53 protein-coding genes (2 of these 53 running past the window's edge) are annotated in these 57364 nt (G+C 72.5%); 24 read left to right on the top strand and 29 right to left on the bottom strand.

The window, feature by feature from the left end; genetic code table 11:
• The 4 genes from ACFY2A_RS13525 to ACFY2A_RS13510 all read right to left on the bottom strand — a co-directional run.
• Positions 1 to 1827 carry the 5' portion of an error-prone DNA polymerase gene (locus ACFY2A_RS13525; protein WP_387171452.1) on the bottom strand. 1572 nt of this gene lie to the left of the window's left edge, so 1827 of the gene's 3399 nt are visible here — the first part of the coding sequence; it begins with the start codon at positions 1825 to 1827; its stop codon lies off the left edge, out of view.
• Between the two features lie 105 nt (positions 1828 to 1932).
• Positions 1933 to 3696, bottom strand: a complete 1764-nt coding sequence (locus ACFY2A_RS13520; protein WP_387171450.1) for a DNA polymerase Y family protein — start codon at positions 3694 to 3696, stop codon at positions 1933 to 1935.
• Complete coding sequence (locus ACFY2A_RS13515) at positions 3689 to 4420, bottom strand: hypothetical protein (RefSeq protein ID WP_387171448.1); 732 nt, start codon at positions 4418 to 4420, stop codon at positions 3689 to 3691. Before ACFY2A_RS13515 ends, ACFY2A_RS13520 begins: the two co-directional genes overlap by 8 nt.
• 131 nt (positions 4421 to 4551) lie before the next feature.
• Positions 4552 to 5001 (bottom strand): SAV_6107 family HEPN domain-containing protein, encoded by a 450-nt coding sequence (locus ACFY2A_RS13510; RefSeq protein ID WP_093401173.1) that lies wholly within the window; start codon positions 4999 to 5001, stop codon positions 4552 to 4554.
• A gap of 450 nt (positions 5002 to 5451) precedes the next feature.
• Between ACFY2A_RS13510 and ACFY2A_RS13505 the strand changes: the two genes are divergently transcribed.
• From ACFY2A_RS13505 to ACFY2A_RS13480, 6 genes are all read left to right on the top strand, one after another.
• Entirely contained in the window at positions 5452 to 5940 is a 489-nt protein-coding gene (locus tag ACFY2A_RS13505; protein WP_363924470.1) for a YbaK/EbsC family protein, read from the top strand.
• A gap of 76 nt (positions 5941 to 6016) precedes the next feature.
• The gene (locus ACFY2A_RS13500; protein WP_363924471.1) at positions 6017 to 6760 is read left to right on the top strand and encodes a monooxygenase; all 744 of its coding nucleotides are present in this window, start codon (positions 6017 to 6019) and stop codon (positions 6758 to 6760) included.
• Positions 6757 to 7350 carry a GNAT family N-acetyltransferase gene (locus ACFY2A_RS13495; protein ID WP_363924472.1) on the top strand — a complete coding sequence of 198 codons (594 nt, stop codon included), beginning with the start codon at positions 6757 to 6759 and terminating at the stop codon, positions 7348 to 7350. The genes ACFY2A_RS13500 and ACFY2A_RS13495 overlap by 4 nt, the downstream gene beginning before the upstream one ends.
• Positions 7347 to 8186 carry a carotenoid biosynthesis protein gene (locus ACFY2A_RS13490; RefSeq protein WP_387171445.1) on the top strand — a complete coding sequence of 280 codons (840 nt, stop codon included), beginning with the start codon at positions 7347 to 7349 and terminating at the stop codon, positions 8184 to 8186. The genes ACFY2A_RS13495 and ACFY2A_RS13490 overlap by 4 nt, the downstream gene beginning before the upstream one ends.
• Entirely contained in the window at positions 8183 to 9310 is a 1128-nt protein-coding gene (locus tag ACFY2A_RS13485; protein WP_387171443.1) for a glycosyltransferase, read from the top strand. The genes ACFY2A_RS13490 and ACFY2A_RS13485 overlap by 4 nt, the downstream gene beginning before the upstream one ends.
• A gap of 17 nt (positions 9311 to 9327) precedes the next feature.
• Positions 9328 to 10815, top strand: coding sequence for a phytoene desaturase family protein (locus ACFY2A_RS13480; RefSeq protein ID WP_387171441.1), 1488 nt, complete (start codon positions 9328 to 9330; stop codon positions 10813 to 10815).
• Between the two features lie 33 nt (positions 10816 to 10848).
• On the opposite strand, the gene ACFY2A_RS13475 is transcribed toward ACFY2A_RS13480, so the two are convergent.
• A complete protein-coding gene (locus ACFY2A_RS13475) occupies positions 10849 to 11538 on the bottom strand; it encodes a CDP-alcohol phosphatidyltransferase family protein (protein WP_387171439.1) in 690 nt (229 codons plus the stop codon).
• Positions 11539 to 11581: 43 nt separating this feature from the next.
• On the bottom strand, positions 11582 to 12499 hold the full coding sequence (metF, locus tag ACFY2A_RS13470) for a methylenetetrahydrofolate reductase [NAD(P)H] (protein WP_387171437.1): 918 nt from the start codon (positions 12497 to 12499) through the stop codon (positions 11582 to 11584).
• 252 nt (positions 12500 to 12751) lie between these two features.
• On the opposite strand from metF, the gene ACFY2A_RS13465 reads away from it, so the two are divergent.
• Both ACFY2A_RS13465 and ACFY2A_RS13460 read left to right on the top strand, forming a co-directional pair.
• Complete coding sequence (locus ACFY2A_RS13465) at positions 12752 to 13102, top strand: multiprotein-bridging factor 1 family protein (RefSeq protein ID WP_387171435.1); 351 nt, start codon at positions 12752 to 12754, stop codon at positions 13100 to 13102.
• Between the two features lie 9 nt (positions 13103 to 13111).
• Entirely contained in the window at positions 13112 to 14194 is a 1083-nt protein-coding gene (locus ACFY2A_RS13460; protein ID WP_363924480.1) for a polyprenyl synthetase family protein, read from the top strand.
• Between the two features lie 5 nt (positions 14195 to 14199).
• On the opposite strand, the gene ACFY2A_RS13455 is transcribed toward ACFY2A_RS13460, so the two are convergent.
• Complete coding sequence (locus ACFY2A_RS13455; RefSeq protein WP_387171433.1) at positions 14200 to 14583, bottom strand: Rv2175c family DNA-binding protein; 384 nt, start codon at positions 14581 to 14583, stop codon at positions 14200 to 14202.
• 164 nt (positions 14584 to 14747) lie between these two features.
• On the opposite strand from ACFY2A_RS13455, the gene pknB reads away from it, so the two are divergent.
• Together pknB and ACFY2A_RS13445 are read left to right on the top strand one after the other, a co-directional pair.
• Positions 14748 to 16736, top strand: a complete 1989-nt coding sequence (gene pknB, locus ACFY2A_RS13450; RefSeq protein WP_387171431.1) for a Stk1 family PASTA domain-containing Ser/Thr kinase — start codon at positions 14748 to 14750, stop codon at positions 16734 to 16736.
• Positions 16736 to 17614: a deoxyribonuclease IV gene (locus tag ACFY2A_RS13445; RefSeq protein WP_387171430.1), complete on the top strand. Its 879-nt coding sequence runs from the start codon at positions 16736 to 16738 to the stop codon at positions 17612 to 17614. Before pknB ends, ACFY2A_RS13445 begins: the two co-directional genes overlap by 1 nt.
• 133 nt (positions 17615 to 17747) lie before the next feature.
• Here ACFY2A_RS13445 and ACFY2A_RS13440 read toward each other — a convergent pair whose 3' ends face one another.
• From ACFY2A_RS13440 to ACFY2A_RS13425, 4 genes are all read right to left on the bottom strand, one after another.
• Complete coding sequence (locus ACFY2A_RS13440) at positions 17748 to 18776, bottom strand: threonine aldolase family protein (protein WP_387171428.1); 1029 nt, start codon at positions 18774 to 18776, stop codon at positions 17748 to 17750.
• Positions 18777 to 18884: 108 nt separating this feature from the next.
• A complete protein-coding gene (locus ACFY2A_RS13435) occupies positions 18885 to 20291 on the bottom strand; it encodes a class II 3-deoxy-7-phosphoheptulonate synthase (RefSeq protein ID WP_363924485.1) in 1407 nt (468 codons plus the stop codon).
• Positions 20292 to 20378: 87 nt separating this feature from the next.
• Complete coding sequence (locus ACFY2A_RS13430; RefSeq protein WP_363924486.1) at positions 20379 to 20861, bottom strand: hypothetical protein; 483 nt, start codon at positions 20859 to 20861, stop codon at positions 20379 to 20381.
• A gap of 155 nt (positions 20862 to 21016) precedes the next feature.
• Positions 21017 to 22645 (bottom strand): glycosyl hydrolase family 18 protein, encoded by a 1629-nt coding sequence (locus ACFY2A_RS13425; protein WP_387171426.1) that lies wholly within the window; start codon positions 22643 to 22645, stop codon positions 21017 to 21019.
• 214 nt (positions 22646 to 22859) lie between these two features.
• Between ACFY2A_RS13425 and ACFY2A_RS13420 the strand changes: the two genes are divergently transcribed.
• The 5 genes from ACFY2A_RS13420 (at position 22860) to ACFY2A_RS13400 (ending at position 28329) form a co-directional block, all read left to right on the top strand.
• Positions 22860 to 23348, top strand: a complete 489-nt coding sequence (locus ACFY2A_RS13420; RefSeq protein ID WP_387171424.1) for a glutathione peroxidase — start codon at positions 22860 to 22862, stop codon at positions 23346 to 23348.
• Between the two features lie 163 nt (positions 23349 to 23511).
• Positions 23512 to 24183 carry an NADPH-dependent F420 reductase gene (locus ACFY2A_RS13415; RefSeq protein WP_387171422.1) on the top strand — a complete coding sequence of 224 codons (672 nt, stop codon included), beginning with the start codon at positions 23512 to 23514 and terminating at the stop codon, positions 24181 to 24183.
• A gap of 861 nt (positions 24184 to 25044) precedes the next feature.
• A complete protein-coding gene (locus ACFY2A_RS13410) occupies positions 25045 to 26436 on the top strand; it encodes a glycine betaine/L-proline ABC transporter ATP-binding protein (RefSeq protein WP_363924490.1) in 1392 nt (463 codons plus the stop codon).
• On the top strand, positions 26433 to 27320 hold the full coding sequence (locus tag ACFY2A_RS13405; protein ID WP_363924491.1) for an ABC transporter permease subunit: 888 nt from the start codon (positions 26433 to 26435) through the stop codon (positions 27318 to 27320). Before ACFY2A_RS13410 ends, ACFY2A_RS13405 begins: the two co-directional genes overlap by 4 nt.
• 100 nt (positions 27321 to 27420) lie before the next feature.
• Positions 27421 to 28329, top strand: coding sequence for a glycine betaine ABC transporter substrate-binding protein (locus ACFY2A_RS13400; protein WP_387171420.1), 909 nt, complete (start codon positions 27421 to 27423; stop codon positions 28327 to 28329).
• 64 nt (positions 28330 to 28393) lie between these two features.
• Here ACFY2A_RS13400 and ACFY2A_RS13395 read toward each other — a convergent pair whose 3' ends face one another.
• The 7 genes from ACFY2A_RS13395 to ACFY2A_RS13365 form a co-directional block, all read right to left on the bottom strand.
• Positions 28394 to 28990 carry a GNAT family N-acetyltransferase gene (locus ACFY2A_RS13395; RefSeq protein WP_387171418.1) on the bottom strand — a complete coding sequence of 199 codons (597 nt, stop codon included), beginning with the start codon at positions 28988 to 28990 and terminating at the stop codon, positions 28394 to 28396.
• Positions 28990 to 29469 carry a GNAT family N-acetyltransferase gene (locus ACFY2A_RS13390; RefSeq protein ID WP_387171416.1) on the bottom strand — a complete coding sequence of 160 codons (480 nt, stop codon included), beginning with the start codon at positions 29467 to 29469 and terminating at the stop codon, positions 28990 to 28992. The genes ACFY2A_RS13395 and ACFY2A_RS13390 overlap by 1 nt, the downstream gene beginning before the upstream one ends.
• Before the next feature lie 79 nt (positions 29470 to 29548).
• The gene (locus ACFY2A_RS13385) at positions 29549 to 29899 is read right to left on the bottom strand and encodes a DUF2203 domain-containing protein (RefSeq protein WP_363924496.1); all 351 of its coding nucleotides are present in this window, start codon (positions 29897 to 29899) and stop codon (positions 29549 to 29551) included.
• A 181-nt stretch (positions 29900 to 30080) separates the two neighbouring features.
• A complete protein-coding gene (proC, locus tag ACFY2A_RS13380; protein WP_204007840.1) occupies positions 30081 to 30899 on the bottom strand; it encodes a pyrroline-5-carboxylate reductase in 819 nt (272 codons plus the stop codon).
• 70 nt (positions 30900 to 30969) lie between these two features.
• Positions 30970 to 31998, bottom strand: a complete 1029-nt coding sequence (locus ACFY2A_RS13375; RefSeq protein WP_363924498.1) for a 6-phosphofructokinase — start codon at positions 31996 to 31998, stop codon at positions 30970 to 30972.
• Positions 31999 to 32155: 157 nt separating this feature from the next.
• Entirely contained in the window at positions 32156 to 32650 is a 495-nt protein-coding gene (locus ACFY2A_RS13370) for a pyridoxamine 5'-phosphate oxidase family protein (protein WP_387171413.1), read from the bottom strand.
• Between the two features lie 104 nt (positions 32651 to 32754).
• Positions 32755 to 33252 carry a polyadenylate-specific 3'-exoribonuclease AS gene (locus ACFY2A_RS13365; protein WP_387171411.1) on the bottom strand — a complete coding sequence of 166 codons (498 nt, stop codon included), beginning with the start codon at positions 33250 to 33252 and terminating at the stop codon, positions 32755 to 32757.
• A 263-nt stretch (positions 33253 to 33515) separates the two neighbouring features.
• Between ACFY2A_RS13365 and ACFY2A_RS13360 the strand changes: the two genes are divergently transcribed.
• On the top strand, positions 33516 to 34208 hold the full coding sequence (locus ACFY2A_RS13360; protein ID WP_093401197.1) for a Crp/Fnr family transcriptional regulator: 693 nt from the start codon (positions 33516 to 33518) through the stop codon (positions 34206 to 34208).
• Positions 34209 to 34277: 69 nt separating this feature from the next.
• On the opposite strand, the gene ACFY2A_RS13355 is transcribed toward ACFY2A_RS13360, so the two are convergent.
• The gene (locus ACFY2A_RS13355) at positions 34278 to 34487 is read right to left on the bottom strand and encodes a hypothetical protein (protein ID WP_210939792.1); all 210 of its coding nucleotides are present in this window, start codon (positions 34485 to 34487) and stop codon (positions 34278 to 34280) included.
• 168 nt (positions 34488 to 34655) lie between these two features.
• Between ACFY2A_RS13355 and ACFY2A_RS13350 the strand changes: the two genes are divergently transcribed.
• On the top strand, positions 34656 to 38219 hold the full coding sequence (locus ACFY2A_RS13350) for an ATP-binding protein (protein ID WP_387171409.1): 3564 nt from the start codon (positions 34656 to 34658) through the stop codon (positions 38217 to 38219).
• Positions 38220 to 38271: 52 nt separating this feature from the next.
• On the opposite strand, the gene ACFY2A_RS13345 is transcribed toward ACFY2A_RS13350, so the two are convergent.
• Positions 38272 to 38985: a lysophospholipid acyltransferase family protein gene (locus ACFY2A_RS13345; RefSeq protein ID WP_387171407.1), complete on the bottom strand. Its 714-nt coding sequence runs from the start codon at positions 38983 to 38985 to the stop codon at positions 38272 to 38274.
• Positions 38986 to 39271: 286 nt separating this feature from the next.
• Here ACFY2A_RS13345 and ACFY2A_RS13340 point away from each other — a divergent pair, with 286 nt between their 5' ends.
• A complete protein-coding gene (locus ACFY2A_RS13340; RefSeq protein WP_387171405.1) occupies positions 39272 to 40120 on the top strand; it encodes a DUF308 domain-containing protein in 849 nt (282 codons plus the stop codon).
• 175 nt (positions 40121 to 40295) lie between these two features.
• The gene (locus ACFY2A_RS13335) at positions 40296 to 41711 is read left to right on the top strand and encodes a trehalose-6-phosphate synthase (protein ID WP_363924505.1); all 1416 of its coding nucleotides are present in this window, start codon (positions 40296 to 40298) and stop codon (positions 41709 to 41711) included.
• 31 nt (positions 41712 to 41742) lie between these two features.
• Here the strand turns inward: ACFY2A_RS13335 and ACFY2A_RS13330 are convergent, their stop codons facing one another.
• The 6 genes from ACFY2A_RS13330 to ACFY2A_RS13305 form a co-directional block, all read right to left on the bottom strand.
• Positions 41743 to 42546, bottom strand: coding sequence for an alpha/beta hydrolase (locus tag ACFY2A_RS13330; protein WP_387171743.1), 804 nt, complete (start codon positions 42544 to 42546; stop codon positions 41743 to 41745).
• An 11-nt stretch (positions 42547 to 42557) separates the two neighbouring features.
• Positions 42558 to 43964, bottom strand: a complete 1407-nt coding sequence (locus ACFY2A_RS13325; RefSeq protein WP_387171403.1) for a flavin-containing monooxygenase — start codon at positions 43962 to 43964, stop codon at positions 42558 to 42560.
• 91 nt (positions 43965 to 44055) lie between these two features.
• On the bottom strand, positions 44056 to 44781 hold the full coding sequence (locus ACFY2A_RS13320; RefSeq protein ID WP_387171401.1) for an endonuclease/exonuclease/phosphatase family protein: 726 nt from the start codon (positions 44779 to 44781) through the stop codon (positions 44056 to 44058).
• 2 nt (positions 44782 to 44783) lie between these two features.
• The gene (locus tag ACFY2A_RS13315; RefSeq protein ID WP_363924508.1) at positions 44784 to 45731 is read right to left on the bottom strand and encodes an ROK family glucokinase; all 948 of its coding nucleotides are present in this window, start codon (positions 45729 to 45731) and stop codon (positions 44784 to 44786) included.
• A 70-nt stretch (positions 45732 to 45801) separates the two neighbouring features.
• On the bottom strand, positions 45802 to 46518 hold the full coding sequence (locus ACFY2A_RS13310) for a hypothetical protein (RefSeq protein WP_387171399.1): 717 nt from the start codon (positions 46516 to 46518) through the stop codon (positions 45802 to 45804).
• A gap of 40 nt (positions 46519 to 46558) precedes the next feature.
• Positions 46559 to 47014, bottom strand: a complete 456-nt coding sequence (locus tag ACFY2A_RS13305; RefSeq protein ID WP_387171397.1) for an SRPBCC family protein — start codon at positions 47012 to 47014, stop codon at positions 46559 to 46561.
• A 146-nt stretch (positions 47015 to 47160) separates the two neighbouring features.
• Between ACFY2A_RS13305 and ACFY2A_RS13300 the strand changes: the two genes are divergently transcribed.
• From ACFY2A_RS13300 to ACFY2A_RS13280, 5 genes are all read left to right on the top strand, one after another.
• Positions 47161 to 48960 (top strand): AMP-dependent synthetase/ligase, encoded by a 1800-nt coding sequence (locus ACFY2A_RS13300; protein ID WP_387171395.1) that lies wholly within the window; start codon positions 47161 to 47163, stop codon positions 48958 to 48960.
• Positions 48961 to 48974: 14 nt separating this feature from the next.
• Positions 48975 to 50669: a histidine kinase gene (locus tag ACFY2A_RS13295; RefSeq protein WP_387171393.1), complete on the top strand. Its 1695-nt coding sequence runs from the start codon at positions 48975 to 48977 to the stop codon at positions 50667 to 50669.
• 7 nt (positions 50670 to 50676) lie between these two features.
• Positions 50677 to 51345 (top strand): response regulator transcription factor, encoded by a 669-nt coding sequence (locus tag ACFY2A_RS13290; protein ID WP_200209675.1) that lies wholly within the window; start codon positions 50677 to 50679, stop codon positions 51343 to 51345.
• A 166-nt stretch (positions 51346 to 51511) separates the two neighbouring features.
• On the top strand, positions 51512 to 52321 hold the full coding sequence (locus ACFY2A_RS13285; protein ID WP_363924561.1) for an SAM-dependent methyltransferase: 810 nt from the start codon (positions 51512 to 51514) through the stop codon (positions 52319 to 52321).
• A gap of 79 nt (positions 52322 to 52400) precedes the next feature.
• Positions 52401 to 54056 carry a putative bifunctional diguanylate cyclase/phosphodiesterase gene (locus ACFY2A_RS13280; protein ID WP_387171740.1) on the top strand — a complete coding sequence of 552 codons (1656 nt, stop codon included), beginning with the start codon at positions 52401 to 52403 and terminating at the stop codon, positions 54054 to 54056.
• 78 nt (positions 54057 to 54134) lie between these two features.
• Here the strand turns inward: ACFY2A_RS13280 and ACFY2A_RS13275 are convergent, their stop codons facing one another.
• The 3 genes from ACFY2A_RS13275 to ACFY2A_RS13265 all read right to left on the bottom strand — a co-directional run.
• Entirely contained in the window at positions 54135 to 55259 is a 1125-nt protein-coding gene (locus ACFY2A_RS13275; protein ID WP_387171391.1) for a glycosyltransferase family 4 protein, read from the bottom strand.
• A gap of 76 nt (positions 55260 to 55335) precedes the next feature.
• Positions 55336 to 56595 carry a M48 family metallopeptidase gene (locus ACFY2A_RS13270; protein WP_387171389.1) on the bottom strand — a complete coding sequence of 420 codons (1260 nt, stop codon included), beginning with the start codon at positions 56593 to 56595 and terminating at the stop codon, positions 55336 to 55338.
• A gap of 234 nt (positions 56596 to 56829) precedes the next feature.
• Positions 56830 to 57364: the 3' portion of an NYN domain-containing protein gene (locus ACFY2A_RS13265; RefSeq protein ID WP_387171387.1), read on the bottom strand. 896 nt of this gene lie beyond the right edge of the window; the window shows 535 of its 1431 coding nt (coding positions 897–1431); its start codon lies beyond the right edge, outside the window; the stop codon is at positions 56830 to 56832.

Raw genomic sequence — 57364 nt, 5'->3', positions numbered from 1 at the left:
GCAGTCGTCCTTGTCCCACTGGAGCACGCTGCGGCCGGGCATCCGCCCCCATTCCACCGGGCAGACCTCGATCACCGGCCGGTCGCAGATCACCATGCCGCCGGAGTGGATGCCCAGGTGCCGGGGGAACGTCTGGAGTTCGTTGGCGTACGCGACCACCTGCTCGGGGATCTCCGGCACGTCCACCGTGGCCACGTCGCCCCAGCGGTCGATCTGCTTGCTCCACGCGTCCTGCTGGCCGGGTGGGAAGCCGAACGCCTTGGCCACGTCCCGCACCGCCGAGCGGGGTCGGTAGGAGATCACGTTGGCCACCTGGGCGGTGTGCTCCCGGCCGTAGCGGGCGTAGACGTGCTGGATGACCTCCTCCCGGCGGTCGGACTCGATGTCCACGTCGATGTCGGGCGGCCCGTCGCGCTCGGGCGCCAGGAACCGTTCGAACAGCAGCCGGTGCCGGACCGCGTCCACGTTTGTGATCCGCAGCGCGTAGCAGACCGCCGAGTTCGCCGCCGAACCCCGGCCCTGGCAGTAGATGTCCGCCCGCCGGCAGAAGTCGACGATGTCGTACACCACCAGGAAGTAGCCGGGGAAGCCCAGTTCCTCGATCATGTTCAGCTCGTGGTCGAGCTGCGCGTACGCCTGCGGGTGCGCCTCGCGCGGGCCGTAGCGTTCCCGCGCACCCCGCTCGGTGAGGTGGCGCAGCCAGCTCATCTCGTTGTGCCCCGGCGGCACCGGGTACGCCGGCAGCTGCGGCGCGACGAGTTGAAGATCGAAGGCCAGCTCGGCGCCGAACTCGGCGGCCCGGGCCACCGCGCCCGGGTAGGCGGCGAACCGGGCCGCCATCTCGGCGCCGTCGCGCAGGTGGGCGGTACCCGCCGCGGGCAGCCAGCCGTCGATCTCGTCCAGGCTGCGCCGGGCCCGGACGGCCGCGAGGGTGGTGGCCAGCCGACGCCGCCCCGGAGTCGCGTAGTGCACGTTGTTCGTGGCCACCGTGGGCAGGCCGGCGGCGGTTGCCAGCTCGGCCAGGGCGTCGTTGCGGTCGCCGTCGATCGGATGCCCGTGGTCGGTCAGCTCCACCGCCACCGTCTCCGCGCCGAACAGTGCGGTGAGCCGGTCCAGCTCGCGGGCCGCCGCGTCGACCCCCTCGGTGAGCAGGGCGGCCGGCACGTGCCCCTTGCGGCAGCCGGTGAGCACCAGCACGTGGTCCCGCAGGTCGGCGGCGATCTCCTCCAGTTCGCCGTAGACCGGGCGGCCCTTCTCACCGCCACGCAGTTGGGCGCGGGCGATGGTCGCCGCCAGCCGGGCGTACCCCTCGTGACCGTGGGCCAACAGCAGCAGGTGGTTGCCGTGCGGGTCGGGTACGCCGTTCTGCGGACCAGGCAGGCCGAGAGACAACTCCGCTCCGAAAATCGTCGGCAGGCCCAGCGCACGGGCCGCCTCGGCGAACCGCACCACGCCGTAGAAACCGTCGTGGTCGGTGACGGCGAGCGCGGTGAGCCCCAACCGGACGGCCTCCTCGGCCAGTTCCTCGGGGTGGCTGGCACCGTCGAGGAAACTGAAGTTGGTGTGTGCGTGCAGTTCGGCGTACGGCGGCACGTCGTCGGGCCGGGTCAGCTCCGGCGGTCGGTAGTGCTCCCGCCGCCGGCTCCAGGCCGGCGAGTCACCTCCGTCGGCGTCGACCGCCAGGGGATCCACCACATGCAGGTGCCGCCCCGCACCGTCGCCCTTCCCGCCGCCGCCCTTCCCGCCGCCGCCCTGCCCGCCGCCCGACCGCCCGGAGAGCACCCGCTCCAACTCCGACCACGGCAGCCGGGGGTTGTGGAAACTCACCGCCGCCACCCCGCCGTCGCGCAGGACGCCGTGCCTCGTGCCCTCAACCGGCCCGGATGCCCCGACATGCCGCAACTGGTGAAGCCCGCCGGCCCGAGTGCCCCGTCAGTCATAGATCGCCTCCACCAGCCACTGGCCGGACTCGACGGCGAGCAGCAGGGCGCTGCCGTCGGCGAGGCGGACCTGGAACCGGGCTCGGCGGCGGGCCTCGGCCGGTGCCCACCACCGCTCGTCGACCGGCCACGGACCGGCCCAACCGACGATCTCGACCGACGCGACCGTGCCCCCACGGAGCGCGGTGGCCGAAGCCGCCGTGGCCGAAGGGGCGGTGGCCGAAGGGGCGGTGGCCGAAGGGGCGGTGGCCGAAGGGGCGGTGGCCGAAGGGGCGGTGGCCGAAGGGGCGGTGGCCGAAGGGGCGGAACCGGGTGCGGGAGTGGAGCCGGTGGGCTGCGGCGGCATCGTGCCGATGCTCAGCCGGGCCGGTGGGGCGCTCATCGCCAGCCGGGCGCTCACCACGACCGGCGCACCGGTGGCGTCGAGCACGCTCGCGGCGAGCGGGGTGGGCAGCACCACGGCCGGCGAGGGCGGCGGCAGTCGCCCCGGCCAGGACGGTACAGCCGGCCCGGCGCTCGCCCGCCGCCCACCGGGACGGGCCGGGAGTCGTTCGTCGCCCCAGGGCACCAGCCGGGTCTGGTCGGCCGGGGACCGTCCACCACCGAGCACCGCGGTGACCACCGCCTCGGGACCGAGCAGGCCCTGCACCCGACTCAGCGCGCGGTGCGCCCGCTCGCGTTCCGCACCGGTCTCCCCCCACAGCCCCGGTTGCAGGCCGGCCTGGGCCAGCACTCCGTCCGGCAGCAGCCGCAGCCGGATGATTCCGGCGGTGGGACGGGCCGGCCGGTCACCGCCGCGACGGGCACCGGAGAGCCAGCCGTCCAGTTGCCAACGGACCCGGTCGGCGATCGCCGCCGCGGTGAGCAGCCCGTCGTGCCGCCAGACCCGGTGCAACTCCTGGCCGTGCGCGGTGACCGCCTCGATGCCCAGACGGGTGCAGGCCAGTCCGTGCCCGGCGAGCCGCTCATGCAGTTGCTCGGCCAGTGTCCGGGCCGCGAAGGCCGCCACGTCGATCCGGTCGATCGGCTCGTCCAGGTCGGCGGTGACCGTCAGGTCGACCGGCGGGCGCCGCACCGCGAGCGGCCGGTCGTCCCGTCCGGCGGCCAGCCGGTGGGCCTGCGCCCCGTCGAACCCGAACCGGGCCAGTACGTCGCCGGCGGGCAGCGCGGCGAAGTCGCCGAGCGTACGCACCCCCAGCCGGCGCAGCAGGTCGGCCAGGACGGACCGGCCGAGCGCCTCGACGGGCTGACCGGCCAGGAACTCCGGTGTCCCGCCGGGCGGCACGATCCGCCCTTCGCGGGCGGCCAGACCGGCGGCGAAGACCCCGGCGGCGACACCGATCTGGCTCTCCACCGCGCAACTGAGGGCGACGTGCTCGACGATCCGCTCGGCGGCGGCCTCCTCACCACCCAGATAGCGGCTCGGCCCCCGGGCGGCCAGCGCGCAGGCCCCCGGGCGGATCACCTCGACCCCGACCGCCACCTCCTCGACGGCGGCCACCACCGGCTCGAATGCCCGCGCGTCCCGCCCCGGATCGTGGTCGACGACGGTGAGCCCGGAGCAGCGACCCTGCGCCTCCCGCCGACGCAGCCCTCGGCGTACCCCCTCGGCGCGGGCCCGCTCGGAACAGGCGATCACCCGATTGGCGTGCAGCACGGCGACCGGCCCGGTGGCGGGCACCCCGTCGACGATCTCGGCGGCGAGTACCGGCCAGTCGGGGCACCAGAGCAGCAGTGTCCGGACCGGTTCACCCACGGCCCGCCACCACCCGCAGCCGAGTGGCACCCGACCGAGCGGCGGCGGCCGGGCCGGGTACGACCCGGGTCAGCTCGTCACCGGGCAGCCAGACCTTGACCTCCCGGGGTCGGGCGGCGGCGCCCCGCCCGCGAGCCGAGATGGTCACCTCCCGGCGGCGCAACCGGCCCCGCCCCGGCCCGAGCCCCTGCCAGATCCCACGGACCACCTGGAGCGTCACGTCCGCGCCGTCCCACCGGCCGTACGGCACCAGCACGCTGCCGCGTTGCCGGGCCCGCGCGGCCAGCCGGTCGGCGACGGAGGCGGAGACGGAGACGGTGGACGGGACCGCGGTGACCACCACATCGACCCCGTCGATGAGCGCGGCGACGACGGTGGGCCACTCGGGACCGGGCTGCGGCACCAGGGCGAGCCGGTCCAGGACGATGCCGGCCTCGGCCGCCGCCCCGGCCCCGAAGGTCGGCATCCCGACCACGGCGCACCAGGATCCGGCGCGGGACGCCTCGGCGAGCAGCGCGAGCAACAACGAGGTGGTGCCGCTGGGTCGGGTCTGCCCGCCACCGACCGCGATGGTGCTGCCGCGCCGCAGCCCCCGGTTGGGCAGCAACCCGGTCAGCTCGGGTCGCACGGGCAGCACCCGGTGCCCACCCGCCGGGTCGGGTGCGCTGGCCGGGCGGACCAGCCCGGCCAGCGCGGCGGAACCGACCACCATGCGGCCCGCCATCGGACCTCCCCCGTCGTCGCCACGGACATCCGGCCCGTGGATGGTGCTGTCGTGGATCAGAAGAACGTGCGTGTGGCGGGGCGGCGTCCGGCCACCCTAGGGTCCCGCCGATGGTGGCCGGACGCCGCGGCTCAGGCGGCGAGACCGTCGATCGCCGGCTGGTGGGCCAGGCCGAGTGCCGCCTCCACCACCGTCACGAACTCCTCGGCGGCGCGGAGCAGGTCGTCGGCTTCCCGGGCGGTCACCACCCGGGGTATGCCGGCCTCGGCGGCGGCCCGTTTGCCGGCGCCGAGGGCGAAGTAGCCGGCCCACTCGTCGAGCTCGGGGGCGACGCTGGCGAGCAGGACCCAGACGCTGGTGATCCGGTGGCGTCGGGTGGGTGCGGGGCGGGCGCGGGCGGCGAGCACCGCCGCGGCGGCACGCAGGGCCGCGAGATGGGCGGCGGCGTACCGGAGGCCATCGGGGCCGGTCCGGGCGGCCTCGGCGAGCCCCTGCCGGGCCACCGCGAGCAACTGGACGGGAGTACGGTGCGGCAGCACGTTCGCGGGCACCGTCGGCGCCTGAGCCGGGCTGGTCGGCATTGGTCTCCTCCAGATGAGCCGGGGCGGGCAGGCGCACGACGGAGTCGGAGCCGTCGACGCGGCAACCCGCGGCGGTCGGTGCGGAGGAAGACGCACCAGGTGGGTGGCCGGCCGGGTGCGGAGCTTCCCCACACCACACCCGGCCGGCGTACCGGCGGGTCCGTCGTCCGCCGCCCGGGGGTCGTTGGGCGGCGGACGACGGTCCTGCCTGACGGGCCCGGACTCGCGACTGCCCGGAGCCCAGGTGCGGTCCGCGGCACCGCACCTGTCGGAAGCCGGTGCCGCGAAACACCCGCCCCCGAGAGGGGTTGGAACGAACGTTCGAGGCAATCGAACACTCGTTCTAACTGCTGCTGACAGTACACCCTCCCTCCGACGAAAACGCAACGCACGACGCACACCAACTTGGGCGGTGGCGCGGGCGGTCCGCGTACCGGGAAGAATGGCGGCATGCAGTCACACCCGAACGTCCGGGCGGTGCAGGACGCGCTCGATGCCGCGAACGCCCGGAACGGCTCCGACGCACCCGCCACGGTCCGCCTGCTGCCCGACGCCGTGCACACCGCCGCGGCCGCCGCCGAGGCACTCGGCGTCGACGTCGGCGCCATCGCCAACTCGCTCGTCTTCGACGCCGACGGAAGCCCGCTGCTGGTGCTCACCTCCGGCGCGCACCGGGTGGACACCACCGCGCTGGCCACCCGGCTCGCCGTCACCCGGCTGCGCCGGGCCACCCCGCAGTTCGTCAAGGAACACACCGGGCAGGTGATCGGCGGGGTCGCCCCGGTGGGTCACCCGCAGCCGCTGCGCACGCTTGTCGACACCGCCCTGGACAAGTACGACGAGATCTGGGCCGCCGGCGGCGTACCACAGGCGGTCTTCCCCACCACCTACGCCGAGCTGCTCCGGGTCACCGGCGGGACCCCGACCGACGTGGCGTGAACGAGCGAAGCGAGCGAACCATCAGGCACAGCACAGTGGTGCCTCGCGCCGGCGGCGAGCGCAGCGAGGTGGCGGCGTGAGTCACCCGGAGAGCGTCCCCGAGCTGGTCACCCTGCACGTGTGGCGGATCGCACCGGCCGCCGTGGGCCGGGCACTGACCCGGATGGCGGTCGACCCGCGCCGGCTGCGTGCCCTGCCCGGCGTACGGTTCGGCAAGCTGCTCGGCACCGGGACCGGCACCGGCTTCGGGCCCGGCGACGCGGACCTGACCCGGTGGGCGGCGCTGACGGTCTGGGATTCCCCCGCCGCGGCCGCCCGGTTCGCCGACTCGCCGGTGGCGCGGGCCTGGTCCGGTCTCGCCCGCGCGGGCGTCCGGCTCGACCTGCGACCGCTGACCAGCCGGGGTGAATGGTCCGGACGGCGGCCGTTCGGTGCGCCCGCCGGCGGCCGGGTCACCGGCCCGGTGCTGGCGCTGACCCGGGCGCGGCTACGCCCGACCCGGGCACTCACCTTCTGGCGGGCGGTCCCGCCGGTGGCCGCGGCCCTGCACGCCGCACCCGGGCTGCTGGCCCGCTTCGGTGTCGGCGAGGCACCCCTGGGCTGGCAGGGCACGGTGAGCGTGTGGCGTGAACCGGCGGATCTCGTGGCGTTCGCGTACCGTCACCCGCAGCACCGGGCCGCGATCATCCGGACGGAGACCCAGCGGTGGTACGCGGAGGAACTCTTCGCCCGGTTCGAGGTGCGGGACGTGGTCGGCGACCGGACGGTACTGGGGTGGGTCACCGACGACGGTGACCCGGCGAAGGGTGAGCGGGCATGAGGTTGGTGCGGTGGACGCCGGACGATCTCCTCCGGCGGCTGGACGACGTGGTGGCCGTCTACGGCGAGGCGATGGGTTACCGCGCCGACCTGCTGGAGGCCCGTCGCGGCTACATCGCCACCCACGTACGTCGGCCCGGCTTCCGCGCCGTGGCCAGCCTCACCAGCTCCGGCCAGCTGGCCGGTTTCGGGTACGGCTACGTCGGTGCCGCCGGTCAGTGGTGGCACGACCAGGTCTGGCGGGCACTGGACCAGCCCACCCGGCGGCGCTGGCTGACCGACTGCTTCGAGGTGGTCGAGCTGCACGTGCGGCCACCGGCTCAGGGGCACGGGCTGGGCGCCGGGCAACTGCGCGCCCTGCTCACCATGGCCGAGGGCGCCACCACCCTGCTGTCCACCCCGGAGGCCGACGAGCAGACCTCGCGCGCCTGGCGGCTGTACCGCCGGTTCGGCTTCGTCGACGTGCTGCGCGACTTCCGTTTCCCCGGCGACGAACGCCCGTTCGGGGTGCTCGGCCGGGACCTGCCGCTGCCCGTGCCGGGATCGACACCACAGCCGTCGGTGCCGACCCCACCGCCTGCCCGGTCATGACCGCACGCGCACCGGCCCGCGGCTACGCCTGGACGTTGCTGGCCCTGCTGGTACTGGCGCAGATCTGCTACCCGCTGACCGGCGGGGTCACCCGGGCCCGGCTGACCGTGGCCACCGTCGTGCTCGGCTACCTGCTCTCGGTCGGTCACGCCCTGGCCACCCGGGGGCCACGGGCGGCGGCGGCGCTGGTCGCGGTGGCCACCGGTGGCGGGTTCGCCATCGAGGCGCTCGGCGTGGCCACCGGCTTCCCGTTCGGCAGCTACGACTACTCCGGCCAGCTCGGCCCGAAACTGGCCGGAGTACCGCTGATCATCCCGCTGGCCTGGACCTGGATGGCCTGGCCCGCCTGGTTGGCGGCCACCCGGATCACCGGCGGGTCATCCGGTCGGTGGCGTTGGCCGGGCCGGATCGTGCTGGCCACCGTCGGGTTGGCCACCTGGGATCTCTTCCTCGACCCGCAGATGGTGGCCGAGGGGCACTGGGTGTGGCGGGATGCCACACCGGCCCTGCCCGGACTGCCCGGCATCCCGGTCAGCAACTACCTGGGCTGGCTGCTGTTCGCGGTGCTGATGATGACCGCGCTGCGCCCGCTCGCGGGATCCACCGTGGCCACCACCGGCACCGGCGACCATCCGATGTACGCGCTCTACCTGTGGACGTACGGCTCCAGCGTGCTCGCCCACGCCGTCTTCCTCGACCTGCCCGCCTCGGCGGTGTGGGGCGCGGCCGGCATGGCGGTGGTCGCCGTACCACTGGCCGTCGCCCTGCTGCGGGCCCGGCGGACCCGCGACCGGGACACCGGTTCGCCACGCTCCCCGGTCGACGTGGCGGCATGACCGTCGCGCTGATCCTGCTGCTCGGTGTCACCGTGCTGACCGCGCACACCGTGGTCAACGCGGGCCGCTGGCTACGCCGGCCGACCGACCGGCCGGTGGAGGTCAGCGAGACGGTGACGGTGCTGCTGCCGCTGCGCGACGAGGCCGCCCGGGTCACCCCGTGCCTGCGCGCCCTGCTCGCCCAGCGGGGAGTGCCCGGGCTGCGCGTCGTGGTGCTCGACGACGGCTCGGTCGACGGCACCGCCGAGGTGGTTCGCGCGGTGGTCGCCGACGACCCCCGGGTCACCCTGCTCACCGGGGCGACCCCACCGCCGGGCTGGCTGGGCAAGCCGCACGCCTGCTGGCAGTTGGCCACCCGCGGCGGGGAGTCGACCACCGCACTGGTCTTCGTGGACGCCGACGTGGTGCTCGAACCGTACGCCGTGGCGGCGGCGGTCACCGAACTGCGCGCCGCCGGGGCGACGCTGCTGTCGCCGTACCCACGGATCGTGGTGCGGACGGTGGCCGACCGGCTGGTGCAGCCGCTGTTGCAGTGGCTGTGGCTGACCTTCCTGCCGCTGCGGGCGATGGAGCGTTCGCCGCGGCCGTCGCTGGCCGCGGCCGGCGGGCAGTTCCTGGTCGTCGACCGGGCCGGTTACCTGCGGGCCGGCGGGCACGCGGCGGTCGCCGACAAGGTGCTGGAGGACATCGAGCTGGCCCGGGCGGTGAAGCGGGCCGGCGGCCGGATCGCCCTCGCCGACGGCGCCCGGCTGGCCAGCTGCCGGATGTACGAGGACTGGCCGCAGCTGCGCGACGGCTACACCAAGTCGCTGTGGGCCTCGTTCGGGCACCCGACCGCCGCGGCCGTGGTGCTGACCCTGCTGCTGGCGCTCTACACCGCACCGCCGCTGGTGGCCGTCGTGGCGCTGCTCGCCGGCGCCCCGACGGTGGCCGGGGTCGCCGTCGGCGCGTACCTGGCGGGGGTGGCCGGGCGGGTGGTCAGCGCCCGGGCCACCGGCGGTCGGGCCTGGCCCGACGCGCTGGGCCACCCCGTGTCGGTCGCGGTCCTCGGTTGGCTGACGCTGCGGTCGTACCATCTGCGCAAGCGGCGACGCCTGTCCTGGCGTGGCCGTCCGGTCGGATAGGCCTGGGAGGACGCGGCATGGCGCGGATCGTGGTGGTCGGTGCCGGGGTGGGTGGGCTGGCCACCGCGGCCCGGCTGGCCGTCACCGGACACCAGGTGACCGTCCTCGAACGTGCCGACGAGGTCGGCGGCAAACTCGGACGGCACCGCCGGGACGCCCCCGAGGGCTCGTTCCACTTCGACACCGGCCCCAGCCTGCTCACCCTGCCCGAGGTCTTCCACGAGCTGTTCGAAGCGACCGGGGCGAAGCTCGACGAGTACCTCGACCTGGTGCCGCTGGACCCGATCGTGCGGCACGTCTTCCCCGGTGGCGGCCCGGTGCTCGACTCCTGCGCCGACCCGGCCGGGTTCACCGCCCGGATCGGCGCGGCCCTCGGGGACCGGGCCGCCGCCGACTGGCAGCGACTGTGGCGGCGCGCCGGCCGGGTGTGGCGGGCCTCCGAACGCGACATCCTGCGCCGCCGCGTCGACTCCCCCCGCGACCTGGCCCGGTTGGCCTGGCGGCTGGGCGACCTGGCCGCGATCCGGCCCGGCCAGAGCCTCCGTGGGCTGGGTCGCACCCTGATCTCCGATCCACGACTGCGGATGCTGCTGGACCGGTACGCCACCTACACCGGGGCCGACCCGCGCCGAGCACCCGCCGCGCTGGTCGCGGTCCCCTACGCCGAGCTGGCCTTCGGCGGCTGGTATCTGCGCGGCGGGCTGGGCACCCTCGCCGACGCGCTGCTGTCACGCTGCCTGGACCTGGGGGTGGTGGTGCGCACCGGCACCACGGTCACCCGGATCGACGCGGTGGGCGGCCGGGTGCACGGGGTACGCGTCGCCGATTCGACCACCCCGGTCCCGGCCGACGTGGTGGTGGCAAACGTCGACGCGCTCAGCGTCTACCGCGACCTGCTGCCCGATCCGTGCCGGCTGGCCGGGCTCACCGACCGCAGCCTGGCCGGGTTCGTGCTGCTGCTCGGCGTACGCGGCGACTCCGGGCTGGCCCACCACAACGTCTTCTTCCCCCACGACTACGACGCCGAGTTCGACGCGGTCTTCGGTGATCCGGGACGGGGGAGGCGGGCCCGCCCGGTCGCCGACCCGACGGTCTTCGTCACCGTGGCGAACGACCCGGCAGTCCGTCCGGCCGGACACGAGGCGTGGTTCGTGCTGGTCAACGCCGCCCGTCAGGGCACCGCCCCGGGAGCGATCGACTGGCGCCGGCCGGGCCTGGCCCAGGCGTATGCCGATCGGGTCCTGGACGTGCTGGCCGAACGCGGCGTGGACGTCCGCGACCGGCTGGTGTTCCGCGACGTGCGCACCCCGGCCGATCTGGCCACCGCCACCGGCGCGCCGGGCGGCACCATCTACGGCACGACCGGTGGCCTGCTCCGGCCGGCCAACCGGGGACCGGCCCGGGGCCTGTGGCTGGTCGGTGGCTCCAGCCATCCCGGCGGTGGCCTGCCGATGGTGACCCTGTCCGCGCAGATCGTCGCCGACTCGATCGGCCCGGCCTGGTAGTGACAGGCGGGGCCGGTGGCTCGACCGGCGGGTTCAGCCGGCGTCGAGCAACGCCCGGCGGACGGCGGAGAGCAACTGCCCCAGCCCGAAGGCGGCGAGCAGCACCCAGACCGCGGTCGCCATGGTGATGGTGCCGGCGGCCAGGTCCACCTCGATAAGTCCGCTCAGGCCGGCCAGCAGCAGCCCCGCCACGGCCACGCAGACCCGGGTGGGCCGCTCCCCCACGGTGACCGCGCCGATCTCCCGCATGCCGGCGGCGACCGCGCGGGCCCGGACGTACTCGTGCAACCAGGAGAGCGCACCACCCGCGGCGACAAGCGCACCCGGCGCGCCGACCAGCCAGAACGCCACCAGCCAGGCGGCCTCGCCGATCCGGTCGGCCAACGAGTCGTAGACGTAGCCGAGCCGGGTGGTACGCCCGGTGGCCACCGCCACCGCACCGTCGACGCTGTCGGCCACCGAGGCGAGCAGCACGAACAGCGCACCCAGGAACGGCCCGTCACCCGGCCGGACCGCGAGCAGCGGTACGCAGAGGCAGAGCAGCACCCCGACCACCGTCACCGCGGTCGGGCCGACCCGTAGCCGGCCCAGCAGGAACCCGACGTGGTAGGAGAAGCGCAGCCAGCCACGCACCACCGGAGTGGCGACCCGGGGATCGAAACCGCCGTGCAGCCGCGCCCACGCCGTGGCGTACTCGTTCCAGTTCAGCTGTCTGCCCACCACGGTTCAACCGTCGCGACAGCGCCGAGGTGTCGCGCGCCGGGGGTCACGTCGCGGCACTCACCCGCAGGTTCTGCCATATCTCCCGGGTCGCGGTGGACCGGTTGAAGGTGATGAAGTGGATCCCCGGGATCCCCTCGTCGAGCAGCCGCCGGCACATCTCGCTGGTCTGCTCGATGCCGAGCCGGCGGACCGCCTCCGGATCGTCGGCGACCCGCTCGAACCGCGCGGCCAGCGCGGGCGGGAAGGGTGCCCCGGACAGTTGCACGGATCGCTCGATGGTGCCGATCCGGGTCACCGGCATCACCCCGGCCAGGATCGGGGTGTCGCAGCCCGCGGCGGCCACCCGGTCACGCAGCCGAAGGTATTCGTCAACGTCGAAGAACATCTGAGTGATCGCGAAATCCGCGCCGGCCCGGCACTTGCGCACGAAGTACTCGGTGTCGGCGGCGACGTCCGGTGAGCGCGGATGCCGGTAGGGGAAGGCGGCGACGCCGACGCTGAAATCGCCGGAGTGACGGACCAGCCGGACGAGGTCCTCGGCGTAGTGCACGCCGTCGGGGTGCGGGATCCACTCGCCTGTGGGATCGCCCGGCGGGTCGCCGCGCACCACCAGCACGTTGCGCACCCCGACCCCGGCCAGCCGGCCGATGACGTGCCGCAACTCGGCGACGGAGTGGTTGACCGCCGTCAGGTGGGCCATCGGCAGCAGCGTGGTCTCGGTGGCGATCCGCTCGGTGACCGCGACCGTGGTGTCCCGGGTCGAGCCGCCCGCACCGTAGGTGATCGAGACGAAGGAGGGACGCAGGGGCTCCAGCTCGCGGATGGCCTGCCACAACTGCCGCTCGCCCTGCTCCGTCTTCGGGGGCATGAACTCGAAGGAGAAGGTCGGCTGGCAGTCGCGGACCAGCTCTCCGATCGCCGGTTGCGAGTTCGGGAGGACCGAGGGAAGACCGAGCGCCACGCACCGACTCTAGCGGGCCGGGCCGGGCACCCCTACCGACTTCCCAGCGGTGGAGACAACAGAATGTTCATTGCCCGCCGCGCCCAGCGGCGCGGAAAACTGTCGCACCGCCGGACTAGCCTGCTGACCTGCGCGGGTGTGGTCGAGAGCCCACCGGGGGGCCGCGCGGGGGTCAGCAGCAGACGGTGCGTACCGGCACCGCCCTGATCGGGTGGGATCGGGCCGTCACCCCGCCGACCCGCCGGAGGATCAATGTCCCCGTCCCCGCTCGCCCCTACCCGGCCCGCCCCGGGCGCCCTCGGCCCGCTGGTGGCCCGGTCACGGCTCGCCCGAGGGTGGAGCCAGTCCCGGCTCGCCGCCGAACTCTGTGCCGCCGCCGGAGTGTTCACGTTGAGCCGGCACGAGATTTCCCGATGGGAGCGAGGGGTGCGCGTGCCGGGACGCTTCTGGCGCGGCTGGCTGGTCCGGATCCTCGCGGTGCCCGGCAGCCCGCCACGCACGGCACGGCGCTCCCCGGCCCGGCCGGGCCGACCCGGCCGCGACCAGCGACGCACGACGCGCCGGAGGGCGGGTGGGTCGTCGCGGCGTACCCCGACCCATTAGCGTCGGGACGTGACCCATGCTGCTCCCGTCTCCCCGGTCGACCGTGCCAGCCTGCGCCAGCGGGTCGACAAGGCGCTGTCGGACTTCCTCGCCGGCCGTCGCGCCTGGCTGACCGACGTCGACGACGCCCTGGTACCGGTCGCCGAGGCGATCGAGGCGTTCGTGCTGGGTGGCGGCAAGCGGCTGCGGCCGGCCTTCGCCTACTGGGGCTACCGGGGTGCCGGCGGAGTGGACACCGACCCGGTGGTGACCGCTCTCGCCGCACTCGAGTTCGTGCAGGCCAGCGCCCTGATCCACGACGACCTGATGGATCGCTCCGACACCCGACGGGGTGAGCCCGCAGTACACCGACGGTTCGCCACCCGGCACCGCTCAGCCGGCTGGGGTGGCGACCCGGACGGCTTCGGTGACGCAGCGGCGATCCTGCTGGGCGACCTGTGCCTGGTCTGGTCCGACGAGCTGCTGCACTCCGCCGGGCTCGACCCCCGGACGGTGGCCCGGGCCCGACCGGACTTCGACGAGATGCGCACCGAGGTCACCATCGGGCAGTACCTCGACGTGCTGACCCAGGCCACCGGGGACACCTCGCTGGAACGGGCCGGCAAGGTCGCCCGGTACAAGTCGGCCAAGTACACCGTGGAACGGCCACTGCTGATCGGCGCGGCGCTGGCCGACGCCCCCGCCGACGTACGCATCGCCTACTCGGCGTACGGCTTGCCGTTGGGTGAGGCTTTTCAGTTGCGCGACGATGTGCTGGGCGTCTTCGGCGACCCGGCGCAGACCGGCAAGCCGGCCGGCGACGACCTGCGCGAGGGCAAGCGGACCTACCTGGTGGCGGCGGCCCTGGAGGTGGCCGACGACGCCGGTCGCACGCTGCTGCTCGGTGGCCTCGGCGACGGCGAGCTGGACGCCACCGGGGTGGCTCGGCTGCGGGAACTGATCGTCGACACCGGTGCACTGGCCCGTACCGAGCAGCGCATCGTCACGCTGACCGACGCGGCGCTCGCCGCGCTCACCGCCGTCGACCTGGACACCGAGGCCCGGCAGGCGCTGGTGGACCTGGCCATCGCCGCCACCCGTCGCGCCGACTGACTCCGTCAGAAGCCCAGGGCCTGGGCGCGGCGCTTGACCTCACGGGCCTGATCGCCGCCGAGGGCGGCCGCGGGGGTACCAGCGGCCAACGTCTCGTCGGGCTCGTAGAGCCAGCGCAGCGCGGCCTCGTCGTCGTAACCGGCGTCGGCCAGCAGAGTCAGCACGCCCGGCAGGTGCTTGAGCACGGTGTGGTTGGCCACCAGGTCGGCCGGGATCCGGCGGACACCGTCGCGGCGCACCGCGATCATTTCCCGGTCCCGGATCATCTGGTGGACCTTGCTGATCGGCAGGTCGAGCCGCTCGGCGACGTCCGGCAGGGTCAGCCAGCCCGCCGCGTCGGCGGGACCGGCCAGGGGCGCGGTGCCCTCAGCGGGTACGTAATCGGTCACGCGCAACACCCTGCCACGCCGCCCTCGCGCCCGGTCAACGACCTCCCGGCGACCACCCTGAGCAGGGGCAATCGTCACCCTGCGCGCGCGCCGGACCCGGGGGCGGGCGCCTGCCGGTAGCATCCTGTTCAACCTTCGTCCCCCGACACATAGACTGCCTGCTGATGGACACACAGGTCGCCGACACGTTGCTGGGCTCGCTGATCGACGGGCGCTACCGCATTCGCGGTCGCGTGGCCCGTGGCGGCATGGCGACCGTGTACACAGCCACCGACGAGCGGCTCGAACGCACCGTCGCCGTCAAGATCATTCACTCGGCCCAGGGGTCACCCGGTCAGGCCGGTCGACCCAGCTTCGTCGACCGGTTCACCGACGAGGCCAAGACGATCGCCCGGCTCACCCACCCCAACGTGGTGGCGGTCTACGACCAGGGCACCCACGCCGGGCGACCGTACCTGATCATGGAGTACGTCCGCGGCCGTACCCTGCGCGAGGTGCTGGCCGAGCGGCGCCGACTCAACCCGGACGAGGCGCTGGCCATCACCGAGCAGATGCTCGCGGCCATCGGCGCCGCCCACCGGGCCGGCCTGGTGCACCGCGATGTGAAACCGGAGAACGTCCTGGTCGCCGAGGCGCCCAGCGCTGGCCCGGCCAACCTCGTCGACAGCGTGGTCAAGGTGACCGACTTCGGGCTGGCCCGGGCCGTCGAGGCGAGCACCGACCACGACAGCGGGAACCAGTTGATGGCCACCGTGGCGTACGTGGCTCCGGAGCTGGTGACCGACGGCCGGGCCGACGCCCGCACCGACGTCTACTCGACGGGCATCGTGCTGTTCGAGATGCTCACCGGCCGGGTGCCGTACGACGGTGACCGGCCGATCGACATCGCCTGGCAGCACGTGGACCGGGACGTCCCCGCACCGTCGATGCTGGTGCCCGGCCTGCCGAGGGTGCTCGACGACCTGGTCGCCCACGCCACCCGGCGCGACCCGTCGGCCCGCCCCGCCGACGCCGGCACGCTGCTGGCCGAGGTGCAGGTGGCCCGGGACGGGTTGGGCAGTCCGAACAGCCACACCGCTCTGATCGCTCCGGTGACCGGCGACCCGGCCGTGTCGCAACCGACGATGATGGTCGCGCCCGTACGTCCGCCCGAGCGACCGACCTGGGCCCGCCTGCCGGAAGGCGGCCCACCCACTCGCGGTCGGCGTCGGGCGACGCCGAGCGGCGGCGACGATCTGCGTACCCGACTGGCCGGGCTGGGCGCCCGGCTGACCGGCCAGGGCGGCGGACGTTTCGCCGTCGCGGCCGTCGTCGTGGTGCTCGGGCTGGTGGCCGCGCTCGGTGGCTGGTGGTTCGGGGTCGGTCGGTACACCACCGCGCCGCAGCTGGTGAGCATGAACAAGGCCGAGGCGGAGGCACAGGCGTCCCAGGCCGGCTTCGAGGTGATCTACGCCGACCCGCGGTACGACGACCAGATCCCCCGCGACGGTGTGCTGGGCCAGGATCCCGCCTCGTCCGCCCGGATCCTCAAGGGCGGCACCATCACCCTCACCCTGTCGCTCGGGCCGGAGCGCTTCGAGCTGCCGGACGTGGTCGGCAAGGAGTTCGCGCTGGCCGAGGCCGACCTGCTCAGCGCCCAGCTCGAGGTAGTCAAGGGCACCGCCCGGTACGACGACAGCCTGCCGGAGGGCATCGTGGTGGCCACCGACCCGAAGGCGGGCGAGGAGGTCAAACCGGGCGACGAGATCACCGTCATCCTCAGCAAGGGCCGGGCCCCGATCACCGTGCCGAATCTGGTCGGCAAGAACCTCAACGACGCCCGTAACCAGATCGCGCAGCTCGGCCTGGTGCTGGTGGAGCCGACGCGCAAGGAGTCCGACAAGCCGCGTGACGAGGTGATCGGGCAGAGCCCGACCGCCGGCGGCGGCGTGGAGAAGGGTGCCCAGATCCGGCTGGAGGTCAGCGAGGGTCCGCCGCTGGTGACCGTGCCGCGCGTCGTCGACCTGCCGTGCCAGCAGGCCAAGCAGGTGCTGGAGAGCCAGGGCTTCCCGGTGGCGGTGCAGTTCAACCCGAACGCCGTCACCCGGTTCCAGAACCCGAACGAGAACGCCCAGGTCGCCCCCGGGACCCAGATCACCATCGGGTGCTTCTGATGCCGGCTCCGGATCCCGGCCACCGACCGATCGGTTCGCACACACCCACCTCGGGTGGGCTGGCGAAGGCGGCACTGCCGTACGTCGACGCGGCCGGCTCCGAGGTGGCGCAGGTCTACGTCGGCAACTCCCGGGGCTGGGCAATGCCGGCCGGCGATCCGGTGCAGGACGCGCTGTTCCGCGACGGCTGCGCCGAACGCGGCGTCGCCGTCTACATCCACGCGTCGCTACTGGTCAACCTCGGCTCGCCGACCGCGGCAACCGTCGAGCGGTCGACCCAGGCCCTGGCGCACGCGCTGCGCCGAGGTGCCGCAATCGGCGCGCGCGGGGTGGTCTTCCACGCCGGCAGTGCGGTGGACGCCGGGCACGCCGACGCGGCCATGCGGCAGGTGCGCGAGTCGCTGCTGCCGCTGCTCGACTCGGCCGCCGACGCGGGCGGCCCGATGCTGCTGGTCGAGCCGAGCGCCGGTGGCGGCCGGTCACTGGCCTGCCGGGTGGAACAGCTCGGGCCGTACCTCGACGCGGTGGACCGGCACCCGTGGCTCGGTGTCTGCTTCGACACCTGCCACGCCTGGGCCGCCGGGCACGACCTGGCCGCCGAGGGCGGGATGACCGCGACGCTGGACGCCCTGGTGACCGCGGTCGGGACGGACCGGCTACGGCTGGTACACGCGAACGACTCCAAGGACCTGTGCGGGTCCACCCGGGACCGCCACGAGAACATCGGCAAGGGCATGATCGGCGAACCAGCCTTCGCCGAGCTGATGCGTCACCCCGCCACCCTCGGCGTTCCGGTGCTGGTGGAAACCCCCACCGAACGCCACGAGGGCCACGCCGCCGACATAACCACCCTCCGCCGCCTCCTCCCCCGCGCCTAACTCCCCCCAGCTTCCCCGCCCCCGCCCCGCCCCTCCCCCGCTCCCCTCGTTGATCATGAGGTTAGCGGCGATGTCGATCTCTGCGAGTGCCGCTAACCTCATGATCAACAGAGGTGGCGGGTAGGGGCGGGGGTCAGTGGCGGAGGATGTGGGTGAGGGTGGTGGCGGCCTGGTCGACCTGGGCGTTGGTGACGTCGAGGTGGGTGACCAGGCGGGCCGTGTGGGGACCGAGCACCGAGATCAGTACGCCCTCGGCGCGGGCGGCGGCGGCCAGCGTGGGCGCGTCCAGCGGGGCCTTGGTCAGATCCAACGGAACGATGTTGGTGCGCACCGTGGTGGCCAGCACCCCGAACGGGGCGACCGCCTCCGCCAGCCGGGCCGCCTTCGCATGGTCGGCGGCCAGCCGGTCGATGTGGTGCGCCAGCGCGTGCCGACCGGCGGCGGCCAGGATGCCGGCCTGACGCATCCCACCGCCCATCCGCTTGCGGATCATCCGGCCCCGTTCGATCCGGTCGGCAGCGCCGACGACCAGTGAGCCGACCGGCGCGCCGAGCCCCTTGGACAGGCAGACCGACAGGGTGTCGAACAACGCACCGTAGTTGGCCAGTGGCACCCCGTCGGCGACGTGGGCGTGCCAGATCCGAGCACCGTCGCAGTGCAGCGCCACCTGCCCGGCGTCGGCGACCCGGCGGAGCTCGCGCAGCGTGTCGAGGGGGATCACCCCGCCGCCGCCACGGTTGTGGGTCTGCTCCACCGCGATCGCCCGGGTGGGCACCGCCCAGTAGCCGTCGGGACGCACCATTCCGGCGACCACGTCGGGGTCGAGCTGGGCACCCACCGGAGGCCAGGTCCGCGAGGTGACCCCGCCGTACGCGGCGGCAGCCCCCATCTCGTACGTGACAACGTGCGCGTCTGCATCGCAGAGCAGCTCCGAGCCGGGCGGCACCAGCAGTTGCAGGGCGATCTGGTTGGCCATCGACCCGCTCGGGCAGAACAACGCCGCCTCGTGCCCGAACATCGCGGCGACCTCGGCCTCCAGGGCCTTGACCGTGGGGTCCTCGCCGTAGACGTCGTCACCCACCTCGGCACCGGCCATGGCCTGCCGCATCTCGGCGGTGGGCCGGGTCACCGTGTCCGAACGCAGGTCGATCAGGTCAGCCACAGTCGCTCCTTCGGCCGCCGACTGCGGGGCTCGCAAGCTCACTCCTCGCGTCAGCCACAGTCACTCCCTCGGCCGCCGACTGCGGGGCTCGCAAGCTCACTCCTCGCGTCAGCCACGGAGCATCTCCGCGACGAGGAAGGCCAGCTCCAGGGACTGCTGGGTGTTGAGACGGGGGTCGCAGGCGGTCTCGTAGCGGTCGGGCAGGTCGAGGTCGGCGATGCCCTGGGCGCCACCGAGGCACTCGGTGACGTCCTCGCCGGTCAGCTCGACGTGCAGACCGCCGGGGTGGGTGTCCAGGCCACGGTGCACCTCGAAGTAGCCCAGCACCTCGTCGACGATCCGATCGAAGTGGCGCGTCTTGTAGCCGTTTGACGATTCGTGGGTGTTGCCGTGCATCGGGTCGCACTGCCACACCACCTTGGCTCCGGCGGCGGTCACCTTGGCCACGATCGGCGGCAGTGCGTCCCGGACCTTGTGGTTGCCCATCCGGCTGATCAGGGTGAGCCGGCCGGGGATGTTGTCCGGATTCAGCTTCTCGCAGAGCTCGATCGCCTCGTCCGGAGTGGTGGTCGGGCCGAGCTTGACCCCGATCGGGTTGGCGATGCGGGAGATGAAGTCGATGTGCGCCCCGTCGATCTGCCGGGTGCGCTCACCGATCCACAGGAAGTGCCCGGAGAGCCCGTACGGCCGGCCACCGGAGACCCGGGTCAACGCCCGGTCGTACTCCAGCGCGAGCGCCTCGTGCGAGCAGTACAGGGTGACCGTGCGCAACGCGTCGTCCTCGGTCATCCCGCAGGCGCGGATGAACGCCAGGGCCCGGTCGATCTCCCGGGCGATCGCCTCGTACCGCTCGCCGGCCGGGGAGTTGCGCACGAAGCCCTTGTTCCAGTCGTGCACCGCGTGCAGGTCGGCCAGCCCACCGGCCAGGTAGGCACGCAACATGTTCATGGCGGCGGCCGAGTTCGCGTACGCCCTGATCATGCGCTGCGGGTCGGCGACCCGCGCCTCCGGCGTGGTCTCCAGCGAGTTGATCATGTCGCCGCGGTAGGCCGGCAGGCCGCGCGCGTCGGTCGGCAGCGACCGGGGCTTGGTGTACTGCCCGGCCACCCGGGCCACCTTCACCACCGGCAACGACGCGCCATAGGTCAGCACGATGGCCATCTGCAACAGCGTGCGGGCGTTGGCCAGCAGGTGACTCTCGGTGTTGTCGGCGAAGGTCTCCGCGCAGTCACCGCCCTGCAGCAGGAACGCCTTGCCCTCACAGACCAACGCCAGACGCTGGCGCAACTGATCGACCTCGTACGGAGCGACCACCGACGGCACTGTGTCGAGCACCTTGCAGACCTCGGCGACCTGGGCCTCGTCGGGCCAGGGCGGGGTCTGGGCGCGCGGCAGCTCCCGCCAGCGGTCCAGGCCGAGAGCCTCGTCCTCGGCGGAGTCGACGGTCGGGCGGCTGGTCTGCAGCACCGGGCTGCCCACCGCCGGATGACTCAACTGATGCCACTCATGGCGCATGGTATTCAGCGTACGGCGACCAGCCGGGTGGGCCACCGGCGAGGGGCCGGGTTCCGGCAGATGGACGACCCTCGACGGTGGCGCAGGTCAGGGCGTGGGTGCCGGGGCCGGGCTGTTCGCGCCGGGCCGCTCGTCGGAGATGCACCAGTCGAGCCCGTCGCGGGTGACGGTGAACAGCAGCGGGCGGGTCGCCTTCTTCTTGCCGACGGTCACCGTGACCGCGGTGCTGACCTGCTGCCCGGACGGGCCGGGTCGGATGTCGGTGATCTCGGACTTCGACACCTCGAAGTGGTCGGCGAAGTCGCCGTTCGGGTCGGTGGCGGCGGCGTCGAACGCCTCGTGCAGCACCGCGCAGAGTTGGCTGCGACCGGCCGCCACGTCCTTGGCGGCCATCGCGTCGAGGTACGCCTGGACCCGCTCGCGGGACTTCAGCGTGGCCTCCTCGGCCGGCGCCCGCCCCGGTTGCTCCGCCTCGGGCTCACCGCCGACGAGCCCGCAGCCGGCCAGCGCGAAGGGCACGGTGGCGAGCAGCGCGATGACGCTCGCCGGACGCCGGTACATGACCCGCATCGGCACCTCCCTCGACGCCGGACATCGAGACACGGTCGAGCGGCGAGTCTGTCACACCGCCGTCCAGGCATCGGGATCGACCCCGGGCACGCCGGACGGGGAGGGGCCGGTGCGGGGCCCCTCCCCGTCGTGTGGGTGGTGCGTCGGCCGTCGGCTCAGCCGAGACCGCCCTTGATGGCGCTGATCAGCTCACCGTTGCTGGTGTCACCGGAGAGCTCCCAGAAGAAGGCGCCACCGAGGCCCTGGTTCTTGGCGTACGTCATCTTGCCGCCGATGGTCGACGGGGTGTCGTAGCTCCACCAGTTGCTGCCGCACTTGGCGTACGCCGTGCCGGCGACGGTGCCGGTGGCCGGGCAGGTGTTCTTCAGCACCTTGTAGTCCTCGATGCCCTGCTCGTACGTGCCTGGTGCCGGCCCGGTCGCGGTGCCGCCCGGCGTGGACTGGGTGACCCCGGTCCAGCCACGGCCGTAGAAGCCGACGCCGAGCAACAGCTTGTTGGCCGGGATGCCCTTGCTCTTGAGCTTCTGGATCGCCGCGTCGGACCAGAAGCCCTGCTGCGGAATGCCCGAGTACGAGTACAGCGGCGAGTGCGGGGCGGTGGGGCCCTGCGCGTTGAAGGCGCCGAAGTAGTCGTACGTCATCGGCATGATCCAGTTGAGGTGCGTGGCGGCACCGGCGTAGTCGGTGGCGTCGATCTTGCCGCCGTTGCTGCCGTCGGCGGTGATCGCGGCGGTGACCAGGTTGTTCGAGCCGAACCGGGCACGCAGCGCACCGGCCACGTTCTTGAACGCGTTCGGGCCACTGGCGTCACAGGTCAGACCGCAGGCGTTGGGGTACTCCCAGTCGATGTCGATGCCGTCGAAGACGTCCGCCCAGCGCGGGTCCTCGACCAGGTTGTAGCAGCTCTCGGCGAAGGCGGTCGGGTTCTGCGCGGCCTGGGTGAAGCCGCCCGACCAGGTCCAGCCACCGAACGACCAGATCACCTTGAGGTGCGGGTACATCTTCTTGAGCTTGCGCAGCTGGTTGAAGCTGCCACGCAGCGGCTGGTCCCAGGTGTCGGCGACGCCGTCGACGCTCTCCGCCGCGGTGTACGCCTTCTCGTAGTCGGCGTAGCTGTCCCCGATGGTGCACCGGCCGCCCGTGGTGTTGCCGAAGGCGTACAGGATGTGGGTCAGCTTCGCGGCCGAGCCGCTGGTGTGGATGTTCCGCACGTGGTAGTTGCGGGCGTAGACGCCCCACTGGGCGAAGTAGCCGACCACCTTCTGCGCACCCGGGTTCGGCGGCGTGGTGGTCGGGGGCGTGGTGGTCGGCGGAGTGGTCGTGGGCGGCGTGGTCGTGGGCGGGGTCGTGGTGGGCGGTGCGGTGGTGGTCGGCGGCGTGCTGCCACCGCCGCACGACGCGCCGTTGATGGTGCAGTTCAGCGGTGCCCGGTACGCGCCGGTGCCGTTGTAGCCCCAGCTGAAGGAGGCGCCCGGGGCCAGCGCACCGGCCCAGCTCTTCTTGACCGCCACATAGCGGTTGCCGTTGCGGGTGACGTCGGCGTCCCAGAAGCTGCCGATGCTGGTGCCCGACGGCAGCTCGAACTCGATGCGCCAGGTGCTGACGCTGGCGTCCGACCCGTTGGTGATGGTGACCCGCGTTTCGTGACCCGTCCCCCAGTCCGACACCCGGGTGAACGAAGCGGTCACGCTTCCGGCGCCGAACGCCGAGGCCATCGGGACCGTGGCGACGGTCACCGCGACCACGGCGCCGACCCAGAGGGCCCGGCGAAGCGATCTCTTCATGTGGCGTCTCCAAACAGTTAGGAAACTTTCCAAAAGGATGAGGAGACGCTACTCACACGCCACCACTTCGTCAAGATGTCCATGTATCGATTGGGCGAGGAGGCCAGATTGGACTTCCCCCGGCGTCACCGCCGGTCAAGGCTCGGGTACCGATCGGTAACTTCACCGCCACCCGCATCGCCCGTAGTCATCGTTCCGGCGGTAGCCTCCGGTGATGACCGTCTTCGACATCCCGATCGGTGCGCTCGCCGGCGGCCCGGCCGACCTCGCGCAGTACCGCGGACGCGCCCTGCTGATCGTCAACGTCGCCTCGCGCTGCGGCCTCACCCCGCAGTACGCGGGCCTGCAGGCCCTACAGGACGAGTACGCCGATCGTGGGCTGACCGTGCTCGGAGTGCCGTGCAATCAGTTCGCCGGGCAGGAGCCGGGCAGCGCGGCGGAAATCAGCGAGTTTTGCCAGGTCAACTACGGAGTGACCTTCCCGATCACGGAGAAGGTCGAGGTCAACGGCTCCGACCGTCACCCCCTGTACGCGGCCCTGGTGGACACCGCCGACGCCGACGGTCACACCGGCGACGTTCGCTGGAACTTCGAGAAGTTCCTCGTCGCTCCCGACGGCACCGTCGCCGCCCGCTTCGCCCCCACCGTCACCCCCGACGACCCCACCCTCCACACCACCCTCGACAAGCACCTCCCCGCCTAACCCCCCACCCCACCCCCACCTCGTCGATCTTGCAGTTGTGGTCGCCTTTTTCTGGCTTTCGCACACTTTTGGACCGACAAAAACTGCATGATCGACGAGCCGGTGGGTGGGACGGCGGAGCGAGGTAGGTCCGGGGCAGGCCAGCGCGGTGGAGGGGTGAGGTATGGCGACGGTGGGGTTGATCGGCAGCGGGCACATCGGAGGGACTCTGGCGCGGCTGGCCGTGCACGCCGGCTACGACGTGGTGCTGAGCAACTCACGCGGGCCGGAGACCCTGACCGACCTGGTCGACGAACTGGGGCCGCAGGCGAGCGCCGGCACCGTCGACGCCGCGGCTCGCGCCGGTGACCTGGTGGTGGTCACCATCCCGCTCAAGTCGTACCGGTCCGTGCCGGCCGAGCCGCTGGCCGGCAAGGTCGTCGTCGACACCAACAACTACTACCCCCAGCGGGACGGTCAGATCCCCGAGTTGGACGAGGGCAGCGTCACCAGCAGCGAGCTGCTGCAACGTCATCTGCCGCGGTCCCGCGTGGTCAAGGCGTTCAACAACATCTTCTTCAAGCATCTGCTCACCCTGGCCCGGCCCGGCGATGCCGCCGACCGCAGCGCGCTGCCGATCGCCGGTGACGACCCCGAGGCCAAGTCCACCGTGACCGACTTCCTGGACCGGATCGGCTACGACACGGTGGACGCGGGCACGCTCGCCGACAGCTGGCGCTTCCAGCCGGACACCCCGGCCTACGGGGTCATCTACTCCGCCGACCCGACGAAATGGGAACAGGAGGCCCCGGCCGGTGCGGGCGTGCTACGCGCCGCCCTCGCTGACGCCGGCTGACCCGGCCGCACTCCCGCCCGACGTCCCGGCCGCGATCCGACACCCGACGTCATCCCCGCAGTCCGACACCCGACGTCGTCCCCGCCGCCTGCGCCTGCCGGGCCGCCCTCCGGCAACAGGCCGTGAAGGCTGGTCGAGGGCGGCAAAGGCGGAGGCGGGGCCAGGTGGCGTTGGGCATCCGGACACCGCGGCCATGGTCGACGGCGGGATCACACCCTCACCCCCGGAGCCACCATTCCGGCGTCGGTCGAGATTCGTCGATCTCCGCCGGTCGCCGGAATCAGGTGCCGTCGGGTCATGTAGATGTCATGGAGATTCCGTCTCGGTCCCATGGAGATTCCATGTCGATTCCGTGAATATCCACGCTGGCCAGATATGACGGGCACGAGACGAGCCGCCGGACCGAGACGCGGACCACACCGAAGAATGACGCGCCGCCAGCGAAGAAAACGGCACCACCGGTCTCAGCGGACGCCTGGCGCCAACACGGGCGAAGAACTCATTCGGATGGTCATGGCGGCGAACCGTGATCACTCCGGTGCCGATATAGCCCATCACGTCCGGAGTGTCAGGCGTCGGAGGGGCTCGTCGACCACCCGATCCTCGATACCAGAATTGCGCGTCGGTTACCAATGTCCAGACGCAGACGCATCGGTCCACATCGCTTCACCCTCGTGCAACGATGCGCCAACGGACCGGGCTACGGGGTTGCCGTTCACAGAAAACTCTCGGGTAGGGTCGAGGCTCGCTCACCTGGGCTGTCGTGACTTCGGCAGGTCCACGGCAAGGAAATAGTGTCGGTAGAAACGCACTTTCGTGCGTCGCCCAAGAAAGCTGTCCGCGTACCGCATGTCCCTTGGAATGGAGACCGTGTCCGCACTCAGAGTGAAATCCCTCTACAAGGTCTACGGGAGCCGCGCCGACAAGGCGGCGGAGATTCTCCGGAACAGCGCAGGCCGGGACGAGAAGCTGGCAGGACTACCGGTCACGGCCGCGGTCGTCGACGCGAACTTCGAGGTCAGGCGCGGCGAGATCTTCGTGGTCATGGGCCTGTCCGGCTCGGGGAAGTCCACCCTGATCCGGATGCTCAACGGGCTGCTGTCCCCCACGCACGGCACGGTCGAGATCGACGGGGTCGACATCACCAAGCTCAAGCCGGCCGCGCTACGGAAGCTGCGCCGCGAGAAGATCAGCATGGTCTTCCAGCACTTCGCGCTCCAGCCACACCGGTCGGTGTTGGACAACGCCGGCTACGCGCTGGAGATCGCGGGCCTACCTCGCGCCGAGCGCCGGGAGAAGGCGCTACAGGCGCTCCGGATGGTCGGACTCGATGGCTCGGCGGACAAGCTGCCGCAGGAACTCTCCGGCGGCATGCGCCAGCGCGTCGGCCTGGCCCGCGCGCTCGCCGCCGGCACCGACATCATGCTCATGGACGAGGCCTTCTCCGCGCTCGATCCGCTGATCCGCCGCGAGGTGCAGGACCAGTTGATCGGGCTACAGGCCGAACTCGGCAAGACGATCGTGTTCATCACGCATGACCTCAACGAGGCGATGCGCCTCGGCGACCGCATCGCGGTCATGCGTGCCGGCCGGATCGTCCAGATCGGCACCGCCGAGGAGATTCTCACCGACCCGTCCAACGACTACGTCGCCCAGTTCGTCGCCGACGTCGACCGGACCAGGATCCTCACCGCGTCGGCGGTCATGGAGCGACCGCTCGGCGTCGTGGACGTGAACTCCGGCCCACGGGTGGCCGCCCGGGTGCTGCGCGAGACCCAGACGTCGGCCGTCTACGTCACCGGCCGGGACAAGCGGTACCTGGGCACCGTGACCGCCGACGCCGCCACCCAGGCGGTCCGGGACGGCCGGAAGAACCTCCAGGAGATCGTGTCGACCGAGTACGTCCACACGGTCGAGGACACGACGCCGGTGGCCGACATCTTCGCCGCCGCCGCCCAGAGCCCGGCACCGGTCGCCGTGATCGACAGCGACGGGCGGCTCGCCGGCGTGATTCCGCGGGTCACCCTGCTGAGCGCCCTGGGCAGCCTCAGCACCGACACCGGCGAGACCACCGCCACACCCGGGCCTGCCGACGAGGTTGGTACGACGCCGACCACTGACCCGACCACTGACCCGACCCAGGCCGTCGGAGCGGCCGGCACGGCACCGACCGGGAACGGCGACCCGACAGCGGAGGTGCCGGCCCAGGTGGTTGCCGAACCATCGGCCCGGCTGACGGGAGAGCCCGCATGAACAGCGCCGACAGTATCGATGACCTGCTGCCGTACGTACGGATCGGCGACGCGTTCAAGGTCGGCGTCGACTGGTCGAGGGATCATCTGTCCGCCGTCTTCGACGGCATCGCCTCCGCCGTCGACTCGCTGGTGGAGCCGCTGGTGGACCTGCTGACCGCGCCCCCGGCGATCGTCATGGTAATGATCTTCGCCGGCCTCGGCTGGTGGCTGCGGAGTTGGAGGTTCGGTCTCGGCACCATGCTCGGACTCGGCCTGGTGGCCGGGTTGCCGATCTGGGAACAGACCATGAGTACGCTGGCGCTGGTCCTGGTGGCCAGCGGAATCGCCCTGCTGCTCGCCGTACCGCTGGGCATCCTCGTCGCGGAGAGCCGCCGTGTCTCGGCAGTCGTCCGGCCGGTGCTGGACCTGATGCAGACGATGCCCGCGTTCGTCTACCTGATCCCGGCCATCTTCTACTTCGGCGTCGGCGCCGTGCCCGGCGTGCTGGCCACCGTGGTGTTCAGCATGCCGCCCGGGGTACGCCTGACCGAGTTGGGCCTCCGCCAGGTCGACCGCGAGGTCATCGAGGCCGGCGAGGCGTTCGGCGCGTCGCCGTGGAAGATCCTGCTGCGGACCAAACTGCCACTGGCCCTGCCGACCATCATGACCGGCGTCAACCAGGTCATCATGCTGGCCCTGTCGATGGTCGTCATCGCCGGGATGGTCGGTGCCGGCGGTCTCGGTGAGGTGATCATGACGGCGCTCGCCCGGGTCCAGGTCGGCGCGGGCTTCGAGGGCGGCATCGCCGTGGTGATCCTGGCGGTGGTGCTCGACCGCCTCACCGACTCGATCGGCGCGCGTACCGCCTCGGCGAAGGCGCAACGCGCCATGCAACAGGCCTGACCCTCCGTCCTGACCCACGCGGGGAAGTCACCGTTGCCGGCGCCCTGCCTCGCTACCGCGAGTTCCGCCGGTTGACCGCAACAAGGGAAGGAAACTCCACATGTGGAGCAGTAAATTGGTGCGCCGGGTCGCGCTGGCGGCCACCGCCACCCTGGCGCTGACCAGCGTCGCCGCCTGCGGCGACGACGGCGACTCCGGCGACGCCGCCGGCGACAACAAGCAGATCACCATCGGCTACATGGCCTGGGACGAAGCCATCGCCAGCTCCTACCTCTGGAAGAACCTGCTGGAGGAGAAGGGCTACGACGTCGAACTCAAGAACGTCGAGGCGGGGATCGTCTATCAGGGCCTGGCGACGGGGGACATCGACCTCTTCCTCGACAGCTGGCTGCCGCAGACCCACGCCGACTACATGAAGGAGTACGGCGACAAGATCGAGAAGGTCGGCGTCTGGTACGACAACGCCAGCCTGAGCATCGCCGTGCCGGAGTACGTCAGCGACGTCAACTCGCTGGAGGACCTCGCCGCCAAGGCCGACACCTTCGGCGGCGAGATCATCGGCATCGAGCCCGGCGCCGGCCTGACCGCCGCCACCCAGGACAAGGTCATCCCCGAGTACGGCCTGACCGGCAAGCTCACCCTGAAGACGTCGTCGACGCCAGCGATGCTGGCCGCGCTGGACGGCGCGATCAAGGACCAGAAGCCGATCGTGGTGACCCTCTGGCACCCGCACTGGGCCTACGCGAACTACCCGCTGAAGGACCTGGCGGACCCGAAGGGCACGCTCGGCGGCGCCGAGGAGATCAACATGCTGGCCCGTCAGGGCTTCGGCGCCGACTTCCCCGAGGTCACCGAGATGCTGAAGAAGTTCAAGATGGACGATCAGCAGCTCGGCTCGCTCGAGGACCTGATGTTCAACGTGCACAAGGACGACGAGGAGAAGGCCGTCGAGGAGTGGCTGAAGGCCAACCCGGACTACGCCGGCACGGTGGACGTCGCCAGCTCCTGACCCGGCCTTGAGCGATCAGCCGTCGGTGGCGGGGGCCAACTCTGCCCCGCCACCGGCGGCTGAACTACTTGTCAGAAGCCACGCCGCCGGAGTCCCGGATCGACAGGGCGCCGGCGCCCCGGGCCCGCCACTCGGGGGCGAGCAGGGACCAGACCTCCAGGTCGATCCGACCGTCCGGGCCGGGCGACACCTCGCGCAGTACGCCGTCCCGCCGCATGCCGAGCCGGCGGGCCACCGCGATGCTGCGCGCGTTGCCGGCGTTGGTGCGCCACTCCACCCGGTGCAGTCCGCGTTCGACGAGCACCCAGTCGATGAGCCGTTCGACCGCCCTGGTCACCAGACCCCGGCCCTCGGCGGCAGGTTCCAGCCAGCAACCCGCCTCGCACACCCCGGACGCCGCGTTGAGCGACACCAGCAGCACCCCGCCGACAAGCGTGCCGCCCGACCAGATGCCCCAGATACCGCCGTCGTCGCGGGCCCACCGGTCGGCATAACGCTGAAGCACGTGCCGCGCCCCGTCGAGGTCGGTGGCCACGAAGGACGGCGACACCCACGGCGCGATGTGCTGCCGCGCCCGGTCCAGGTTGCCCAGGAACTCCTCGGCGTGCCACGGGTTCAGCGGCCGCAGTTCGGCGTCCTCACCCAACGCAATGGCGAACATCAGAGCCCTTCACCCCGCCGCATCGCGGCCATCGACGTGGGACGGAAGCCAAGCTCCCGGTAGAGCGGCTCGCCCTCCGGACTGGCCTTCAGATCCACCGTCCGCACGCCCCGCTCGGCGAACCAGTCGAGCAACGCGCCCAGGCAGGCCCGGGAGAAACCCCGACGACGGTACGCCGGATCGGTCGCCACGTTGAAGACGTACCCGGACCGGCCGCTCGGATCCACCGGCCCGCCGAGCCGCAGGTCGACCACCCCGACCGCGCAGGCGGCAAGCGTCCCAGGTCGGCCCGGCGCATCCACCACGTAGGCGGCGAGGTCGGCCTCCAGGTCCGGCAGCTGCAACCGGAGCGTACGCAGGGCCGTGTGCTGCCATTCGCCGGGCTCCGGCGGTGTACCGCTCAGCGCACCCAACATGACCGCCCGCAGCCGGACCAGTTCCCGGGCGTCGTCCACAGTCGCCCGCCGCGCTCCACTCACCGGCAGAGCCTAGCCGTCTCGGCGTCTCCGCCTGGACCCCCACCGACTCGGCATTGTCGCGGCCCCGACGCACCGTGGGTCAGATCGGGCGGCGCCCGGCGAAGCCGCAGTCGGCGCGGTGGTACCAACGCACGTCGGTGTCGCCCTCCAGCCAGCACCAGAGCACCTGCCGTCCCGCACGCTCACCGGGAAAGTCGAGCAGCACCGGCGCCACGCTCTTGACCTCGATGCCGTGCTGCTGGATCTCGTCGAGGACCGCGTGCAGCCGGGCCTCCAGGCCCTTGACCTCGGCCCGGCCGCCAAGTGCGCTCAGCCCGTGGTTGGCCAGGTCAGCCTGCAACTCGGCCAGGTCGGCACGGACCCGAATCAGTTCGTCGATTCGCGGATGCAGAGTGGCTACCAGGTGCCGGGCCTGGGCAAGAGTGAACACCGCGCCAGTATGCGCCACCCCGATCACCCCACCGACCCCCCACCACACTCCGGTACGCCGAAAGGCTCCCTTGCCCCCGTTGATCATGAGGTTAGCGGCAGTTCAGAGATCGACTACTGCCGCTAACCTCATGATCAACGCTGGTTGGGCGGGGGGTGGGGTGGGGTGGGGTGTTGGGCGGTTACTCGGCCTGGGTGGCTAGTTCGCGGGCGCGGTCGCGGGCGGCCTCGAGGGCGGCCAGCAGGGCCGCGCGGACGCCGTGGTTCTCCAGTTCGCGGATGGCGGAGATGGTGGTGCCGGCGGGCGAGGTGACCGCCTCGCGCAGCTTCACCGGGTGCTCACCGGAGTCGCGCAGCATCACCGCCGAGCCGATCGCGGTCTGCACGATCAGGTCGTGCGCCACCTGGCGGGGCAGGCCGAGCAGGATGCCGGCGTCGGTCATCGCCTCGACCAGCAGGTAGAAGTAGGCCGGGCCAGAGCCGGAGAGGGCGGTCACCGCGTCCTGCTGGGTTTCCGGCACCCGGATGGTCGCGCCGAGCGGTTTGAACATCTCCTCGGCCAACGCCAGGTGCTCGCCGGTGGCGTACGCGCCGGCCGAGATCGCGGTCATCGCCTGGTCCACCAGGGCAGGGGTGTTGGTCATCACCCGCACCACGGGGGTGCCCTCGGGCAGTCGGCGGCTGAAGAAGCTGCTCGGCAGGCCGGCGCAGAGCGAGATCAGCAGCTTGCCGGGCGGCACCTTGGGCCCGATCTCGTCCAGCAGCGCGGCGGCGTCCTGCGGTTTCACCGAGACGGCCAGCACCTCGGCCTCGTCCACGGCGGTGAGATTGTCCACCACCCGTACGCCGTAGCGGGCGGCCAGTTCCTCGGCGCGGGCCGGGCGGCGGGCGGTGGCCAGCAGCCGGTCCACCGGCCAGCCGGATCGCAGCAGCCCGGAGAGCATCAGCTCGCCGATCTTGCCCGCCCCGATCACCGCGACGGTGTGCACCCCGGCTGACACTTGGCGTACCCCCTTGGTGGGCCGGCGTCGCGGCGGGCCCGGCGGCCCGACCGCGACGCCGGAACGACGATCAGCTACCGAAGAAGACCTCGGCCTCGGCGTACCGCTCCAGCGGAACGGTCTTCAGCTCGGCGGTGGCGTCGGCGAGCGGAACGCGGACGATGTCGGTGCTCTGCATCGCGACCATCTTGCCCCAGTCGCCCTCGTGGACGGCGTCGATGGCCTGCAGGCCCAGCCGGGTGGCGAGCACCCGGTCGAACGCGGTGGGGGTGCCACCACGCTGGATGTGGCCGAGCACGACCGTGCGGGCCTCCTTGCCGGTCTTGGCCTCCAGCTGCTCGGCCAGCCACTGGCCGATGCCGCCGAGCCGCACGTGCCCGAACGCGTCCAGCTCCTGGTTCTGCAGGACCATCTGGCCCTCCAGCGGCTGGGCGCCCTCGGCGACCACGACGATCGGGGCGTACTGGTGCTGGAAACGCTTCTCGACGTAGCCGGCGACCTGCTCGACGTCGAAGTTCCGCTCCGGCAGCAGGATCACGTTGGCGCCGCCGGCCAGACCGGCGTGCAGGGCGATCCAACCGGCGTGCCGGCCCATCACCTCGACCACCAGGGTGCGGTGGTGGCTCTCGGCGGTGGTGTGCAGTCGGTCGATCGCCTCCATGGCGATGTTGACGGCGGTGTCGAAGCCGAACGTGTAGTCGGTCGCGCCGAGGTCGTTGTCGATGGTCTTCGGCACGCCGATGACGTTGACGCCCAGCTCGTGGAGCTTGGTGGCGACACCGAGGGTGTCCTCACCGCCGATGGCGATGAGCGCGTCGACGCCCTGCGCGGCCAGGTTGTCCTTGATCCGCTCGACGCCGTTCTCGATCTTGAAGGGGTTGGTCCGGGAGGAGCCGAGGATCGTGCCGCCACGGGGCAGGATGCCGCGGACCTCCGCGATGCCGAGCGGGCGGGACAGCCCCTCGAGCGGACCCTTCCAACCGTCCTGGAAGCCTACGAATTCGTGGCCGTAGCTGGCGACGCCCTTACGGACCACCGCCCGGATGACCGCGTTGAGACCCGGGCAGTCGCCGCCGCCGGTGAGCACGCCGATACGCATGATCTGCTCATCCTCCTGGGGAGCATCTGGTCAAGCCCGATCAAGCCCCAGGATATGTGTCAGCGCGGACCCTCGGCACCGTTGCCGGCCCGGGGCGGGCCGTCCCTACGAACTGTAGTCGCCGCTCGTTACGGCACACACCGCGCCCCGCTACCGGTCAGTAGCCATCCTCCCGACGATCGGCCGACGACCCACCGCTGGACGCTGCGCCGACCGGACCGATCAGCTCGACCTGGCCGCCCCGGGCGTCCCAGCACCGCGCGGCCGTGGGGTGCACGGCGACCAGCGTGAGCCCGGCCGTGGCCGGACCGTCCGGAAACCACCCGGCCAGTCCCGGATGCCACAGCCGTTCGGCGCGCGCCTGGTCATGGTCGTCCCGGGCGCTGCCGGTGATCGAGGCCCAGACCTGCGCCTGCGGGTCGTGCAGGCTCATCTCGACCTCCGGATTGACCCGCAACTGTCGGACGGTCGCCGAACCGGCGTACGCGAAGAACCAGAGTTGCCCGTCGAACTCCGCCCGTTGCAGGGTCATCGGCCGGCCCACCAGCCGACCGTCGAGGGAGATCGTGGTCAGGGTGCAGATCCGCGCCGCCCGGATCAGCTCGGTGATCCGGTTCCGGGCCTGCCGGCCGCCGATCACCCCGCCGCTCACGTCGGTACCCCCCTGTGCCTGCCCACGCCGACACTCCCTCGCCTCGGCCTTCGGCGAACCCGATGCCCGGGACAGCACGGGTCAAACCACCGAAATACCGGATCTCACGAACCGGTCATCGCCCGCCACCGGGCCAGGTTGTGCCGGGCGTCGACCAACGCGTCGTGCCGGGCCGCCGCGGCGTTCGGCAGCGGAGGCCGACCCCGGTCGTCCCACAGCTGCCGCAGTTCCTTGGTGTACCGGGGGATCTCCCGGGGCAGCGCCGGCATCGCGCCCCACAACTGCGCCAGCGCCACGTGGTCGTACGCCGCGTACCAGGCCCACAGTTCCACCTCCTCGCCGGGGCGACCCCGGATCGGCTCGACGAGGAAGTCGTACAGGTCATCGCGGATGCGCTCGCGGGACCGCCACGCCCGGTCGGCCGGGGAGGGCAGCTTGTCCAGCACGTTGCGACGCACCCAGGGCACCGCCCGGGACGCGTCGAACTCGGTGGAGACCGCGTAGAACTCGCGGCCGTGCTCGTCGACGACGCCGATCGAGACCAGTTCGACGGTCCGGCCGTCCTCGATGAACTCGCAGTCGTAGAAGTAGCGGTAGGCCATCGGGACCATCCTCGCCGACGGTCACCGCGGCCCGTCCACCGGGTCCGCGGCGCCGGGAGCGCTTCCACGGTCCGCAGCGAGGTCACGCCCCAGCTCGAACCGGTCACGGAAGTGATTTGAGGGGTGTACAGCACGCGACCGGACCGTCATGATCTGATGTGTTACCGCTGCCGGACGCCGAACGGGTGTCGGATCACCTCGTCAGGGCCGCCAGGCTCACCCGGTGAGCGAGTTGGGGTCCTTGACCGGGGAGGGGTGGGGCCGTGGAGATGCGCCTGCCGGAGCCGGGCGACGCGCTCACCGGCGTTGACATGTTCGCCGGGCTTGAGCCGGAGGTACGCCAGCGGGTGGTCGCCGCAGCGGTGCCCCGGACGTACCGCAAGGGTCAGCTGCTGTTCGTGGAGAACGACCCGGGCGAGTCGCTGATCATCCTGCGGCGGGGAGCGGTGGCGGTGTTCCGGACCGCGCCCACCGGTGAACGGGCGATCCTGACCGTGATGCGACCACCGGACGTGCTCGGCGAGGTCTCGCTGCTGGACGCCTCGACCCGGTCGACCTCGGCCGAGGCGATCGAGGACACTGCCGCGCTGGCCTTGTCCCGGCCGGCGTTCATGGAGTTGGTGCACTCGAACGCGCGCATCCTCGACGCGGTGATGCGGTCCCTCGGTGCGTTGATCCGTCGGCTGACCGAGCAGAACGCCGACCACGTCTTCCTCGATCTGCCCGGCCGGGTGGCCAAGACGCTGGTCCGGCTCGCCGGCGAGAGTCAGGCTCCGATGATCACCATCGAGCTGAACCAGAGCCAGCTCGCCGAGATGGCCGGCGGTTCCCGGCAGAGCGTCAACCAGGCGATCGGGTCGTTCGCCAACCGGGGTTGGCTGCGTACCGAGGGCCGCCGGATCGTGGTCACCGACGTGCCCGCGCTGCGCCGCCGAGCCGGCATGAACGAGCGCTGACCAGCCCACCCGGACGAAGACCGAGGCGGGGCCGGGACGATCGTCCCGGCCCCGCCCGTAGCTGTTCGGTCAGGGCTTGGTGCTGCCCGGCCCGGCCCAGTCGGTGCCACCCGGCCCGGCCCAGTCCGTGCCGTCCTTGCCACCGCCGGGCACCTCGCCGACGATTCCCTGCGCCTGCAACTGCGCGAGGGTGGCGGCGTCCACGTCCACCGAGTCACCCGCGGAGTGGGCCACCCCGTTACCGTCGGTCCAGTCGCTCTTCAGCATCACGTACACCATGGAGCTGTCCCCCTGATCAGCGGTCGACGAATCGGCTGCCTGAATCTAGCCGTTCCGGAACGTGGTGAGCTGCCCGGCTGAGTGTCCACAAGCCAACAGCCCGGTACCCGACAGAGCGCCGGGCGGCAATACTCGATGCTGCGCCCCGGGGCGTCGGGGGGCCTGCCAGTGGAGGGTGTCATCGCCGCGCAGTGTGACCGCTGTGGACGTACCGCCGCCGAGGGCGACCGCTTCTGCGGTGGCTGCGGCGCGGAACTCGGTGCCGTCTGCCCGCACTGCCTGCGCCCGCTCGCGCCGGACGTGGCCTTCTGCACCTCCTGCGGGGCACCCCGGGCCGGCACGGACCGGCCGGCGACCATCAACCAGGAGGACCGCCGCCGGGTCAGTGTGCTCTTCGTCGACCTGATCGACTTCACCCCGTACGTCGAACGGGCCGACCCGGAGCTGGTCCGCGGCATGCAGACCGGCTTCTTCTCCGCCGCCCGCCGGGTGGTCGGCCAGTACGGCGGGGTGGTGGAGAAGTACATCGGCGACGCGGTGATGGCGCTGTTCGGTGCGCCGGTGGCCACCGAGACCGACGCGTTGCGGTGTGTGCGGGCCGGGCTGGAGTTGCAGCGGGTGCTGACCCGGTTCACCCCCACCGGCACCGACGGGTTGCGCTTCCGGGTCGGGGTGGCGACCGGGGAAGCGCTTGTCGACGTGGCCGCCGCCCGCGACGGTGGGCAGGCGATCGTGGCCGGCGACGTGGTCAACACCGCCTCCCGGTTGCAGTCGGCGGCACCGCCCGGCGGGGTGCTTGTCGACGGCGCCACGCACGCGCTGACCCGGGACACCATCCGGTACGACGAGCAGCCCGCGGTCACCCTGCGCGGTCGGTCGGCACCGACCGAGGTGTGGCTGGCCCGGTCCGCCGTACGCCAGCAATCCACCGACCGGGAGCCGGACACCACCCCGCTGATCGACCGGGAACACGAGCTGGGCATGCTGGTCAACGCCCTGCACCGCAGCCTGCGCGACCGCCGACCCCAGGTGGTGACCGTCTTCGGCCGGGCCGGCATCGGCAAGAGCCGGCTGGTCCGTGAGCTGCACCGGCACACCGGCCGGCTGGTGGACGAGCCGCTGACCTGGCGGATCGGCAGATGCCCGCCGTTCGGCGAGAACGTCACGTTCGCCGCGCTGGCCGACATCGTCAAGGCCGAGGCGGGCATCCTCGACACCGACCCGGCCGCCAGCGCCGCGCAACGACTCACCGCCGCCGTCAGCGAGTTGGTCGGCGTCGCCGAGCGGGACCGGGTGGCCGACGCGCTGCGTCCGCTGGTCGGGCTGGCCGGCAACCCGCTGCCGGCGGAGGAGGCGGAATCGGCGTGGCGGCGGTTCCTGCTCGCGCTCGCCGCCCGCCGCCCCACCGTGCTGGTCTTCGAGGACCTGCACTGGGCCGACGACGCGATGTTGCGCTTCGTGGAGTTGCTGGGCGCGGCGGCCCGGGACGTACCGCTGCTGCTGCTGTGCACCGCCCGTCCCGAACTGGTCGACCGGGATCCGAGCTGGGCGGGAACCATCACCGGCTCGGTCACCATCGCCCTGCCGCCGTTGCGGGACACCGGCATCGCCGCGTTGTACGCGCACATGTTCGGCCAGGCCGCGTTCTCCGCCGACCTGCTGACCCCGCTGATCGAGGTGGCCGGCGGCAATCCGCTCTACGCCCACGAGTACGTCCGGATGCTGATCGAGCAGGGAGCGCTGCGGCAGTGCGGGCGTGGCTGGTCGCTGGAGAAGCACCTGGACCTGCCGATGCCGGAGAGTGTGCACGCGGTCATCGCCAACCGGGTCGACCTGCTCGACGCCAAGGACCGGGCGGTGCTGCTGGCCGCCGCGGTCGTCGGGGTGCAGTTCTGGCCGGGGGCGGTGGCCGCCGCCGTCGGACAGCCGGTCGAGTCCGTCGAGCGTGCCCTGCGTCGGCTGGAACAGCGGGACTTCGTCCACGAGCAGGCCGCCTCCACGATGGCTGGTCAACCGGAGTACCGCTTCCGGCACGTCCTGGTCCGCGACGTGTGCTATCAGCGGCTGCCCCGTACCGAGCGGGTGGCCCGGCACGAACGCACCGCCGACTGGCTGGACACGCTGTCGCAGAGCCGGGACACCGACCTGGCCGAGGTGCTGGCCCACCACCGCTGGGCGGCACACGAGATCGCCCGTTCGCTGGGCATGGAGACCCGTCGCTACGCCGCGCCGGCCCGGGCCGCGCTGCACCGGGCGGCGCGCCGGGCGTACGCGCTGCACGGGCTGGACGCCGCCGCCAGCCACGCGGGGCGGGCACTCGGCCTGGCCGACGACTCCGACCCGGTGGGCCGGCTCCAGTTGGAGCTGTTGAGCACCGAGATCTCGTTCTACCGCGACGGCAACGCCTTCCTCTCCGGCGGTGGTTCCGAGCAGGTGCAGGCGCTGGCCGACCGGCTGCTCGCGTACGGCGACGAGGCGTGCGCGGCGCGGGCCTGGACACTGCTCGGCCAGGCCGCGTGGCTGCGGGCCGACCGACGAGCGGCGCTGGCCTGCCTGGACCGGGCGGTACGGCTGTTCGACCCGCTGCCGGACAGCGCGCAGAAGGCCGACGCCTTCGCCGAGTTGGGGCGGCTGCACATGCTCAACTACGAGCGTGATCCGGCGGTGGTGTCGGCCGACACGGCCGCGGAGATCGGTGAGCGGCTCGGGCTGACCGAGATCCGCACCAACGCCCGGATCACCGCGGCCACCGCCCGATACCAGGCCGGCGACCGGGCCGGGCTCGACGAGCTGTACGCCATCGTGGAGTTCAGCCGGGCCGGTCAACTCCTCGCCCTGCCCCGGGCCACCCAGAATCTCGCCTACGCGGTGCGCGAGGAGGGCGACTGGTTACGCTCCGACGCCCTGCTCTCGGCGGCACCGGCCCGCACCGCGAGCGGGCAGACCCTGACCACCAGCTACTCGGGCGAGGCGATGCGGGCCTGGTTCGAGGGGGACTTCGGTCGACTGCTCGCCGCCGCCGAGGCGTTCGTGGACACTCCGACCGGCAGCTGGGACATGCAGGTACGCGGCCTGCGGTCGTGCCTGCTGGTGCTGCGTGGCCAGCCGGTGCCGCCGGGTCCACCCGCCGACGGGTCGCCGACCGGGACACCGCCGCGCGACGACGTGGCCGCCGCGTTGGACACCGCGCGGCGCAGTGGCTTCCACCGGCTGCACTGGACGATGTTGGCGATGGGTGCGTTGTGCCGGGCGGTACAGGGTCGCCTCGACGAGGCCGCAGCGCTGGTCGACGAGCTGGCCGGGTCGTGGACGGCGGTGCCGGCGCTGGCCAGTGGCGAGTGGATCGCCGCGGCCAGCTGGGCGGCCAGTCTCGCCGGGCGCAAGCCCGCCGCCCGGGTACGCGCCATGCTCGACCAGGTCGGTCACCGTACGCCCTGGTCGGAGGCGGCGCTGCGGACCGTCACCGGCGCGCTGGCCGGGGCCGACGACAACCACCGGCACGCCGCCGAGCTGCACCTGGCCGCCGCGGAGACCTACGCCGGCATCCCCGACGTCACCGACCGGATGCTGGCGCTGACCTTCGCGGTACGCGAACTGACCCGCGCCGGCGACCATGCGGCGGCCGATGCGCCCCTGGCCGAGCTGCGCGCCTTCGCCCACCGCAACGGCGCACCGGGCCTGCTCGCCCTGGCCCATCCGCCCGCTGGCACCACGCAGACCCTCGCCTCCTGAACCGCGGCAGGCCCGGCCCCTCCCGCCCGGTCTGCTGCCCTGGGTGGGCGGCTCAGGCCGCGACGGGTGTGGCGGGCGTCGTGGTGGTCGCGGTGGGCCGGGTCTTGAGCTGCTGGGCGTAGACGTCGACGTACTCGCGGCCGGAGAGTTCCATCAACTCGTACATGATCTCGTCGGTGACCGCGCGCTCGACGAACCGGTCGCCGGCCAGCCCGGCGTAGCGGGAGAAGTTCAGCGGCGGGCCGAAGCGGATCCGGACCCGCGCCAGGTTCGGGACGAGCTGACCGGGTGGCTGGATCTCGTCCAGGTTGAGCATCACCACCGGTACGACCGGCGCACCGCTCTCCAGCGCCAGCCGGGCCACCCCGGTCTTGCCCCGGTAGAGCCGACCGTCGGGCGAGCGGGTGCCCTCGGGGTAGATGCCGGCGATGCCGCCGGCCCGCAGCACGTTCAGCTGGGTGTCCAGCGCGGCGCGGGCGGCCCGGCCGCCGGAGCGGTCCACCGGGATGGTGCCGGTGCCGGTGAAGAACATCTTGGTCAGCCAGCCCTTGATCCCCTTGCCGGTGAAGTACTCCGCCTTGGCCACGAAGGTGACCTTCCGGGGCACGATCAGCGGCGTGAAGATCGAGTCGGAGAAGGAGAGGTGGTTGCTGGCCAGGATGACCGGACCGGTCGCCGGTACGTGGTGCAGACCCTCCACCTGCGGCCGGAAGATGAGCCGCAGCAGCGGGCCGAGCAGCACGTACTTCAGCAGCCAGTAGAGCACCGGCCATCCTCTCCCCAGGTTTTTGTCACCGCGGACCGCGCCGGGTCGGGTGATCGTGACACGAGCCTACGAACCGTCGGCCGGCGGCGGCAACGGACGCTCGGCCCGAAATCGCCCGTCACGTTCGGTGCCGGTCCGACCCCCGGGCCGGCGTCGGACCGTACGCCGCGCCACAAGGCACTCCCCGAACCCACCCTCGACGTGTCACGATTCAGGGCACGGGGCGTGCGGGGGCGCGTCGAGGGGCTGCGGGGCGCGCCGGTGGCGCGATGAGGAGGATGGTCCGGTGTCAGCGGGTGGGGCCCGCCGGGGACGGCGGGACAACGGTCTCGACGCGAGCGAGTACGCCATCGCCGGCGATGTCGATCCGCGCGTCGGCGAGCACCTGCTCGACGTGCTGGCCGCCGGCGGGATCGCCGCCTACCTGCAACCGTCGGCTGACCTGAACCCGGTCACCCGCACCACCACCGTGCCACCCCGACCGGTGGACCGGCTCTACGTGGACCGCTCGCACCTGAGCACCGCCCGGGATTACCTCAGCCAGCTCGCCGACGAGACCGGCGACGCCCGCGCCAGCGAGGAACCGGACATCGACGCCGAGTGGGAGCGGATCGTCGCCGGCTTCCACGCCCCGCCGGACTCCGGCGACCATCCGTGGCCCGCCGCCGAGAACGTGGACGACCCGGCCGGGCGGGGCGGTGGCACGGCCACTGCCACCCGGCCCGGCTCCGAGGAGCCCGGCCCCGCCGCCACCGACGTACGCCGACTGCCGTACGCCGCCGACATCTCCGGCGTCTCGGTGGGACGTGGCCCCCGGGACGGGGAGGGGCCGTCGCTGCTGGACGGCCTGGACACCTTCGGCGCGGAGCTGCCCGACGACCCGGACGACGACGAGCGCTACGTACCGCCGCCACCACCACCGCTGCCCCGGGTGTCGAAGTTCGCGATGGCCGGCATCCTCGCCGTGCTGCTCGGCTTCGTGCTGTTCCTCTTCCCCGATCTGCTCCCCGCCGACCAGGGCATCGTGACGCTGCTCGGCTTCACCGGCATCCTCGCCGGTTTCGTCACGCTTGTGTGGCGGCTGCGTCCGGGCGATGCCGACGATCGCGACCCGGACGACGGCGCCGTCGTCTGATTCGCCGCGCAGGGTAGCCGTCCGGATACCGGGACGGCGACCGCCCGTGCCGACGTGCGTAACAGTGGTGTAACTTACTGTCAGTAGGAATACCGCAGTACGTCACGTCACCCGCCGACTGCCCGGTTGTTCCTCCCTCGTGGCGGTCACTCCCCTGCTGATCGGAATGCCCGAGATGCGACAGAGTTCCCTCGTGGTGGTGGCCAACCGCCTACCCATCGACGACAGTGTGGCCCCCGACGGTGCCTGCGAGTGGCGGCGCAGCCCCGGTGGGCTGGTCAGCGCGCTGCACCCGTTGCTGCGCCACACCCCCGCCACCTGGGTCGGTTGGGCCGGCGGGACCGGTCCCGCGCCCGCCCTGCCCGACATCGACGGGGTACGGATGCACTCCGTGCCGCTCAGTGGCGAAGACCTGCGCGACCACTACGAGGGCTTCGCCAACGCGACCCTCTGGCCGATCTACCACGACGCGGTCGAGCAGCCGCAGCACCACCGACGCTGGTGGGACGCCTACCTACGGGTCAACCAGCGGTTCGCCGAGGCCACCGCGCAGGTCGCCGAGGCCGACGCGGTGGTCTGGGTGCAGGACTACCACCTGCAACTGGTGCCGGGGCTGCTCCGCACCCTCCGACCCGACCTGCGCATCGGCTTCTTCCTGCACGTGCCCTTCCCGCCACCGGAGCTGTTCATGCAGTTGCCCCGCCGGGCCGAGCTGCTGCGCGGGATGCTCGGCGCCGACCTGGTCGGCTTTCAGCGGGCCCAGGCGGCGCACAACTTCGCCCAGCTGGTGACGAAGGTGCTGGGGCTGCCGGCCACCGACCGGCGGATCGGGATCGAGGACCGGGTGGTGCGCATCGGCGCGTTCCCGGTGTCCATCGACACCGTCGAGATGGCCGCGTTGGCCGACCGCCCGGACGTGGCCGACCGGGCTCGCCGGCTGCGTCACGACCTGGGCAGCCCCGACCAGGTGATCCTCAGCGTCGACCGGATGGACTACACCAAGGGCATCGAGCAGCGACTCAAGGCGTACAGCGAGTTGCTGGCCGGCGGGCACGTCAAGGTCCGCGACACGGTGCTGGTGCAGGTGGCGGTGCCCAGCCGGGAGCGGGTCAGCCAGTACCAGATCCTCCGGGACCGGGTGGAGCGGGAGGTCGGGCGGATCAACGGGGAGTTCGGCCGGGTGGGCGAGCCCGCCATCCACTACCTCACCCAACCGTTCGACCGCGCCGAGTTGGCCGCGCTCTACCGGGTCGCCGACGTGATGGCGGTGACCCCGCTGCGCGACGGCATGAACCTGGTTGCCAAGGAGTACGTCGCCGCCCGGGTCGACGACACCGGCGCGCTGCTGCTCAGCGAGTTCGCCGGGGCCGCCGCCGAGCTGCCGCAGGCGTACCTGGTCAACCCGCACGACCTGGAGGGGCTCAAGCAGGGCCTGCTCGCGGCGTTACGAGCCGACCCCGCCGACGTACGGGAGCGGATGCGATCCATGCGCGCGCACCTGCACGAACACGACATCCGGGCCTGGGCCCGCTCCTATCTGTCCACTCTGGATCAGAGCGGTTCGATGCTCACCCGTCTCGGCGGCGGTTGAGACCGGCCCGCCGGGCCAGGCCCGCGACGCCTCAGCCGAGGTCGTCGCGGGCCGGTTCCTTGACCAGCCAGTCGAGGATCGCGTCGATCGGCTCCCGCCACCGGGCGTCGAGCATCAGGTCGTGCCCCATGTCGGGAAAGAGCAGCGGAGCCGAACCGTACCGCCGGGCGGCGCGGGTCAGCGCCGAGGCCGGCACCACCCGGTCGTCCGGGCTTCCCAGCACCAGCACGGGCGGGTCACCCACCGCCGGCTCCGGCTCGACGCCGGTCAACAGCTGCCACTGGGCCCGCCGGGCTGCCCGCCCCAGCCGGGCGACGTGCCGCCGGGCGTCGGCGTCGGGCAGCTCGCCGCTGAACAGCTGCCTGCGGTTCAGCCGCAGCCCGGCGCCGAACACCGCCGGCAGGGTACCGAACGGGTTGCGACGCAACGCGGTGCCGAACGTCGCCCAACCGCCGAACACCGGCGCCACCAGCACCGCCGCCCGGGCCGGATAGCGGGCCATGGCGTGCGCGACCACCAGGGCCCCGGCGCCGTGCCCCACCAGCACCGCCCGGCGCGGCAGGCTCGCCGCCACCTGGACCACGTCGTAGGCGTACGCCCGCAGGCTCGCCTCCGGTGCCGGCTCGCTGCTGCCGTGCCCGCGCAGGCTGACCGCGTAGGCGCTGAAGCCACGGGCAGCGACATGTCCGAGCCAGTTCTCCGCGTACGCCCAGGCACCGTGGCCGAAGCCCGGCACGAACAGCAGCGGTGGTCGCCCTTCCTCCAGCTCCGGGACGGCGCTGAGCACCTCACGCCGGACCGGGCGCACCGGCCGCGCCCACTCCCAGCTGCGCATCACCCGCTCGGTCACTTGCTCTCCAGCTCGCGTAGGGCGCGCTCCAGCGCGCGCAGGTAGTCGGCGTGCCCGACCTCGAACCAGTGCCGGGTCGAGTCCTTCACCTGTCCCGAGTAGCGCTCGCCGGCCCCGGCGCGGACCCGGGCGGCGAAGGCCGTGGCCCGCTCCGGACGGCTGGCACGCAGCCGCAGCAACCGGGCGAAGAGCACGGCCTGCCAGTGGGCCAGGGTGAAGATGCCGGAGTCCGGCTGGAGCAGCCCGGTCACCGCGAGCGTGGGATGGTCCGGTACGAGGGCGTTGAGCCACAGCCGGGGTCGACCCACCCCCTCGTCGTCGCCGAGGATCTTCCCGTCGAGGAACTCGAAGCGCGGCAGGTAGCCGGTGGCGAAGACGACCAGTTCCGGGTCGATTTGCCGGCCGTCGGTCAGTTCCACCGAGTGCGGGTGGAAACGCTCGATGTCCGGCACCGGGGCGATCGCGCCGTGCCCCACGTGGTAGACGAGCAGACTGTTGGCGATCGGATGTGTCTCGTACACCCGGTGGTCCGGTTTCGGCAGGCCGAAGCGGGTCAGGTCGCCGACGGTCAGGCGCAGCGTCCGGTGGTAGAGCCACTGCCGTACGCGCAGCGGCACCCCCAGCGCCAGCAGCAGGTCGTTGACCTGGTCGGCGGGGCGACCGAAGACGTACTTCGGGGCGTACCAGTAGCCGCGGCGGGTGGAGTGCCAACAACGCGACGCCTGCTGGGCGGCCTCCACGGCGATGTCGCAGCCGGTGTTGCCGGCGCCCACCACCAGCACCCGCTTGCCCCGCAGCTGCGCCGAGTCCTTGTACGACGAGGCGTGCATGACCTCGCCGCGGAACTGCTCCAACCCCTCGTAACGGGGCAGCTTCGGTGACCAGTTGTGCCCGTTGGCGATCATCACCGCGGCGTACCGGGAGGTGCGCTCGGGGCCGTAGCCGCCGGTGCTGCGGGTGGTGACGTCCCACCGGTCGTCGGCGACCGGCTCGACCCGCACCACCTCGGTGCCGAACCAGATGTGCCGGCGCAGGTCGAAGTGGTCGGCGTAACGCTCGAGGTACGACAGCAGCTGGCTGTGGTGCGGATAGTCCGGCCAGTGGTCGGGCATCGGGAAGTCGGGGAACTGGGTGAACGGCCGCGACGAGATCAGGTGGGTGCTGGCGTACACCGGGCTGCGGTCGTGCCGCCAGTTCCAGGCGCCACCGACGCCGGTCTCGCGTTCGTAGCAGTCGACCCCGAAGCCGTGCTCGGCGAGGTTCTTGACGGCGGTCAGGCCGCTGGCACCGGCGCCGATGACGCAGACGGTGTCGCCCCGGTCGGAGACCGGACGGCCGTCGTGGCCGCGGGCGAGCGTGGTCGTCTCCGGATCTGGCCGGCCGGGCTCGGTGGAGGTGGGCACCGGGGATCTCCTTCGTCTCGGCACGAGTGCCGGGTCGCGCGAAATCCTCTCCACAACGGAGCGGGATGTCCAGCCCGGCGGCCGGCCGGTCTCAGGCGGTGGCGGGCAGCAGCAGGTCGACCAGGACCGGGAAGTGGTCGCTGGCCCGCCGGGTCAGCGGGGTGTCCACCACGTCGTAGTCGACCACGGTGATCCGCGCATCGACGAACAGGGCGTCGATGCGCCGTCGGGGGTCCGCGCACGAATAGGTGAGCCGGTCGGTCCGGTCGGCCGCCACCGCCGCGTCGGTCAGCCCGTCGGCGACGGTGCGCCACGCCGGCCCACCCGGCTCCTCGTTGAGGTCGGCAGCGGCGATCACCGGGTGCGCTGCGGCGGTCAGGTCCCGCTTGAACAGCTCGGCCTGGCCGGGACGCTCGGCAGGATCGGTGGACAGGTGTGACCCGGCCACCGTGAACCGGGCGGAGGTGCCCACCCGACAGTCGGCGTACGCGGCGCCGCGCAGGTGCCGGCCGGGGGTGAGCGGGAAGCGCCGGCAGCGGGTGTCGGTCACCCGCACCCGGAGGCTTGTCAACACCAGGTTGCCAAGCGACGGCAGCCCGCCGGCGGCGACCACCAGACCGAACGACTCGGCCAACGCGGCCGACTTCTCCCGCCACCGGAACCGGCGCGGCCCCTCCTGGACGATGACCACGTCCGGTGCCGCCTCGCGCACCACCGTGGCCAGCGCGGCGGTGTCGTCGCGCTGGCCGTGGACGTTGTACGACAGCACGCGCAGCGGCACACCGGGTGCGGTCACCGGGTGCGGCGTCGAGGACACCGCTAGATCCGCCGGGCCAGGTCGGCGGCGCCGATGACCCCGGCGGAGTTGCCGAGTTCGGCTGGCCGGATCTCGGCCACCGGCAGCCGGCTGCGCTGCGCCAACGCCTCGGTGAACGAGCGACGGGTGGGGCCCATCAGCAGGTCACCGGCGTCGATGACGCCACCGCCGACGACCAGGATCTGCGGGTCGAGGATCTGCGCCATGTCGGCCAGGCTGGTGCCGAGCCAGCGGCCGACCTGCGCGAACGCCTCGGCCGAGACCGGGTCGCCGCCCTTGGCCGCGGCGGTGACCATCGGGCCGGTGATCGCTTCGGCCTCCCCGTCGGCCAGTTCCAGCAGGGCGGCGGCCCGGTGCGGCTCCTGCCGGGCGGCGGCCCGGGCGAACCGGACCAGGGCGCTGCCGCTGGCGTACTGCTCGATGCAGCCGAGTCGGCCGCAGCCGCACTGGTGGCCGTCGGGAACGGTGAGCATGTGGCCCAGTTCGGCGGCGATGCCGTGGGCACCGCGCACCAGCTCACCGCCGAGCACGATGCCGCCGCCGACGCCGGTGCCGATGGTGAACATGACCATCGAGTCGTCCGCGTGGCGGGCGGCGCCGTAGCGGAACTCCGCCCAGGCTGCCACGTTGCCGTCGTTCTCGACGATGACCGGCAGTCCGACCGCCGCGCTGACGTACGCCCGCAGCGGCTCGTCCCGCCACGCCAGGTTGGGGGCGAAGAGCACGGTGGAACGGCTGGCGTCGATCCAACCGGCCGCGCCGATGCCGACCGCCCGGATGTCGTGGCCGGCGGCCAGTTCGGCGACCAGCTCGATGATGACGTCGCGGGTCTTGCCGACGTCGTCGGCGGGGGTGTCCCGTCGGGTCTGCACGAGGACCGTGCCGGTGTCGTCGACGACACCGCCGGCCACCTTGGTGCCACCGACGTCGACTCCGATGGTCAGCGTCACCGCTGCCACTCCCCTCTGCTGTGCCACCCCGCGCACACCTGCCCTCGCCGGTGGTGCGGGTCGTCCGTGATCAGGCCCCGTCGCCTGGTGCGCCCTGCCGCCCGCCGGGCACGGTTCGGCCGTCCGGTGCGGGCTCGTCACCCGGCGCGGGTTCGCCGTCGGGTACCCGGGAGGCGGGCACCACGCGACGCTCGGTCGACGTCCGGCGTCCGGCCGGTGCGACCGGCCCGGCGGCGTCGACGGGCACGGCGGCCGGGACGGTGACGTCCTCCGCCCTGGTCGCGGCGGACCAGACGTCCCGCTCCGGTGCCGGCTGAGAATCATGCCCGGTCCGGGTCGCCTCGCGCCACACGTGGTCGTCGTACGGATCGGCGGAGGCGGTGGCGGTGGCATCGGCGGCGGGCCCCGACGCCGGTCCGGCGGCCGGCTCGCCCGGCGGCTCGGCCGGGGCGAAGGCACGCAGGAAACTGGCCAGGCCAGCGGCCAGATCCCCGGCACCGGTGGCCAGTCGTTCGGCGAACTCGGGGCTGGGGTCACGCAACGCGGCGATGCCCCGGCATACCGGGCATACGCAGCACTCGGCCGCACCGGTGGCGAAACCACCCCCGGTGCCACCGGACGCGGCCCCCGGGGCCTCGTTGTGACCGAGGACACCGGTCACGATCCCGCCGAGCGGGCCCAGCGGCACCGCCGCCGGGTTGGCGGCGGCCAACCGTACGGTGGCCAGCAGAGTGGCGACCAGCCGCTCCGCTTCTTCCCGGGCCGTGCCCGGATCTGTCGCACCCATGCTGGGCTCCTCTACCGCGGCGATCGGGTCGCCGGACGCGTCACTGCGCCGCACCGGATGCTTCTACCCGGCGCTTGAGCTGCTTCAACGCGGCATCCATGATCATTTTTTCGGCCTTGCGACGGAACATGCCGAGCATCCCGACCGCGAGCTCCACCTCCAGGGTGTAGGTCACGGTGGTACTCCCGTCGGCGTTGGCCACCAGGTCGTACGCGCCCCGCTGCGCCTTCTGCATCTTCGACGGGGCCACCAGGTGCCACTCGATGCGGGACAGGTCCTCGGCGTAGGCGTACGCCAGCACGTACTCGTCGGCCATCACCGTGGCGTCGAGGACGAAACGGACCTGACTGGCGTAACCGTCCTCGTACTCCTCGATCACCTCCGCATCGCGAACCGCGTCGGTCCACTCCGGGTAGCTCGGGAAGTCACAGATGACCGCGGCCACCCGGTCCGGTGACGCGCCGATGATGATCGACTGGGTGGAGGAGTCCGCCATGCTGGGAGGCTACCGTCCGGTGACCCCCCGCGTGCCGCGCCGCCCACCTGCGGTGTGCTCCCGGCCGGCCGGGCGGGTAGGTTTCGACAAAGCCACCGGCGCAGGTGGCGGCCCCGACCCGGTCCCGTGAGCACGAGGGAGTGCAGGTGCGCGAGTTCACCGTCCCGCCGATCGTCACCGTCGGCGATTCGGCCAACCTCACCGATCCGGTCTGGGACAACGCCGAGACCGCGCCCGACGCGGTGCAGTTCGCCCGCCGCGACGCGGCGGGTGGCTGGGTCGACGTGACCTGCCGGCAGTTCCGCGACGAGGTGGCCGCGGTCGCCCGCGGGCTGGTCGCCGCCGGGGTGCAGCCGGGCGACCGGGTGGCGCTGATGAGCCGCACCCGTTACGAGTGGACCCTCGTCGACTACGCCGTCTGGGCGGCCGGCGCGGTCACCGTGCCGATCTACGAAACCTCAAGTGCCGAGCAGGCGGCCTGGATCCTGGGCGACTCCGGTGCGGTGGCCGTCGTGGTGGAGACCACCGCGCACGCGACCCTGGTGGCCGGCGTCCGCGACCAGTTGCCCGCCCTGTCCCACGTCTGGCAGATCGACCTGGGTGGCGTGGACGACCTGATGACCGCCGGCGCGGAGGTGGAACCGACCGAGATCGATCGCCGCCGCGCGGGCCTGCGTTCCACGGACGTGGCGACCATCATCTACACCAGCGGCACCACCGGCCGGCCCAAGGGCTGCGTACTGACCCACCGCAACATGTACGCCGACATCGCCAACGCCGTCCCGGTGCTGCCGAACCTGTTCGGACCGAACGCGTCGACCCTGCTGTTCCTGCCGCTCGCGCACGCCTTCGCCCGACTCATCCAGATCGGCGTGGTGCAGGCCCGGGCCACCATGGCGCACTGCTCGGACACCAAGGATCTGGTCGCCCAACTCCAGGAGTTCAAGCCGACCTTCGTCCTGTCGGTGCCGCGCGTGTTCGAAAAGGTCTACAACGGCGCCAAGCAGAAGGCCGAGGCCGGCGGCAAGGGCAAGATCTTCGCCCGGGCCGAGGCGGTCGCCATCGCGTACAGCGAGGCGCTGGAAACGCCCGGCGGTCCCGGCCTGGCGCTGCGGGCCCAGCACGCGCTCTTCGACCGGCTGGTCTACGGCAAGCTGCGGGCCGCGCTCGGCGGGCGCTGCCGCGATGCGATCTCCGGAGGCGCACCACTCGGTGCCCGGCTCGGCCACTTCTTCCGGGGCATCGGCGTGACGGTCTGCGAAGGCTACGGCCTGACCGAGACCTCTCCCGCCGCCTCGGCCAACCTGCCCGGATTCACCCGGATCGGCACGGTCGGCCGGCCGCTGCCCGGCGTGACCATCCGCATCGACCACGACGGCGAGGTCCTCATCGCCGGTGATCTCATCTTCCAGGGGTACTGGCACAACGACGCGGCCACCGCCGAGGCGATCAGCGCCGACGGTTGGTTCCGCACGGGCGACCTGGGTTCGCTCGACGGTGACGGCTACCTGACCATCACCGGCCGGAAGAAGGAGATCATCGTGACGGCCGGCGGCAAGAACGTCGCCCCCGCCGTGCTGGAGGACCAGGTCCGCTCGCACCGTCTGGTCAGCCAGTGCGTCGTGGTGGGCGACCGGCAGCCGTTCATCGCCGCGCTGGTCACCCTGGACGAGGAGGCCCTGCCGGGCTGGCTGGAGTCGGCCGGGCTGCCGGCCGACACCGGGATCGAGGAACTGCGCCAGCACGACGGGCTGCGCGCGGAGATCCAGGCGGCCGTGGACCGGGCCAACCAGTCCGTCTCCAAGGCCGAGGCGATCAAGGTCTTCCGGGTGCTGCCGCGCGACTTCGCCGAGGCGACCGGGGAGTTGACCCCGTCGCTGAAGGTCAAGCGTCAGGTCGTGCACAAGACGTACGCGGCGGAGATCGCCGACATCTACCGCGGCTGACTACCATCCGTCACGTGCCCGCCTCCACATCCGCCCTGGCCCGCTCGCACCCGCTCGCCGCGGCGGCGCGCGTCGTCGTGCTCACACTGGTCGCCGTCCTGACGCTGTTCGCCACCCGCGACGTGAGCCAACTGTGGTGGATCGTCCTGCTGGCGCTGGCCGGCCTACCAGCGATGCTGGCCCCCCAGCACCGGCTCGTCGGCCCGCTCAGCCGGGTGGCGGAGGTGGTGGTGCTCGGTCTGGCGGCCAGCCAGGTCGCCGCGGTGGCCACCGTCGGCGGTCACATCGGCGGGCTGGGTGCCTCCGCGGTGCTGCCCTACCTCGCGGTGCCGGTGACCGTCACGGCGCTGCGTCGCCGGTTCCGTGAGGGCGCGGCGCTGATCGCCGTGACCGCCGGCTGTCTGCTGGTCGCCGGCACGGTCACCGAGGTCGGCGGGGTTCGCCAGCTCAGCCAGCCCGGCTACCTCGCCGTCTGCGCGCAGTGGCTGATCCTGGCCGCCCTCGGTCTCTACGCCGCCGGCACCCTGCACCGGGTGATGCAGGCCCGCCACGACAACAAACCCCAGCCGTACGCGGAGGCGACCCGGCTGCTGACCCAGCTGCGTACGGTGGCCCGCCAACTGCCCGGCGCCACCCTGGATCCGGGCGGCATCTCCGAGCACCTGTTGGAGGAGCTGCGCACGGTGGCCCGTACCGACCGGGGCGCGGTGCTCTCCGCCAGCGGTGGTGGCCGGCTGGTGGTGCTCGCCCAACTCGGTGCGGACCGGGTCGACTGGGAGACCACCATCGACGCGGACTCGGCCATCGCCGACGCCTGGGCGAGTCAGCAGTCGCAGACCTCGGCCCGCTCGCAGTCCCGTTCACACCGCGGTGGTGAGGTCTCGGCGCTGATCGTGCCGCTGGTGGCCGGGTTGCGCACGGTGGGCCTGGTGGTGCTGGAGACCGACACGGCGCACGCGTACCCGCCACCGGTGGTGGCCCAGGTGACCGGGCTGACCGGCCCGGCGGCGCTGCGCCTGGAGGCCGCCCTGCTCTTCGACGAGGTGCGCTCGCTGGCCACCAACGAGGAACGGCAGCGGCTGGCCCGGGAGATCCACGACGGGGTGGCCCAGGAACTGGTGATGGTGGGCTACGGCATCGACAACGCCCTGGCCACCGTGCACGACGACGCGGAGGAGACCGCCGAGTCGCTGCGCCTGCTGCGCCAGGAGGTGACTCGGGTGATCACCGAGCTGCGGCTGAGCCTGTTCGAGCTGCGCAGCGAGGTGGACCGGCACGGTGGCCTGGCCGCCGCGATCGCCGAGTACGCGCGCACCGTCGGTGCCTCTGGTGGGCTGCGGGTGCACCTGTCCCTGGACGAGTCCACCGCCAGGCTGCCCGCCGCGACCGAGGCCGAGTTGCTGCGCATCGCCCAGGAGGCGGTCACCAACGCCCGCAAGCACGCCGGCGCGGCCAATCTCTGGGTCACCTGCGAGGTGGACCCGCCCTACGCGCAGATTGAAGTGTCGGATGACGGTCACGGCATAGGTGACCAGCGCTCGGACGGGCACTATGGTCTTGCGATCATGGCCGAGAGAGCGGAACGTATCCGGGGCCGGTTGGAGATCAGGCCGCGGCAGCCGAGCGGGACGACCGTCGCGGTGGTGGTCGGTTCACCGCCCCGGCGCGATAACGTTCGCGGTAGCGCCGCCGGCGCAGAAGGGGAGTAAGCCGAGGATGACCACAAGCCCGACACCGGCAACCCGTACCAAGGTCCTCCTTGTCGACGATCACGACTTGATCCGCAAGGGCCTGCGGCACGCCTTCGAGCGCGACCGGCAGTTCGAGGTCGTCGGCGAGGCGGCCACGGCGGCGGAGGGCGTCCGGCAGGCCGGTGCCCTGCAGCCGGACGTGGTGATCATGGATCTGCGACTGCCCGACGGCAGCGGCCTGGAGGCCACCCGGGCACTGCGCAAGTCCAGCTCGTCGATGGGCATCGTGGTGCTCACCATGTACGCCGGCGACGACCAGCTCTTCGGGGCCCTGGAGGCCGGCGCCAGCGCGTTCGTGCCGAAGACCGCGCCGGCCGACGAGGTGGTCGCCGCCGCCCGGCACGCCGCCTCCTCCCCCAGCGCCTTCACCGCCGCCGACCTGGCTGAGGCGATGAAGCGTCGACTCGCCCCGTCCGGCCCGCAGCTGTCCCCCCGCGAGGGACAGGTGCTGCGGCTGCTTGCCGACGGGATGAGCGTCGCCGGAATCGCCAAGCAACTGTTCGTCAGCGAATCGACCGCCAAGACCCACATCTCGAAGCTCTACGAGAAGCTCGGCGCGGCCAACCGGGCGCAGGCGCTGATGACCGCGCTGCGGCTCGGTCTGCTCGAGGCACCGGACGCGCCGAAGTTCTGACCGACGCGGCACCGAAGGGGATCCGTGTCCCGCCGGCCACGGCGGGGCACGGATCTTCGCATCGATCGTCCTCCGGCACGGAACGGCTATGGCCTCCCTTGCGAAAGCGGGGCAGAATACCCGCCGGGGCGCCGTCGCCCCGAGGACGTGCGAAGGGGTGAGGGCATTGCAGCGGCCGGACTGGGCACCCGAGACAATCGATGTCGAACGTCCCAGCGTCGCCCGCATGTACGACTACTACCTCGGCGGCTCACACAACTTCGCCGTGGACCGGGCGACCGCCCGCGCGATGGTGGCGGCGGTGCCGCAGGCACCGCTGATGGCCCAGGCCAACCGCGCTTTCCTGCGCCGGGCCGTGCAGTTCCTCACCGACGCCGGCATCCGGCAGTTCCTGGACATCGGCTCCGGGATCCCCACGGTGGGCAACGTGCACGAGATCGCGCAGCGGCACGCCCCCGACTCGCGGGTGGTCTACGTCGACGTCGACCCGGTCGCCGTGGCGCACAGTCGGGAGATCCTGGCCGGCAACGACCGCACGGCGGTCATCCAGGAGGATCTACGCCAGCCCGACCGGATCCTGGCCCACCCCGACGTCCGCGCGATGCTCGACTTCTCCCAGCCGATGGCCGTGCTGGTGGTGGCGGTGCTGCACTTCGTCGCCGACGACGACCGGCCGGCCGAGGTGCTGCGGACCCTGCGGGCGGCGCTGGCCCCCGGCAGCTACCTGGTCCTGTCGCAGGCCAGCGACGACGGCCGGGACGAAGCCGAGCGGGCCGAGGCCGAGGAGGTCTACCGGCGTACCGACAACCCGCTGTGGGTACGCAGCCGGGCCGAGCTGACCGGGTTCTTCGACGGCTTCGAGCTGGTCGAGCCCGGCGTGGTGTGGGTGCCGCAGTGGCGTCCGGAAACCCCGGAGAGCGCCGAGGACGCCGAACGGGCGGTGTTCCTCGGCGGGGTCGGGCGCCTTCGTGGGTGAGCCTCCGGACGGCCAGCCCTGCGCCGGCGTGTTCGCCCGCGCCTGGGCGAAGGCGGTGGCGGGCACCAGCTATCTACCGATGACCCACGCCCAGTTGGAGACCCTGCTTCAGCGGCTCACCGACCTGCTCGCCGAGGCGCTGCGGGCGGAGCCGCTCGACCTGCGGGTAGGGCACAGGGTCGCCGACGAGTTGGTCGCCGCGCACATCGCCTCCGCCGAGGCGCTCGGCCGGACCGTCGAGGTGATCCAGCTCCGCCTGGTCCGCGACCTCGACCTGGTCTCCGACGACATCGAGGACCGGATGGCCCGCCTGCTGGGCGCGGTCGCCACCGGCTACGCCCGGGCGTTGCGTGACCGGACCCTCGACGAGCAGGAGTCCATCCGACGTGCCGCGATGACCGCCCGCGCCGAGGCGGAGCAGGCCCTGCGGGCCAGCGAGGCCCGCTTCCGGCATCAGGCCACCCACGACCCGTTGACCGACCTGCCGAACCGCACGCTCTTCGCCGAACGCCTCGCCGCGGCCGTCGACGGGCCGTCCGGCAGTGGCCGTCGGGTCGGGCTGTGTTTTCTCGACCTGGACCGGTTCAAGCGGGTCAACGACTCGTTCGGGCACCAGATCGGCGACCGGGCCCTGGTGGCGGCGGCGCGGCGACTGCGGCGGGCGGTCGAGCCGCACCTGGTCGCGCGGCTCGGCGGGGACGCCTTCGTCGTTCTCGTCGAACGGTCCACCGGCACCGGGGACGTGGTCGCCGTCGCCGAGGCGGCACTGGCCGCGCTCTCCGAGCCGGTGGTGGTCGACGGGCATGACGTGACGGTCACGGCGAGCGTGGGCATCGTGGAGCGGCGGGTCGCGGGTACCTCACCGGACGACCTGATGCGGGCCGCCGGCAGCACCCTGCACTGGGCCAAGTCGGCCGGGGGCGCGGGGTGGGCGCTGTACGACGCGGAACGCGACGGGCGGGAACAGGCCCGTCAGGAGCTGAGCGCGGCCATCCCGACGGGGTTGGAACGGGGTGAGTTCTTCCTCGACTACCAGCCGTTGACCTCGTTGCACGACGGCTCTCTGCTGGGCGTGGAGGCGCTGGTCCGGTGGCGTCACCCACGGCTGGGTGTGTTGCGTCCGGACAGCTTCATCGGCCTGGCCGAGGAGACCGGTTTGATCGTGCAGCTCGGCGGCTGGGTGCTCGCCGAGGCGTGCCGCGAGGCGGTCGGCTGGACGTCCACCTCGGGCCAACCGCCGTACGTCAGCGTCAACCTGGCGGTCCGTCAGGTCCGCCGCCCCGGTCTGGTGCAGGAGGTGCGGGCCCTGCTGCGGCGTACCGGCCTGCCGCCGAACCGGCTCCAGCTGGAGATCACCGAAAGCATGATGATGACCACCTCCGAGGAGCCGGTACGCGCCCTTCGTGCCCTCGCCGACCTGGGCATCCGGATCGCCATCGACGACTTCGGTACCGGCTACAGCAACCTGGCCTACCTGCGGGATCTGCCGGTGACCGAGTTGAAGGTGGCCGGTGAGTTCGTCCGCGGCCTACGCGCCCCGGAGGCCCGGGCCGACGAGCGGATCCTCGCCTCGCTGGTCTCGCTGGCGCACGCACTGGATCTGACGGTGACCGCCGAGGGGGTGGAAACCGGCGGCCAGGCCGAACGGCTGCGGGCGATCGGCTGCGACGCCGGTCAGGGCTGGCACTTCGGCCGCCCCGCTCCCCCCGACCACATCCTCGCCCGCATCCGCTGAACCAGCCACGTCCGCAACCACGACGCTGAACCAGCCACCGTCGCCCCCGGACCAGCGTGTGCGACGCCCGTCGGTGTCTCAGCCGGCGAGCAGCGTTGCCAGGCGTTGCGCCTGCGTCTCCCAGCGCCACTCCCGCTCCACCCAGGCCCGGCCGGCGGCGCCGAACTGCCGGGCCAGGTCCCGGTCGGCCAGCAGGGTGGCCACCCGGTCGGCGAGTTCGACGAGATCCCGACCGTCCACCACGTAGCCCGTCTCGCCCTGGCGCACCGCGTCCGGGGCACCGCCGGAGTTGCCGGCCACCACCGGCAGGCCGGTCGCCGACGCCTCCAGGTAGACGATGCCGAGACCTTCGACGTCCAATCCCCGGTTACGGGTGCGGCACGGCATGGCGTACACGTCGCCGGCCGCGTAGTGGGCGGGTAGTTCGGCCGACGGCACCGATCCGGTGAAGACCACGTCCCGCTCCACTCCGGCCTGGCGGGCCAGCCGGGCCAGCGTGGTCCGGTACGGTCCGCCGCCGACCACCAGCAGCGCGGCGTCGGGCACCCGACGACGGATCAGCGGCATCGCCCGGATCAGCATGTCCTGGCCCTTGCGGGGCACCAGCCGGGACACGCAGACCACCACCGGCCGATCGGCCAGGCCGAGCCGGTGCCGCACCGCGCCGCCGTCGACGGACGAATGGTAGACGTCGGTGTCCACGCCGGGCGCGAGCCGCCGCAGCTCGGTCAGGCCGTCCAGCGCCCGAGCCAGCCGGGTGCGGGTGTACTCCCCCAGGTAGGTGACCACGTCGGTGTCCCGACCGATGCGCCGCAGCGCCGTCCGGGCCATCGGCAGCGCCGCCCAGCCGACCTCGTGGCCGTGGGTCAGGGCGACCACCCGCCGGATCCCGGCCCGCCGACGCAGCCCGGCGGCGAGCAGGCCGAGCGGAGCCGCCGCGCCGAACCAGACCGTGTCGCACCCGTACGACCGGGCCAGCCGGGCGGCCCGACGAGCCACCAGCGGGGTGGGCAGCAGCACCTTGGTGCGCTCCCGCACCACCTCGAACGGCTGGTCGGCGTCGAACTTGTCCGACCCGGCCCAGCGCGACGCGTACACCACCACCGAACCGGCCGGCTGACGCACCGCGAGGTTGTGCACGAACGACTGGATGCCGCCCGGCCGGGGCGGAAAATCGTTCGTCACCAGCAACGTGCGGCTCATGCCGGCCCTCCGCTACGCTGCGGGCCGCCAGGAGGAAACAGGACGCTGCGTTGATGATTCGCTCGCTGACGCTCGCTCACCGGCCGACCTTTCGGGCGTAGGCGCGGGCGGCGGCGATCCGCTCCACGGTGGACGGGTGGGACGCCGAGTAGAGGTACTCCCAGCGGGGCGGGTCGGGGTCGGAGAGGTTGACCGCGGACAGGCGCCGCTGCATCGACTCGAATGCGGCCGGATCCTCGGTCAACGCCAGCGCGTGCGCGTCGGCGCGGGCCTCGATCCGCCGCGACATCAGCGCCTGCACCGGGGCGAAGACCAGCCCGGCCACCGTCACCAGGGCGAGCAGCAGCGGAAACGCGCGGGGTTGAGCCACCGAGTCGACGCCGGCCAGGCGCAGCAGCGGTGGCCAGGAGCCGATCAGGTAGAGCGCCACCACGGCGGCGGCGGCACCGAGCGCGCCGGTGAGGGTGCCGACCGGTACGTCGCGGTCCCGGGCGTGGCCGAGTTCGTGCGCCACCACCGCGGTCACCTCGGCCGGCGTCGCCTCACGCAGCAGGTTGTCGTAGACCACCACCCGGCGGGTCGGCCCCAATCCGGAGACGTACGCGTTGACCGCCCGGGTACGCCGGGACGCGTCGGCGACCAGCACGTCGCGCACCGGCACTCCGTCACGTTCGGCCAGCTCCATGAGCTGGCTGCGCAGCGGCGACGGCTCCATCGGGCTGAACCGGTTGAAGACCGGCTCGACCAGCACCGGCAGCACGAAGGAGAGCAGCACCACCAGGGTCGCGGCTCCGGCCGCGCCGAACGCCCACCACCAGCGAGGGGCGAGTCGGATGACGGTGTAGAAGCCGAGCAGCGCCACCGCGCCGATGACGGCGCTCACCGCGTACGACTTGAGCAGGTCCACCGCCCAGCCGCCCCAGCCGTTGGTGGCCAGCCCGTAACGGGTGAGCACGCTGTGCCGCCAGGCCGAGAACGGCAGCGTCACCAGGTCGGCGACCAGCACCACGGCCAGACCGCCGAGGATCGCCTGCGCGATCCAGTGCCCGCCGAAGGGGCGCCCGGCCAACTCGACCAGGCGACTGCCCAGCGGGGTCAACCCGAGCACCAGTGCCACCAGCAGCCCGACGCCGAGCGCCGCCCATCCGCCGGGACGCAACGCGGACCGGAACTGCCGGGCCTGCTCCACCTGCTCGGTCGGCAGGTCACGCAGGGCGGCGAGTTGGTCTGCCCGGGGAGCTGGTGGGCGCTGCCACGGGATCAGCACCAGTGCCGCCACGACCAGGGCGACGCCCAGTCCGGCCAGGGTCAGCAGTGCCCAGCCCCGCGGGCTCACCGCGCCGCTCCGCCCGGCATCGGCGAACCGCCGCAGCGAACGCGAACCGAACCCTCGCCCGCCGTGCGCCTCATACCGCTGCTCCCTGTCGCCATGGGCGCCCATCCTATGTCCCGGGGTGTGCCCGCCCCACGCCCGTCGACCCCCACCCGACCGGCTCAGGACCCGCCGCCGGCGCAGCGGACCGCTGCCGCCAGCCCCGGAACCGCAGCCGGCCCGGAACCGCAGCCGGACTCAGGACCGCGACAGCCGGCGCACCAGCGAGTCCGCCCCCAGCGGGTACGCACCGTGCCGACGTACCCCGTCGGCGACCTCACGATCGGAGGACACCACCACCACGGGGCGGCCCGGCGGTTCGGCACGGACCAGCCGGCGGATCAACTCGTCGGCGGTCTCACCCTTGCGGGAGAACAGCACCCGCACGCCTCGCGGGGCAGGTGGCAGACCGTGCACCCGCTCGGCGCCGTCGAAGACCACGGTGACCTCGTCACCGGTCTGCGCGGCGATCCCGCCGAGGCCGGTGACCAGGCGCTTGCGCTGCTGCTCCAGGGACATCTCACCGAAGCCGCGTTTGGTCACGTTGTAGCCGTCGACCACCAGGTGCGCCCGGGGCAGGGCCAGCAGTTGATCCAGCCGGGCCGGGTCGTCGGTGTCCTGGGCACGGGCCGCGGCCGCGGTGGCGGCCGGAGAATCGGCGAAGGAGTCGGCCACGAAGTCGGCGGGCAGCTTGTCGACCGGATCCAGGGCCAGCTCCCGGCGCAACCCGAGA

This window comes from Micromonospora sp. NPDC000442 (genome assembly GCF_042898635.1).
GTDB lineage: Bacteria > Actinomycetota > Actinomycetes > Mycobacteriales > Micromonosporaceae > Micromonospora.
This window is presented reverse-complemented; position numbering and strand designations above follow the sequence as displayed.

Coding starts and splice junctions, on each gene's coding strand:
- ACFY2A_RS13515 (WP_387171448.1), bottom strand. CDS start 4,420: ATGGCGGGCCGCATGGTGGTCGGTTCCGCCGCGCTGGCCGGGCTGGTC.
- ACFY2A_RS13510 (WP_093401173.1), bottom strand. CDS start 5,001: ATGCCGACCAGCCCGGCTCAGGCGCCGACGGTGCCCGCGAACGTGCTG.
- ACFY2A_RS13505 (WP_363924470.1), top strand. CDS start 5,452: ATGCAGTCACACCCGAACGTCCGGGCGGTGCAGGACGCGCTCGATGCC.
- ACFY2A_RS13495 (WP_363924472.1), top strand. CDS start 6,757: ATGAGGTTGGTGCGGTGGACGCCGGACGATCTCCTCCGGCGGCTGGAC.
- ACFY2A_RS13490 (WP_387171445.1), top strand. CDS start 7,347: ATGACCGCACGCGCACCGGCCCGCGGCTACGCCTGGACGTTGCTGGCC.
- ACFY2A_RS13485 (WP_387171443.1), top strand. CDS start 8,183: ATGACCGTCGCGCTGATCCTGCTGCTCGGTGTCACCGTGCTGACCGCG.
- ACFY2A_RS13480 (WP_387171441.1), top strand. CDS start 9,328: ATGGCGCGGATCGTGGTGGTCGGTGCCGGGGTGGGTGGGCTGGCCACC.
- ACFY2A_RS13465 (WP_387171435.1), top strand. CDS start 12,752: ATGTCCCCGTCCCCGCTCGCCCCTACCCGGCCCGCCCCGGGCGCCCTC.
- pknB (WP_387171431.1), top strand. CDS start 14,748: ATGGACACACAGGTCGCCGACACGTTGCTGGGCTCGCTGATCGACGGG.
- ACFY2A_RS13445 (WP_387171430.1), top strand. CDS start 16,736: ATGCCGGCTCCGGATCCCGGCCACCGACCGATCGGTTCGCACACACCC.
- ACFY2A_RS13435 (WP_363924485.1), bottom strand. CDS start 20,291: ATGCGCCATGAGTGGCATCAGTTGAGTCATCCGGCGGTGGGCAGCCCG.
- ACFY2A_RS13430 (WP_363924486.1), bottom strand. CDS start 20,861: ATGCGGGTCATGTACCGGCGTCCGGCGAGCGTCATCGCGCTGCTCGCC.
- ACFY2A_RS13425 (WP_387171426.1), bottom strand. CDS start 22,645: ATGAAGAGATCGCTTCGCCGGGCCCTCTGGGTCGGCGCCGTGGTCGCG.
- ACFY2A_RS13420 (WP_387171424.1), top strand. CDS start 22,860: ATGACCGTCTTCGACATCCCGATCGGTGCGCTCGCCGGCGGCCCGGCC.
- ACFY2A_RS13415 (WP_387171422.1), top strand. CDS start 23,512: ATGGCGACGGTGGGGTTGATCGGCAGCGGGCACATCGGAGGGACTCTG.
- ACFY2A_RS13410 (WP_363924490.1), top strand. CDS start 25,045: ATGGAGACCGTGTCCGCACTCAGAGTGAAATCCCTCTACAAGGTCTAC.
- ACFY2A_RS13405 (WP_363924491.1), top strand. CDS start 26,433: ATGAACAGCGCCGACAGTATCGATGACCTGCTGCCGTACGTACGGATC.
- ACFY2A_RS13400 (WP_387171420.1), top strand. CDS start 27,421: ATGTGGAGCAGTAAATTGGTGCGCCGGGTCGCGCTGGCGGCCACCGCC.
- ACFY2A_RS13395 (WP_387171418.1), bottom strand. CDS start 28,990: ATGTTCGCCATTGCGTTGGGTGAGGACGCCGAACTGCGGCCGCTGAAC.
- ACFY2A_RS13375 (WP_363924498.1), bottom strand. CDS start 31,998: ATGCGTATCGGCGTGCTCACCGGCGGCGGCGACTGCCCGGGTCTCAAC.
- ACFY2A_RS13365 (WP_387171411.1), bottom strand. CDS start 33,252: ATGGCCTACCGCTACTTCTACGACTGCGAGTTCATCGAGGACGGCCGG.
- ACFY2A_RS13355 (WP_210939792.1), bottom strand. CDS start 34,487: ATGGTGTACGTGATGCTGAAGAGCGACTGGACCGACGGTAACGGGGTG.
- ACFY2A_RS13335 (WP_363924505.1), top strand. CDS start 40,296: ATGCGACAGAGTTCCCTCGTGGTGGTGGCCAACCGCCTACCCATCGAC.
- ACFY2A_RS13330 (WP_387171743.1), bottom strand. CDS start 42,546: ATGCGCAGCTGGGAGTGGGCGCGGCCGGTGCGCCCGGTCCGGCGTGAG.
- ACFY2A_RS13310 (WP_387171399.1), bottom strand. CDS start 46,518: ATGGGTGCGACAGATCCGGGCACGGCCCGGGAAGAAGCGGAGCGGCTG.
- ACFY2A_RS13305 (WP_387171397.1), bottom strand. CDS start 47,014: ATGGCGGACTCCTCCACCCAGTCGATCATCATCGGCGCGTCACCGGAC.
- ACFY2A_RS13290 (WP_200209675.1), top strand. CDS start 50,677: ATGACCACAAGCCCGACACCGGCAACCCGTACCAAGGTCCTCCTTGTC.
- ACFY2A_RS13280 (WP_387171740.1), top strand. CDS start 52,401: ATGACCCACGCCCAGTTGGAGACCCTGCTTCAGCGGCTCACCGACCTG.
- ACFY2A_RS13275 (WP_387171391.1), bottom strand. CDS start 55,259: ATGAGCCGCACGTTGCTGGTGACGAACGATTTTCCGCCCCGGCCGGGC.